At 69.3% G+C, this 57,363-nt stretch carries 53 protein-coding genes and 1 pseudogene (1 of these 54 only partly in view); 16 read left to right on the top strand and 38 right to left on the bottom strand.

What is annotated here, in order from left to right; genetic code table 11:
- Together A5681_RS25550 and A5681_RS25545 are read left to right on the top strand one after the other, a co-directional pair.
- Positions 1-388 carry the end of a serine hydrolase domain-containing protein gene (locus tag A5681_RS25550; protein WP_067282654.1) on the top strand. 818 nt of this gene lie to the left of the window's left edge, so the window shows 388 of its 1,206 coding nt (coding positions 819-1,206); the start codon falls outside the window, past its left edge; it ends in the stop codon at positions 386-388.
- A gap of 1 nt (position 389) precedes the next feature.
- The gene (locus tag A5681_RS25545; RefSeq protein ID WP_067282638.1) at positions 390-929 is read left to right on the top strand and encodes a GNAT family N-acetyltransferase; all 540 of its coding nucleotides are present in this window, start codon (positions 390-392) and stop codon (positions 927-929) included.
- Positions 930-1,015: 86 nt separating this feature from the next.
- Here A5681_RS25545 and A5681_RS25540 read toward each other — a convergent pair whose 3' ends face one another.
- The 7 genes from A5681_RS25540 to A5681_RS25510 form a co-directional block, all read right to left on the bottom strand.
- On the bottom strand, positions 1,016-3,700 hold the full coding sequence (locus A5681_RS25540; protein WP_067282634.1) for a fumarate reductase/succinate dehydrogenase flavoprotein subunit: 2,685 nt from the start codon (positions 3,698-3,700) through the stop codon (positions 1,016-1,018).
- Positions 3,697-4,449, bottom strand: a complete 753-nt coding sequence (locus A5681_RS25535) for an ABC transporter ATP-binding protein (protein WP_067282630.1) — start codon at positions 4,447-4,449, stop codon at positions 3,697-3,699. The genes A5681_RS25540 and A5681_RS25535 overlap by 4 nt, the downstream gene beginning before the upstream one ends.
- Positions 4,446-5,303: an ABC transporter permease gene (locus tag A5681_RS25530; protein WP_067282626.1), complete on the bottom strand. Its 858-nt coding sequence runs from the start codon at positions 5,301-5,303 to the stop codon at positions 4,446-4,448. Before A5681_RS25530 ends, A5681_RS25535 begins: the two co-directional genes overlap by 4 nt.
- The gene (locus A5681_RS25525; RefSeq protein WP_067282622.1) at positions 5,300-6,688 is read right to left on the bottom strand and encodes an ABC transporter substrate-binding protein; all 1,389 of its coding nucleotides are present in this window, start codon (positions 6,686-6,688) and stop codon (positions 5,300-5,302) included. The genes A5681_RS25530 and A5681_RS25525 overlap by 4 nt, the downstream gene beginning before the upstream one ends.
- A 15-nt stretch (positions 6,689-6,703) precedes the next feature.
- Positions 6,704-6,934 carry a 4Fe-4S dicluster domain-containing protein gene (locus tag A5681_RS25520; RefSeq protein ID WP_067282619.1) on the bottom strand — a complete coding sequence of 77 codons (231 nt, stop codon included), beginning with the start codon at positions 6,932-6,934 and terminating at the stop codon, positions 6,704-6,706.
- Positions 6,931-7,665: a GntR family transcriptional regulator gene (locus A5681_RS25515; protein ID WP_067282575.1), complete on the bottom strand. Its 735-nt coding sequence runs from the start codon at positions 7,663-7,665 to the stop codon at positions 6,931-6,933. The genes A5681_RS25520 and A5681_RS25515 overlap by 4 nt, the downstream gene beginning before the upstream one ends.
- Before the next feature lie 123 nt (positions 7,666-7,788).
- Positions 7,789-9,045 carry an MFS transporter gene (locus A5681_RS25510; protein ID WP_082968544.1) on the bottom strand — a complete coding sequence of 419 codons (1,257 nt, stop codon included), beginning with the start codon at positions 9,043-9,045 and terminating at the stop codon, positions 7,789-7,791.
- A gap of 296 nt (positions 9,046-9,341) precedes the next feature.
- Here A5681_RS25510 and A5681_RS25505 point away from each other — a divergent pair, with 296 nt between their 5' ends.
- Positions 9,342-10,118 carry a hypothetical protein gene (locus tag A5681_RS25505; RefSeq protein ID WP_067282571.1) on the top strand — a complete coding sequence of 259 codons (777 nt, stop codon included), beginning with the start codon at positions 9,342-9,344 and terminating at the stop codon, positions 10,116-10,118.
- A 4-nt stretch (positions 10,119-10,122) separates the two neighbouring features.
- Entirely contained in the window at positions 10,123-10,791 is a 669-nt protein-coding gene (locus tag A5681_RS25500; protein WP_067282569.1) for a response regulator transcription factor, read from the top strand.
- Here A5681_RS25500 and A5681_RS25495 read toward each other — a convergent pair.
- The 7 genes from A5681_RS25495 to A5681_RS25465 all read right to left on the bottom strand — a co-directional run bounded on the left by A5681_RS25495 (position 10,773) and on the right by A5681_RS25465 (position 18,399).
- The gene (locus A5681_RS25495; RefSeq protein ID WP_082968543.1) at positions 10,773-12,152 is read right to left on the bottom strand and encodes a sensor histidine kinase; all 1,380 of its coding nucleotides are present in this window, start codon (positions 12,150-12,152) and stop codon (positions 10,773-10,775) included. The genes A5681_RS25500 and A5681_RS25495 overlap by 19 nt on opposite strands.
- Positions 12,153-12,503: 351 nt before the next feature.
- Positions 12,504-15,344, bottom strand: coding sequence for an aminotransferase class I/II-fold pyridoxal phosphate-dependent enzyme (locus tag A5681_RS25490; RefSeq protein WP_067282562.1), 2,841 nt, complete (start codon positions 15,342-15,344; stop codon positions 12,504-12,506).
- A 67-nt stretch (positions 15,345-15,411) separates the two neighbouring features.
- Positions 15,412-15,816 (bottom strand): antitermination protein NusB, encoded by a 405-nt coding sequence (locus tag A5681_RS25485; protein WP_067282559.1) that lies wholly within the window; start codon positions 15,814-15,816, stop codon positions 15,412-15,414.
- Complete coding sequence (gene nusB / locus A5681_RS25480; protein WP_067282555.1) at positions 15,813-16,310, bottom strand: transcription antitermination factor NusB; 498 nt, start codon at positions 16,308-16,310, stop codon at positions 15,813-15,815. Before nusB ends, A5681_RS25485 begins: the two co-directional genes overlap by 4 nt.
- Positions 16,307-16,870: an elongation factor P gene (efp, locus tag A5681_RS25475; protein WP_067282552.1), complete on the bottom strand. Its 564-nt coding sequence runs from the start codon at positions 16,868-16,870 to the stop codon at positions 16,307-16,309. The genes nusB and efp overlap by 4 nt, the downstream gene beginning before the upstream one ends.
- A gap of 138 nt (positions 16,871-17,008) precedes the next feature.
- A complete protein-coding gene (locus A5681_RS25470; RefSeq protein ID WP_067282549.1) occupies positions 17,009-17,230 on the bottom strand; it encodes a hypothetical protein in 222 nt (73 codons plus the stop codon).
- 50 nt (positions 17,231-17,280) lie between these two features.
- Complete coding sequence (locus A5681_RS25465) at positions 17,281-18,399, bottom strand: M24 family metallopeptidase (protein WP_067282546.1); 1,119 nt, start codon at positions 18,397-18,399, stop codon at positions 17,281-17,283.
- Positions 18,400-18,432: 33 nt separating this feature from the next.
- Between A5681_RS25465 and A5681_RS25460 the strand changes: the two genes are divergently transcribed.
- Complete coding sequence (locus tag A5681_RS25460; protein WP_082968541.1) at positions 18,433-19,116, top strand: B-4DMT family transporter; 684 nt, start codon at positions 18,433-18,435, stop codon at positions 19,114-19,116.
- Here the strand turns inward: A5681_RS25460 and aroQ are convergent.
- The 10 genes from aroQ to A5681_RS25410 all read right to left on the bottom strand — a co-directional run bounded on the left by aroQ (position 19,113) and on the right by A5681_RS25410 (position 28,609).
- Entirely contained in the window at positions 19,113-19,553 is a 441-nt protein-coding gene (aroQ, locus tag A5681_RS25455; protein ID WP_067282539.1) for a type II 3-dehydroquinate dehydratase, read from the bottom strand. The genes A5681_RS25460 and aroQ overlap by 4 nt on opposite strands.
- Entirely contained in the window at positions 19,550-20,641 is a 1,092-nt protein-coding gene (gene aroB, locus A5681_RS25450) for a 3-dehydroquinate synthase (protein ID WP_067282536.1), read from the bottom strand. Before aroB ends, aroQ begins: the two co-directional genes overlap by 4 nt.
- A complete protein-coding gene (locus A5681_RS25445) occupies positions 20,638-21,174 on the bottom strand; it encodes a shikimate kinase (RefSeq protein WP_067282533.1) in 537 nt (178 codons plus the stop codon). The genes aroB and A5681_RS25445 overlap by 4 nt, the downstream gene beginning before the upstream one ends.
- Positions 21,174-22,379 (bottom strand): chorismate synthase, encoded by a 1,206-nt coding sequence (gene aroC, locus A5681_RS25440; protein WP_067282528.1) that lies wholly within the window; start codon positions 22,377-22,379, stop codon positions 21,174-21,176. Before aroC ends, A5681_RS25445 begins: the two co-directional genes overlap by 1 nt.
- A gap of 55 nt (positions 22,380-22,434) precedes the next feature.
- Complete coding sequence (locus A5681_RS25435; protein WP_067282525.1) at positions 22,435-22,869, bottom strand: prepilin peptidase; 435 nt, start codon at positions 22,867-22,869, stop codon at positions 22,435-22,437.
- A gap of 11 nt (positions 22,870-22,880) precedes the next feature.
- Positions 22,881-23,702 carry a shikimate dehydrogenase gene (locus A5681_RS25430; RefSeq protein WP_419866356.1) on the bottom strand — a complete coding sequence of 274 codons (822 nt, stop codon included), beginning with the start codon at positions 23,700-23,702 and terminating at the stop codon, positions 22,881-22,883.
- The gene (locus A5681_RS25425; protein ID WP_067282519.1) at positions 23,689-24,930 is read right to left on the bottom strand and encodes an endolytic transglycosylase MltG; all 1,242 of its coding nucleotides are present in this window, start codon (positions 24,928-24,930) and stop codon (positions 23,689-23,691) included. Before A5681_RS25425 ends, A5681_RS25430 begins: the two co-directional genes overlap by 14 nt.
- The gene (gene ruvX, locus A5681_RS25420; RefSeq protein WP_067282516.1) at positions 24,923-25,432 is read right to left on the bottom strand and encodes a Holliday junction resolvase RuvX; all 510 of its coding nucleotides are present in this window, start codon (positions 25,430-25,432) and stop codon (positions 24,923-24,925) included. The genes A5681_RS25425 and ruvX overlap by 8 nt, the downstream gene beginning before the upstream one ends.
- Positions 25,433-28,138, bottom strand: a complete 2,706-nt coding sequence (gene alaS / locus A5681_RS25415) for an alanine--tRNA ligase (protein WP_067282514.1) — start codon at positions 28,136-28,138, stop codon at positions 25,433-25,435.
- A gap of 81 nt (positions 28,139-28,219) precedes the next feature.
- Positions 28,220-28,609 carry a secondary thiamine-phosphate synthase enzyme YjbQ gene (locus A5681_RS25410; protein ID WP_197498726.1) on the bottom strand — a complete coding sequence of 130 codons (390 nt, stop codon included), beginning with the start codon at positions 28,607-28,609 and terminating at the stop codon, positions 28,220-28,222.
- A gap of 171 nt (positions 28,610-28,780) precedes the next feature.
- On the opposite strand from A5681_RS25410, the gene A5681_RS25405 reads away from it, so the two are divergent.
- Entirely contained in the window at positions 28,781-29,404 is a 624-nt protein-coding gene (locus A5681_RS25405) for a hypothetical protein (RefSeq protein ID WP_067282510.1), read from the top strand.
- A gap of 42 nt (positions 29,405-29,446) precedes the next feature.
- Here A5681_RS25405 and A5681_RS25400 read toward each other — a convergent pair whose 3' ends face one another.
- Positions 29,447-29,782, bottom strand: a complete 336-nt coding sequence (locus A5681_RS25400) for a hypothetical protein (RefSeq protein ID WP_067282507.1) — start codon at positions 29,780-29,782, stop codon at positions 29,447-29,449.
- A complete protein-coding gene (locus A5681_RS25395) occupies positions 29,779-31,131 on the bottom strand; it encodes a replication-associated recombination protein A (RefSeq protein WP_067282504.1) in 1,353 nt (450 codons plus the stop codon). Before A5681_RS25395 ends, A5681_RS25400 begins: the two co-directional genes overlap by 4 nt.
- A gap of 91 nt (positions 31,132-31,222) precedes the next feature.
- Here A5681_RS25395 and A5681_RS25390 point away from each other — a divergent pair, with 91 nt between their 5' ends.
- The 3 genes from A5681_RS25390 (at position 31,223) to A5681_RS25380 (ending at position 38,330) form a co-directional block, all read left to right on the top strand.
- Complete coding sequence (locus A5681_RS25390) at positions 31,223-32,239, top strand: hypothetical protein (RefSeq protein ID WP_067282501.1); 1,017 nt, start codon at positions 31,223-31,225, stop codon at positions 32,237-32,239.
- Positions 32,240-32,328: 89 nt separating this feature from the next.
- Entirely contained in the window at positions 32,329-35,649 is a 3,321-nt protein-coding gene (locus A5681_RS25385) for a DUF2126 domain-containing protein (RefSeq protein ID WP_067282499.1), read from the top strand.
- 14 nt (positions 35,650-35,663) lie between these two features.
- Entirely contained in the window at positions 35,664-38,330 is a 2,667-nt protein-coding gene (locus tag A5681_RS25380) for a circularly permuted type 2 ATP-grasp protein (protein ID WP_156738162.1), read from the top strand.
- A 230-nt stretch (positions 38,331-38,560) separates the two neighbouring features.
- Here the strand turns inward: A5681_RS25380 and A5681_RS25375 are convergent, their stop codons facing one another.
- Together A5681_RS25375 and A5681_RS25370 are read right to left on the bottom strand one after the other, a co-directional pair.
- A complete protein-coding gene (locus A5681_RS25375; protein ID WP_067282494.1) occupies positions 38,561-39,235 on the bottom strand; it encodes a TetR/AcrR family transcriptional regulator in 675 nt (224 codons plus the stop codon).
- On the bottom strand, positions 39,232-40,143 hold the full coding sequence (locus tag A5681_RS25370; RefSeq protein WP_067282491.1) for a fumarylacetoacetate hydrolase family protein: 912 nt from the start codon (positions 40,141-40,143) through the stop codon (positions 39,232-39,234). Before A5681_RS25370 ends, A5681_RS25375 begins: the two co-directional genes overlap by 4 nt.
- Positions 40,144-40,368: 225 nt before the next feature.
- Here A5681_RS25370 and A5681_RS25365 point away from each other — a divergent pair, with 225 nt between their 5' ends.
- Positions 40,369-41,730, top strand: coding sequence for an alpha/beta hydrolase family protein (locus A5681_RS25365; RefSeq protein ID WP_067282489.1), 1,362 nt, complete (start codon positions 40,369-40,371; stop codon positions 41,728-41,730).
- 120 nt (positions 41,731-41,850) lie between these two features.
- On the opposite strand, the gene A5681_RS25360 is transcribed toward A5681_RS25365, so the two are convergent.
- The 4 genes from A5681_RS25360 to A5681_RS25345 all read right to left on the bottom strand — a co-directional run bounded on the left by A5681_RS25360 (position 41,851) and on the right by A5681_RS25345 (position 45,969).
- Positions 41,851-43,212 carry an HNH endonuclease signature motif containing protein gene (locus A5681_RS25360; protein ID WP_067282487.1) on the bottom strand — a complete coding sequence of 454 codons (1,362 nt, stop codon included), beginning with the start codon at positions 43,210-43,212 and terminating at the stop codon, positions 41,851-41,853.
- Positions 43,213-43,296: 84 nt separating this feature from the next.
- Positions 43,297-43,965, bottom strand: a complete 669-nt coding sequence (locus A5681_RS25355; RefSeq protein ID WP_231996415.1) for a DUF6629 family protein — start codon at positions 43,963-43,965, stop codon at positions 43,297-43,299.
- A gap of 14 nt (positions 43,966-43,979) precedes the next feature.
- Entirely contained in the window at positions 43,980-45,035 is a 1,056-nt protein-coding gene (locus A5681_RS25350; protein ID WP_067282701.1) for a zinc-binding metallopeptidase family protein, read from the bottom strand.
- Positions 45,028-45,969, bottom strand: a complete 942-nt coding sequence (locus A5681_RS25345) for a transglutaminase family protein (RefSeq protein WP_231996414.1) — start codon at positions 45,967-45,969, stop codon at positions 45,028-45,030. The genes A5681_RS25350 and A5681_RS25345 overlap by 8 nt, the downstream gene beginning before the upstream one ends.
- 91 nt (positions 45,970-46,060) lie before the next feature.
- Here A5681_RS25345 and A5681_RS25340 point away from each other — a divergent pair, with 91 nt between their 5' ends.
- A complete protein-coding gene (locus A5681_RS25340; RefSeq protein WP_067282482.1) occupies positions 46,061-46,450 on the top strand; it encodes an MmcQ/YjbR family DNA-binding protein in 390 nt (129 codons plus the stop codon).
- A 6-nt stretch (positions 46,451-46,456) separates the two neighbouring features.
- Here the strand turns inward: A5681_RS25340 and A5681_RS25335 are convergent, their stop codons facing one another.
- Genes A5681_RS25335 through aspS form a run of 3 tightly spaced genes read right to left on the bottom strand, consistent with a single transcriptional unit; the run spans position 46,457 to position 49,727 of the window.
- The gene (locus A5681_RS25335) at positions 46,457-47,512 is read right to left on the bottom strand and encodes an FUSC family protein (RefSeq protein ID WP_067282470.1); all 1,056 of its coding nucleotides are present in this window, start codon (positions 47,510-47,512) and stop codon (positions 46,457-46,459) included.
- 5 nt (positions 47,513-47,517) lie between these two features.
- Positions 47,518-47,949, bottom strand: coding sequence for a nitroreductase family deazaflavin-dependent oxidoreductase (locus A5681_RS25330; protein ID WP_067282467.1), 432 nt, complete (start codon positions 47,947-47,949; stop codon positions 47,518-47,520).
- Complete coding sequence (gene aspS, locus A5681_RS25325) at positions 47,946-49,727, bottom strand: aspartate--tRNA ligase (RefSeq protein WP_156738159.1); 1,782 nt, start codon at positions 49,725-49,727, stop codon at positions 47,946-47,948. Before aspS ends, A5681_RS25330 begins: the two co-directional genes overlap by 4 nt.
- 56 nt (positions 49,728-49,783) lie before the next feature.
- Between aspS and A5681_RS25320 the strand changes: the two genes are divergently transcribed.
- The 4 genes from A5681_RS25320 to A5681_RS25305 all read left to right on the top strand — a co-directional run bounded on the left by A5681_RS25320 (position 49,784) and on the right by A5681_RS25305 (position 53,790).
- Complete coding sequence (locus A5681_RS25320) at positions 49,784-50,671, top strand: oxidoreductase (RefSeq protein ID WP_197498725.1); 888 nt, start codon at positions 49,784-49,786, stop codon at positions 50,669-50,671.
- Positions 50,672-50,680: 9 nt separating this feature from the next.
- Complete coding sequence (locus A5681_RS25315) at positions 50,681-51,184, top strand: SRPBCC family protein (protein ID WP_067282464.1); 504 nt, start codon at positions 50,681-50,683, stop codon at positions 51,182-51,184.
- 9 nt (positions 51,185-51,193) lie between these two features.
- On the top strand, positions 51,194-52,072 hold the full coding sequence (locus A5681_RS25310; protein WP_067282460.1) for a neutral zinc metallopeptidase: 879 nt from the start codon (positions 51,194-51,196) through the stop codon (positions 52,070-52,072).
- Positions 52,073-52,176: 104 nt separating this feature from the next.
- Positions 52,177-53,790: an MFS transporter gene (locus A5681_RS25305; protein ID WP_067282455.1), complete on the top strand. Its 1,614-nt coding sequence runs from the start codon at positions 52,177-52,179 to the stop codon at positions 53,788-53,790.
- Between the two features lie 14 nt (positions 53,791-53,804).
- On the opposite strand, the gene A5681_RS25300 is transcribed toward A5681_RS25305, so the two are convergent.
- Positions 53,805-54,248 carry a hypothetical protein gene (locus A5681_RS25300; protein WP_067282452.1) on the bottom strand — a complete coding sequence of 148 codons (444 nt, stop codon included), beginning with the start codon at positions 54,246-54,248 and terminating at the stop codon, positions 53,805-53,807.
- Between the two features lie 150 nt (positions 54,249-54,398).
- Here A5681_RS25300 and A5681_RS25295 point away from each other — a divergent pair, with 150 nt between their 5' ends.
- Positions 54,399-55,997, top strand: coding sequence for a purple acid phosphatase family protein (locus tag A5681_RS25295; protein WP_067282450.1), 1,599 nt, complete (start codon positions 54,399-54,401; stop codon positions 55,995-55,997).
- 1 nt (position 55,998) lies between these two features.
- Here A5681_RS25295 and A5681_RS25290 read toward each other — a convergent pair whose 3' ends face one another.
- Both A5681_RS25290 and A5681_RS27930 read right to left on the bottom strand, forming a co-directional pair.
- Positions 55,999-57,030 (bottom strand): Rv2578c family radical SAM protein, encoded by a 1,032-nt coding sequence (locus A5681_RS25290; protein ID WP_067282448.1) that lies wholly within the window; start codon positions 57,028-57,030, stop codon positions 55,999-56,001.
- Positions 57,031-57,144: 114 nt separating this feature from the next.
- Positions 57,145-57,363: pseudogene (locus tag A5681_RS27930) on the bottom strand (hypothetical protein); the annotation flags it as partial.

The following is a 57,363-nucleotide window of genomic DNA, read 5'->3' as shown; positions in this document are numbered from 1 at the left end:
CGACGGGGTGCGGGTGCTCTCCCCCGCGTCGGCCCGGCTGATGCGGACCGACCGGCTCACCGACGAACAGAAGCGCCACGACTTCCTCGGGGCGCCGTATTGGGTCGGCCGCGGCTTCGGCCTGAACCTGTCGGTGGTGACCGACCCGGCCAAAAGCGCGCCGCTGCTCGGCCCGGGCGGGCTCGGGACGTTCAGCTGGCCGGGCGCCTACGGGACGTGGTGGCAGGCCGACCCGACCGCCGATCTGGTGCTGCTGTACCTGGTGCAGAACCTGCCCGACATGTCCGCGGACGTGGCAGCGGCGATCGCCGGCAACACGTCGCTGGCCAAATTGCAGTCGGCGCAACCGAAATTCGTCCGGCGGACCTATCAAGCGCTCGGCCTCTGACGTGGTCGATTATCCGCCCGACCGCATCACCGGACCACGGCTCGTGCTGCGCCGGCCGGTGCTCGACGACGCCGGCGCGCTGTTCCAGCGGGTCGCCCGCGACCCCGAGGTCACCAGGTACCTGATGTGGGCGCCGCACCCCGACGTGGCCGCGACCCGGCGGGTGATCACCGAAAAGCTCAACGCCACCCCCGACGAGCGGACGTGGGCGATCGAATTGCGGCACAGCGGTGAGGTGGTCGGGCTGACCAGCTGCCGGCGCCCGGTGCCGCACTCGGTCGAGATCGGGTACTGCCTGGGCCGCCGGTGGTGGGGCAAGGGCCTGATGGGCGAGGTCCTCAACATGCTGTTGACCGCGCTCGACAGCGACCGCGCGGTGTACCGGGTGTGGGCCACGTGCAACGTCGACAACGAGCGCTCGGCCCGGCTGCTGGAGCGCGCCGGGTTCGTGTTGGAGGGGCGACTGGCCCGCCACGCCGTCTACCCCAACCTGGGGCTCGAACCGCAGGACAGTCTGCTCTACGCGAGGATCTTGCGGTGATCGAGTGTGCGGCCAGGGCGGGCGCCGGCGGCGTGTCGCCGCCCTGAGCGCACACCGAAAGCCGTCAGCACACACCCGACCGCGGGCTACCCGGTATCCAGCGCGCGGCGCGCATAGGCCCGCACGTCGGCGTCGCCGTCCTTGAGCGCGATGCTCAGCGCGTCCCGCGCGGCCGGTTCACCGGCCCAGCGGGTCAGGCTCAGCACGGCCGCCTTGCGCACGTCGAGGTGCGCGTCAGCGAGCGCCTCGGCAAGCGCCGGCACCGCGGCGTCGGCCGGCGCGCCCGCCAGCGCGCGGGCCGCGCCCTCCCGCACCTGCCACGCCGGCGCCCGCAGCGCGGCTTTCACCGCAGCGAGATCCGCTGGGCGGCAACCCAACTCGCCCAGTGCGGCCAGCGCGGCCGCGCGCACCAGCGGGTCCGGGTCGGCGATCAGCGCGCCGACCGCCTCGCCGCCGCCGCGCAGCGTGGCCAGGCCGGCCGCCGCGGCGATCCGGACCTCGCGGCTCTCGTCGCCGGTGGCGGTGACCACCCCGGCCACGTCGTCGACCGACACCAGTGCCCGCACCGCCTCGATGCGCACCCGGTGGTCGGAGTCGAACAGCGCGCGGCGGTAGTCCTCGGGGTCGCCGACCCGGCGCGCGGCCAGCACGTAGAGCGCGGCTGCCCGCACCGCCACGTCGCCGGAGCCCAGGCGCGGCTGCACGTCGGCGGGCTCGGGTAACACCTCGACCAGCTCGCGGATCCCCTCGGCGCCGGTGCGCCGCACGGCGGCGTCGGCGTCGTCCAGCGCGGCCAGCAAGGCGGGCGCGTACCCGTCGGGAATGTGTTCGGTGAGCGTGGCCACCGCCGTGCGGCGCACGCCGGGGTCCGGGTCCGTCAGGTACGGCCGCAGCGCGGCGATCGTCGGCTCCTCGAGGGCCAGGACCTCGGCGATCTTCGGCGATGGCGGCTCGAATGACGTTGCGGGCGCCGCGATTCGGGACCGCGTGGCGGCCGGGGCCTGGCCGCCGACCAGCGGCGGTTGCTCCACCTCCTGCACGGTCTGGTCCGCGGGCGGCAGGCCGTCCAGTTCCGGCACCGGCACGAAGTACGGGGCGACCGGCCGCTTCAGGAACACCATCCGGCCGTCGGCGCCCTTGCGCAGGTTGAGGTGATAGCCCCACTCGCTGTCATCGCGGCCGGGCAGGTCGGAGCGGTCGTGGTAGAGGCCCCAGCGCGATTCGGTTCGGGTGAGCGACGATCGGGCGGCCATCTCGGCGCAGTCCCGGATGAACGACACCTCGACGGCGCGCATCAGCTCGTGCGGGTTGCGCGCACCCATCTCGGCGATCTCGGCCCGCATGCGATCGAAGGTGCGCACGGCGATGGACAGCTTGGCCGCCGTCTTGGGCGGCGCCACGTAGTCGTTGACGAATCGGCGCAGCTTGTATTCGACCTGCGGCTGGGGTGGGCCGTCGGGATGCCGCAGCGGCCGGTAGATCAGGTCGTGCGCCTCGAGCAGCTGGTCGCCCGGAAGCTCTTGCGGTGCAGCCACTTCCGCGCACCCCAAGGCCGCGTCGGTGCCGGCGAGGTCGCCGAAGACGAACGCCCCGATCATGTAGTTGTGCGGGACGCAGGCCAGGTCGCCGGCGGCGTACAGCCCGGGCACGGTGGTGCGTGCGTGTTCGTCGACCCAGACCCCGGAGGCCGAATGCCCGCTGCACAGACCGATTTCGGAGATGTGCATCTCGATGTCGTGGGTGCGGTAGTCGTGGCCGCGGTTGGCGTGGAAGGTGCCCCGCGTCGGCCGCTCGGTGGTGTGCAGGATGCTCTCCAGCGCGGTCAGCGTCTCGTCGGGCAGGTGGGAGACCTTGAGGTAGATGGGCCCGCGGGCGGAGTCGATCTCGCTCTTCACCTCGGACATCATCTGACCCGACCAGTAGTCGGAGTCCACGAACCGCTCACCGTGGGCGTTGACCTGGTAGCCGCCGAACGGGTTGGCCACGTACGCGCAAGCCGGCCCGTTGTAGTCCTTGATCAACGGATTGACCTGGAAACACTCGATTCCCGACAGCTCCGCGCCCGCGTGGAAGGCCATCGCGTACCCGTCGCCGGCGTTCGTCGGGTTCTCGTAGGTGCCGTACAGGTAGCCCGACGCGGGCAGCCCCAGCCGGCCGCAGGCGCCGGTGGCCAGGATCACCGCCTTCGCCCCGATCGCGACGAATTCGCCGGTACGGGTGTGCAAGGCGGCCGCGCCGACCGCCCGGCCATCCTGCACGAGAACCCGCACCGGCATCAGCCGGTTCTCGATGCGGATCTTCTCGCGCATCGACCGTTGCCGCAGCACCCGGTACAGCGCCTTCTTGACGTCCTTGCCTTCCGGCATGGGCAGCACGTAGGAGCCCGAGCGGTGCACCCGGCGCACCGCGTACTCCCCGTGTTCGTCCTTCTCGAACTTCACCCCGTAGCGTTCCAGCCGCTGCACCATCGCGAACCCGCGGCTGGCCGTCTGATAAATGGTGCGCTGGTTGACGATTCCGTCGTTGGCGCGGGTGATCTCGGCGACGTAGTCCTCGGGTTCGGCCTTGCCCGGGATGACGGCGTTGTTCACGCCGTCCATGCCCATGGCCAGCGCGCCGGAGTGCCGCACGTGCGCCTTCTCCAACAGCAGCACCTGCGCGCCGTGCTCGGCGGCCGACAGCGCGGCCATCGTGCCGGCGGTGCCGCCGCCGATCACCAGCACGTCGCAGTCGAGGCGGAGGGGGGCCGCTGGATCCGGAATCTCCATCATGCCGCCACCAAATTGCCCAGGGCGGCAATGATTTCCGCGCGCAACCCGTCCCTGGGTAGCTCGCTGCGCGGATCGGGCACGTCGATCGAGGCGCGGAGCGGCTCGCCGGCGCGGCCGAGGACGACGATCCGGTCGCCCAGCGCGAGCGCCTCGTCGACATCGTGGGTGACGAAGACGATCGTCGTGGGATGGGTGCGCCAGGTGTCGATCAACAGCCGCTGCATGGCGGCCCGGGTTTGGGTGTCCAGCGCGCCGAACGGCTCATCCATCATCACCGCGCGGGGCGCCCCGGCCAGGCCTCGGGCCAGCTGCACCCGTTGCCGCATCCCGCCGGAGAGGCTCTTGGGCAGGAAGTGGCCGAAACCGGCGAGCCCGAGCTCGTCGATCCAGCGTTCGGCCTGCGCACGCCGGGTGGCGCGGGGCTCGCCGCGCAGCCGCAGCGCCAGCTCGATGTTGGACCGCACGGTCCGCCACGGCAGCAGCGCGTTGTCCTGGAACACCATGCCCCGGTCACCCGAGGTGGTGGTGACCTCGGCGCCGTCGGCCAGCACCCGGCCCTCGTCGGGCCGCAGCAGCCCCGCCAGGGCGCGCAGCAGCGTCGACTTGCCGCACCCCGACGGCCCGGTCAGCACCAGGATCTCCCCCGGGCGCACCGTCAGGCTCAGGCCGTCGATCACCGGAGTTCCGGTGTAGGACAACCGAACCGACTCGAGCTCGAGGCTGGTTCCGATTTGTGTCGCAGTGGTCATCGCAATCCTTCCTGTGCGCGCGGCAACCAGCGAGTCACCCGCCGGCCGACGACTTCCACGGCCGCCGACGTGGCGAACCCGAGGACGCCGATCGTGATGATGCCGACGAATACCTGCGGGTAGGCCAGCACCGTGTAGTCCTGCCAGGTGCGGTAGCCGACGCCGAGACGGCCCGAGATCATCTCGGCGGAGATGACGCAGATCCAGGCCACGCCCATGCCGACCGACAGCCCGCCGAACACGCCCGGCAGGATGCCGGGCAGCACCACTTGGGTCAGCACCTCCCACCGCCCGCCGCCCAGCGTGCGCACCGAGTCCTCCCACAGGGTCGGCAGCGCCCGCACGGCGTGCCGGGTGCTGACCATGATCGGGAAGTAGGCGGCGAGGAAGGTGATGAACACGATGCCCGCCTCGTCGGTGGGGAACAGCAGGATCGCCACCGGCACGATCGCGATCGCGGGAATGGGCCGGGCCAATTCGGCCAGCGGACCGAACAGGTCGGCGAACAGCCGCGAGCGGCCCAGCAGCACACCGGTCGCCACGCCGATCACGGCGGCCAGGCCGAAGCCGGTGAGGATGCGAATCAACGACTGCGCCAGGTCAAGCCAGTACTCGTAGGAGCCGAGCCGCCGCTGCAGCGCATGCACGATCTGCGTGACGGTGGGCAGCGTGTCGAACCGCAGCAGCAGCCGCACCTTGCCGGCGGTGAGCAACTGCCACAGTCCGATTGCGGCCGCCACCGACGCGAGCCGCAACAGCCGCGACCCCCACCGGGAGCTCAATCGCCGCGGCTGCGCGAGCGCGGGCGCCGCGATCACGCCGGGGGCCTGGTCGGCCACTGCTTCGACGGTCATACCGAACCTCCCAGTGCCTGCTGGTAATTCATCACGACGTCACCCGGGTGGGCGGCCAGATACCGGCGCGCCCCGGCCTGCGTGCCGAACGGCAAATAGTTCTGGCCGTCTTTCACCCAGACCGCCTTGTCGGCGAACCACCGGGTGCCGAGCTCGGCGTCGGGAACGTAGGCCGCGCGGACCTTTGCGCCGCGGGCGGTGGCGTCGGCGACCGCCCGCAACAAGCCGGTGGGGGTGGCGACGGTCTGCGTCGTGTCGGCCCCGTCCAGCCACAGTTCGCTGGCCGACGCCGGGTCACCGGCGAGCAGCGACGGGTTGGTGGCGCGCGCCCGCGCGGCCGCGTAGTCCAGCCCGCGGGCGGCGAACACCGCGCGCAGCGGATCGTCCACGGCGAACTTCCCGACGTCGAGGTCGGCGAAGTCACCGATCGACTTCAGGTACGGCACATCGCTTTTCAGCGCGTCGATAAGCGACGGCTTGAGCGTGGTGTCGAATGACGTGCCGCCGGGGCCGTTGTAGAGATACACCACCTCTTGCGGCAGACCGCTGGCCTGGGCGACGATGCGCGCCGCCTCCAGCGGCTTGTCGTTGAGGAAGTCGGTGGCATCCAGTTGCGCCTGCAGGAACGCCGCCAGCACCTCCGGGTGCGCCGACGCGTACGAGCGCCGCACCACCACGCCGTGCAACGTGGGCAGATTCAGCTCGGCCCCGTCGTAGAGCAGCTTGGCCTTGCCCTGGTACACCAGCAGGCCAGGCCACGCGACGAACTGCGAAAGCCCGTTCACCTGGCCCGATTCCAGCGCGGAGGCGCCGACCTGGGGCTGCTGGTTGAGCACCTCGACGCCGGTGATGCCCGCCCTACCCAGCGCCCGGACCAACGTGCCGTGGCCCGCAGAGCCCACGCTGGCCGACACCTTGGCGCCGGTCAGGTCGGCGAGCGTGGTCGCCGATGAATCCGGCGCCACCACAACCATGTTCAGCGCGCCCTTGGGGTTATAGCCGGTAATCGACACCATCTCGGTGCGGGCAAGCGGGTTGCCCTGGGTCTTGGACCCGTTGATCAGCATCGGGTAATCGCCCATCGAGCCGATGTCGATCTTTTCGGCAAGCATCTGGGCGGTGATCGGGGCGCCGGTGTCATAATCCTGCCAGCGCACCGCGTACCTGGTGCCGGTGCGGGTGGTGATGTCGGCGAGCCGGCGTTCGAGATACCCCTGCGCGCGCAGCAGCGTGCCGGCGGTCACGGTGTTGATGGTCTTGGACTGGTATCCCACCACGACGTTGACCACGCCGGACGATTGCGAAAACGATTCCAGCGAGCACCCGGTGGCGAACACGGCGACCGTGACCGCCACCGAAAGCAGCTGGCGGGCCTGCTTTTTCATGATGACTTCGGGGTTTCAGCGGAGGAGATAGGGCATGTTGACCGTGACGGCGCCGGTCGGACAGCGCGCCGCGCAGGGGCCGCAGTACCAGCATTCGTCGACGTGCATGTACGCCTTGCCGGTGTCGGGGTTGATGGCCAGCGCGTCGAGCGGACAGACCTCGACGCACAGGGTGCAGCCATCGATGCACAACGACTCGTCGATCGTCACCGGCACATCGGCCCGGGTGTTGTTGACCAGCGTCATGTATCGCTCCTTATCAGGCTGCCGCGCATGGTGATTCGATCGCCACGCATCCGGATGTACTCCAAGTCAACGGGTGTGCCGTCGGCAAGACTGGTCAGCCGCTCCAGCATGAGCAGCGCCGAGCCGTCGGGCACCTGCAGGGTGGCCGCCGAATGCGCGTCGGCGGGGATGGCCTCCAGCGCGAGCGACGCCGAGCCCAGCCGCTGCCCGCTGACCTCTTCGATGAGCGCGAACACATCGTTGGTCTCCAGCGGATGGCGCAGCACCCGTTCCCCGATATCCGGGGCCAGGTAGGTCAGGTCGAGGCTGAGCGGCAGGTCGCCGAGGTAGCGCAGGCGCTCGATGAAGACGGCCCGTTCGCCGGGCGCCAGCCCCAATCCGCGGGCCACCGACGGAGGCGCGGTGACGGGCATCGCGGCGCGCACCTCGTTGCGCACCTCACCGAGGTGCTTGAACGTTTCCTTCAGTCCCAGCAAGGCGTCCAGCCCGTGGGAGTATTTGCGTTGTGCGACGTGCGTGCCGACCTTGGGCCCGCGGTCGATGAGCCCTTCGTGCTTCAGCACCGCCAGTGCCTCGCGAATCGTGTTGCGTGACACCAGGAATTCGGCCGCCAAGTCATGCTCGGCCGGCAATCCGTCGGGGTAGGCGTCGGCGTGGATCTGCTGGCGCAACACGTCGGCGACCCGGCGGGCGCGGTCGGCCCGGGGTCCGCTGCTGATCGGTTGCGCCACGCGGCCACGCTAACGCAGCTCACGGGCGCTTTTCGGGTGCGCGATAACCTGCCGCCGGGGCGCCTCGGCCCATTGCGCCGGGCCGGGTTCGGGGTCGACCAGCCGAAATCACGGCGCACAGCGCTATTGCGCCACCCCGGCGACGACGTCCTCTTTCCAATCCCGGTGAGCGGAACCGCCTCCGGAGTCGCGCACGACATGCCCGGTGGGCACCAGCGGCACGGCAGCCAACGGGAACATCGCACAAAGGGCCCAGGCCGCTGGGTATTCGGCGGCCATGATCAGCGCACCGAAGAGCGGGGGCCCGGCTGCGGCCATCAGCCGTTGGCTGGTGTTCTGCAGACCCAGCGCGCGCCCGCTCCAGAACGGCCCGGCGGATTCGGTGATGGCGGTCGCCTCGAGCCCATTGTCGAGCACCGCGATCACCGAAATCGCGACCATCAGCAACACGTCGTAACGCGAACCGGTGCCGTCGGTGAAGGCCAGTAGCAGCAGCGCGAGCGCGGCGGCGATGGCGATGGCGCGGACCGGCCGCATCCGGGAGCCCACGCGGTCCGACCAACGCCCGACCGCGATCCGGCCCGCAGCACCCAGCAGCTGGCAGACGGTGATCAGGGCCCCGGCGGCCCCGACCGACCAGCCGTGGTGGTGCATCAGCCACACCAGCATGAAGGTCACGGTCACCGTCTGCGGCATCATCAGCAGGGCGCTCACCGCGTGAATCCGCCACAGCAGGGACGACCGGCGATACGGGCTGGCGAGTTCCGCGTCGGTGGCCACCTTGCGCGACTTCCGCGGCGGATCGACGATCCCGAGCGCGCTCGCCACCGCCGCCAGAGTGCACATGAGCGCGAGGAACATCAGCCCGAACCGGGGACCGCGCTCGGCGAGCTCCGGCACGACCAGGGCGCCGACGGCGATGCCCAACGGTTGCGCCGTCTGGCGAATGCCCATCGCGAGTCCCCGCTGGTGCGAGGGGAACCATGCGGACACCAGCCGCCCGCCCGCGGTGTTGCAGCTGGCCGCGGCCATGCCACCGAGAAAGAGGAAGACGCCGATGGCCGCCATCGAATGGGCCGACGCCGCGGCGTAGGCCGCGGCCGCCGTGAGCGCCGAACCGGCCGTCAACACGGCTCGCTCACCCACGCGGTCGAGCACCCAGCCCCACAGGACCAGCGTCACCACCATGCCCCAACTCGGCATCGACGACACCAACCCGGCCTCGGTCAACGAAATGCCCCTGCGTGCCTGCAGCGACGGAATCAGGAACGCGACGCCACCGATGAAAAGGAACGAGGTCGCCGTCACCCACAACGAGACGATCATGACCGACCAGCGCGCGCCGGTGCCGAGCGAGTCGACGCCTGCCTCGGAAAGCATGCAACCCATGGTGACACGGGCGACTGGCGGCATAGCGCCCTCAGATGCCTCGGGCGCCGCGTAACTTATTGAACGCTATGGCGTTTCACACCCAGCACTCAGTGCCGACCGGCGATACCCCCCGCCGCTAGCTGCGATATCCGTTGTCCGCGAGCCACTTTTAGGCGGCGACGCCCTGACATCGCGGCCGGCGATTCATAGGGCCGGCACAGCAAGTTCTTATGCGCGAACTCAGCGTTTTCTCAGCGCGACTAGCCTAGAAAAGCATGAACCACGACACCGGAAGATGACTGTTGATGAGTGAGCATTCGCGGCAGGCGCTGACCAAGGTGCCGGCGGTCACCCTGGGTTTCTGGATCATCAAGATCTTGGCCACCACGCTGGGCGAAACCGGTGGTGACACCGTCACGATGACCTTGAACTGGGGCTATGCGGCGGGCGTCGCCCTTTTCGGTGTCGCGCTGGTGGTGCTCGTCGTCGCGCAGATCTTCGCTGAGCGCTTCCACGCGACCCTGTACTGGGCGACCATCGTGGCGTCGACAACGTTCGGCACCACCCTGGCGGACTTCGCCGACCGCTCGCTCGGCATCGGCTACACCGGCGGCTCGCTCCTGCTGCTGGCTTGTCTTTTGGCCACTCTCGCCCTGTGGCGTTACTCGCAGGGCACCGTATCGGTCACCACCGTGTCGACGCCGAAGGTCGAGGCCTTCTACTGGGCGACCATCACCTTCTCCCAGACGTTGGGCACCGCGCTCGGCGACTGGCTCGCCGACACTCGCGGGTTCGGTTACGAGCGCGGCGCGCTGGTGTTCGCGGCGGGGCTGGCCGTCGTGATCGCGCTCTACTACTGGACGGCCGTATCGCGCGTCGCGTTGTTCTGGGTCGCGTTCATTCTGACCCGGCCATTGGGCGCGACCGTCGGCGACTTCATCGACAAGCCGGTCGCCGACGGCGGGCTGGCTTTGAGCCGCCCGTTGGCGTCGGCAGTCATCGCCGTGATCATCGTGGCATTGCTTGTCGTCCTGCCGCAGCGCGCGGGCCGCCACCCCGGCGCGACGCACGAAGAAGCGTGATGCCATGAGAGTCCTTCTCGTCGAGGATGAAGCGCGTCTCTCGGCAACTCTGTCGAGGGGGCTCAAGGCGGAGGGCTTCGTCGTCGTCGCGGTCGGCACGGGCGTCGACGGCCTGCGCGAGGCCATCGACAGCAGCTTCGACGTGGTGATCCTGGACATCATGCTTCCCGGCCACAGCGGGTACGAGGTGCTGCGCCGGATGCGGTCGCAGAATGTGTGGACCCCCGTTCTCATGCTGACCGCCAAGGACGGCGAATACGACGAGACCGACTCTTTCGACCTCGGGGCCGACGACTACCTGACCAAGCCGTTTTCGTTCCGCGTTCTCGTGGCGCGGCTGCGGGCGTTGGTGCGTCGTGGCGCCCCGGCGCGCCCGGTGGCATTGACCGCGGGGTCGCTGGTGCTCGACCCCGCGCGCCACACCGTCCACCGCGATTCGACCCCGATCACGTTGACACCGCGCGAGTTTGGGCTACTCGAATATCTGCTCCGCAACAAGGACATGGTGGTGACCAAGCCCGACATCCTGCGCAACGTGTGGGACGCGAACTATTGCGGCCCCGACAATGTGGTCGAAGTTTACGTGGGCTACCTGCGTCGCAAGATCGACGGCCCCTTCGGCACTAACACCATCGAAACGATTCGGGGCGTCGGTTACCGGCTGCCGTGCTGAGGCTCGAACCCCGGCAGGGACACACTCATTCGCGTTCCGCCGCCGGGCCGGTCGCCGACGGTCACCGTGCCGCCGTGAGCGGCGACGACCTCGGCGACGATCGCGAGGCCGAGCCCGGCGCCCCCTCCGCTGCGGGCACGGTCCGAATCCAGCCGTACGAAGCGTTCGAACACCCGCGTCCGGTCGGCCGGCGGGATTCCTGGCCCGTCGTCGCTGACCGTCAGTGACGCCGTCCCGTCGCTGCTGGCGACCGCCAGTGTGACGCGCGAATCCGCGTGACGGACAGCATTTTCCAGCAGATTGCGAACCATGCGCGAGATAGCCATCGGATCCCCGGTGCAGCGCACCGGGCGGATGTCGGCGTCGATTTCGCAGCGCGCCTCCCGTCGCGCGCGGGCGGCTTCGACCTCGGCGATGTCATCAAGTGCCAGCTCTTCTTTGCGCCGCAGCGGCTTTCGCTCGTCGGCGCGGGCCAGCAACAACAGGTCTTCGATCAGGATGTGCATCCGTTGCGCCTCGGGAAGCAGGGTGTTGACCGCCAGCTCGGCATCCAGCAGTTCGGGGTGTGCCTCGGCCACCTCCAGTCCGGAGATGATGGTGGCCAGCGGGCTGCGCAGTTCATGCGACGCGTCGCCCACGAAGCGTTGTTGCGCACGATGGCCGGCTTCGATGCGGGACAGCATCTGATTCATGGTGACCGCCAGCGCCGCGATCTCGTCGCGGCTGTCGGGCACTGGCACTCGTTCGGCCAGATCCGATGCAGAGATTTCGGCCACCCGCGCCCGGATGGCGTCCACCGATCGCAGCGACCGGCGAACGAGCCAGAAGGTCGCTCCGGCCGCCACCGCGATGACGATGGGCGCACCACACGCCAGCAACAGCGCAACCGTCCGTGCGGTCGCTTCGACCGCCTGGCTTCCCCCTCCGACGAGCACGGTGTAGTCCCCGGCCGGGGTCGCGACCCGTTGACCACTGATCCGCATGTTGTCCCCGGCCACCGCGTCGTCGGATAAGGCGCGACGCAGATGGAAGTCGAAGGCGGTGACGGGCACCAGCGGCGTGCTGGGCGCCGAACGCGAGCGCTTCACCACCCTGCCGTCGGGACCGATCAACTGGACCGCGACCACCCGCTGATCAGTGCTGAACAAGGCGCCGTCCAGGCCGGCGGGTGGTTCGGATTCCAACTCCTTCGCCACGTCGCGAACTCTTTCGGCGGATGCGTAATCAACACCCGCCAACAGGGACCGATACAGAAAGCCGTCCAACCCTGCACCGGCAACAAGAAGCGCACCGATCACCACGACCGCCGACACCGCGGCCGAGCGGGCGGGAATCCCCCAGCCCGAGAGGCGAAGCTGCACACTGTCGATTCTGCAGGCCCGCGGACCGTCGGGAACACCGAGCTCAGAGCTCTTCTCAGCGGCTTCTCAGCGACCTTGTCCTAGGCTGGCGGCGCCATGTCCGGTAATGCGCGCCCCAGGCATCCTCAGAACCGCACCACCGCACTGGCCTGCGCCGCAATCGCTTTCGGCTCCGTCCTGGTGGCGGCGCCGCCGGCCGGCGCCGATCCAAACCCGTTCAACTCTCTCAGCTGCAACTGTCCGGAGACAGCCCCGCCCGGTAGCGCCGCTCGCAGCGACGAGATCGCGCGCGGGATCCGGCTGGGTGAGATGGGTTCGCCGGCGCAAAAGATGCCGGCGTCCCGTTAGGCCTTAGGCGTCTTCGCTCACGGCGGCACGGTCACCGTTGCGGGCCCCGTTCATGCCGGAGGCGTCCGACGGCAGCTCGAAGGAGGGGTAGGCGGTACCGACCGCGGCCAGCGCCGCGTTGCGCTGCGCCTCCATGCGCGCCAGCGCGGCCTCGGTGAACACCGACAGCCCGAGGTCGGGGTTGTACCCGTGGATCTCCTTCACGTCCAGCTGGGCCAGGAAGTAGATGATCTCCTTGGACACCACCTGCCCGGGCACCAGCACCGGGAACCCCGGCGGGTAGGGCACGACGAACGTGGTGGACACCAGCGTCTTGCCCTCGGCCAACCGTCGCCCCGCCATGCCGATGAGGACATGCTCGCGATCGGCCTCCTCGTAGCCGGCGTAGAAGGCGGACCGCATGTCGCCGAAGACGCACGCGTCGACGGGCCGGAAGGCGACGTCGAACTCGCTGAAATCGGGCAAGTGCGGCAGGTCCTGGGTGATCTCCTCGACGTGACGCGCTTGCAACGCCCGGTCCGCGACGCTGGCCGCGCTCTCCGCGCGGTCGAAATCGATTGCCACCCTGCGCAATACGTCCAGCAGGTAGTGCACGCTGGACCACGTCACCCCGATCGTGAAGATCAGCAGCACGCTGTTGATCGACGTCTTGTTGATCTGGATGCCGAATCGCTCCATCAGGATCTTCTCGCGGAAGTCATACCCGTTCATCCCGGTCTTGCCGACGAACAGCGTCACCCGCGTCGCGTCCAGCACGAACTGATCGGACCGCCACGCCTCGTTCCACTCCGCCAGCGCGCCCTGCCTGACCTCGCGGTACGAGCTCACCGACGACGCCCGGAATTCCTCGGGCACCAGGTCGGACTCGTCGAGGATGCGGAACCACTTGCTGATCAACCGGTCTCGGCGCACGCGGTGCCGGAAGACCAGCGCCATGTCGTAGGTCTGCCGGACCAGCTGGAAACCTTCGATGTCGACCTGCCGGCGCGCCAGGTCCAGGGACGCCAGCAGCTGCTGGTTCGGCGAGGTCGACGTGTGGGTCAGGAAGGCCTCACCGAAGGCATCCCGGTTCAGGGCGTTGAAATCCTGGTCGCGGACGTGGATCATCGACGCCTGCCGCAGCGCCGACAGCGACTTGTGCGTCGAGTGGGTCGCGTACACGCGCACCCGTGCCTTGGCGGGGTCGGGCAGCAGCGTGCGGTCGATCCACTCGGACCGGTCGACCCGTTCCATCTCCGCGGCCCAATTCCGGTATTCGGCGGCATATTCCGGGGAGGCCAGCATCTGCTCGAGCCGCTCGGCCGACACCATCGCGGTGCGCTGCCGGGCCCAGGGCACGGCGGTGGCGAACGCGTACCACGCCTCGTCCCACAGGAAGCAGATGTCCGGCTTGATCGCCAGCACCTCCTGCATGACCTGCAACGGGTTGTAGACCACCCCGTCGAAGGTGCAGTTGGTCAGCAGCAGCATGCGCACGCGGTGCAGCTGGCCGGCGGCCTCGAGGTCGAGCAGCGTCTGCTTGATCGTGCGCAGCGACACCGCCCCGTAGATGGCGAACTGCGGCAACGGGTACGCGTCCAGGTACAGCGGGTACGCGCCGGCCAGCACCAGCCCGTAGTGGTGCGACTTGTGGCAGTTGCGGTCGATCAGCACGATGTCGCCCGGCCGGGTCAGGGACTGCACGACGATCTTGTTGGCGGTCGACGTGCCGTTGGTGACGAAATACGTGTGGTTGGAATTCCACGTGTGCGCGGCCTTGTCCATCGCATTTTTGATGTTGCCGTGCGGGTCGAGCAACGAGTCGAGGCCGCCGGACGTGGTCGAGGTCTCGGCCATGAAGATGTTGCGGCCGTAGAACTCGCCCATGTCCTGCAATGACTTCGAGTTGAAGATGCTGGCGCCGCGCGCGACGGGCAGCGCGTGGAACTGCCCCACCGGCGCCGCCGCGTACGCGCGCAGCGCGTCGAAAAACGGTGTGGAGAAACGGTTCCGCAGCCCCGCGAGCACGGTGCTGTAGAGGTCGGTCACGTCGTTGAGCCGGTAGAAGGTCCGGTCGTAGACGTCGGGTTCGGTGTCATCGCCCGCGGCGATCGACTCGTCGGTGAGCAGGTACAGGTCGATGTGGGGCCGCAGCTCGCGGATCCATTCGCCGCACTCCACCCAGTCGTTGGCGCGGTCGGGGATGTCCACGTCCTCGTTGGCGCCCAACAGGGTGTTCATCAGCGGCAGCCGGTCTCTGGAGCGCAGCGGCAGGTCGTCGCGGATGATTGCGGCCTGGATCTCGCCGTTCAGGGCGACCGCGGTGATCGCGTCTTCGACGCTGGGCACCACCAGGATTTCGAACTGCACATCGTCGGACGGGTTGCGCAACGCCCGCAGGCATTCAGCCAGGCAGTCGGGGGCCGTCGCGGGCGCGTCGTCGGCGAGCAGCACGGTGTAGAACTGCTGTTGCTTGGCCTGCGCGACCAGCTCCTGGTCGGCCAGCGGCGCGGAGGTGTCGAAAAGCCCTGCGCGGTCGCCGTATTCGCTCAGCAGCCGCACCGCCATGGACACCTCCTCGGTAAGCCGCACCGTGGACAGGCTCTCCAGGTGCGCGCGGAAGGTCGCCAGGTTCGCCGCGCCGGGGTACAGCCAGTACCGCTCGTAGGCGGCGATGCGGTCCATCAACCGTTTCACCCGGGCCACGTCGTGCGTCTTGTCGTGCCCGGCCAAGTCGACCTCGGCGAGGTGGCGGCACGCGTCGTCGAGCAGGTTCCAGGTGTCGATGCGGGCGTAGGACGGGTTGGCCACCGCCGCGAGCGCGGAGACGCGGAGTCGTCGCGGCTGGGTGGTGTATCGAGTCATGTCTCACCTGTTCTTCTGAGCGACTTGTATTCTCACCCCGCCGCGCCGCCCACGTGATCGTTTCGCCTCAGGTCGATTCGGTGATCCCGTCGTCGCCGCCGTCGGCGTCCACGATGCGCCGGTTGGCGCGCGTGCCGTCCACCCAGCGCAGCACCGGAAGGTCCCAACGCCGGGCCGGCAGCTCGGTGACGTCGGACAGCGATCGCACCACGGCCTGCGTCAACCCCATGATCGCGGCCATCACCGGCAGCAGCGGCTGCAGCGGCTTGGCGGCGCTGCGAACCGTGCTGATGCGGCGGGCCACGATCAGCCGTTCGACGCAGTGGTAGAGCCACGCCCCCACCGCGAGCGCGTAGATCGCCAGGGCCGACGCGACGATCGTCCACCCGAAGGCGGCGCAGACGACGGCGCCCAACACCACGGTCGCGGCCAGCAAGCCCGCGATGACGGCGCGCAGCTCCAGCCGGCTCACCGCTGCGGTTCCTCGTTCTCCGGCGCGCCGGCCGCGCTGGATCGGACCGCCGCGGCGGCCGCCCGGATCTGCGGCGTCACCAGCATGACCTGGCCCAGCACCCCGTTGACGAAGGCCGGCGATTCGTCGGTGGACAGCTCCTTGGCCAGCTGCACGGCCTCGTCCACGGCGACCGGCTCCGGCACGTCGTCGGCGTAGAGCAGCTCCCACACCGCGACCCGCAGGATGGCGCGGTCCACTGCCGGCAGCCGGTCCAACGTCCAGCCCTGCAGGTGCGAGCTGATCAGGTCGTCGATGTGGGCGGCGTGCTCGCCGACGCCACGCGTCACCGCGACCGTGTAGGGCTGCAGCTGCGCCACGTCCGGGTCGGCTTCGGCCAGCGCCGTGCGCAGGTCGACGATCTCGGCCGGACCCAGCCCGCGGGCCTCGGCCTCGAACAGCAGGTCAACGGCGCGCTTGCGGGCCTGATGGCGTCCCCTGACGGGCCTGCTCACGCGTTGACGCGCCCCAAGTAGCTGCCGTCGCGCGTGTCCACCTTGAGCTTGTCGCCGGTGTTGATGAACAGCGGCACCTGGATCTCCGCCCCGGTCTCCACGGTGGCGGGCTTGGTGCCGGCGCTCGACCGGTCGCCCTGCAGGCCCGGCTCGGTGTGGGTGACCTCCATCTCGACGGCCACCGGCAGCTCGATATAGAGCGGCGCCCCGTTGTGGAACGCCACCTGCACCGGCAGGCCCTCGAGCAGGAACCGGGCCGCGTCGCCGACCAGCGACTCCGGCAGCGGGTGCTGCTCGTAGTCCTGGCTGTCCATGAACACGAAGTCCGAGCCGTCGCGGTACAGGTAGGTGGTGTCGCGCCGGTCGACCGTGGCCGTCTCCACCTTCACGCCGGCGTTGTACGTCTTGTCGACGACCTTGCCGGAAAGCACGTTCTTGAGCTTGGTGCGCACGAAGGCGGGACCCTTGCCGGGTTTGACGTGCTGGAATTCGACGATCTGCCAGAGCTGGCCATCGATCACCAGCACCAGTCCGTTCTTGAAGTCGGCGGTGCTTGCCACGGTTCGGTGTATCTCCTAGGGGATGGACAGTCGTTCGCCGACTGTCTGCAACTTGTCGTCAGTCTAGAGCGGGAGGCCGCCGGCGCCCGCGCCTCGGGTGGCCGATGACCGGCGGGAAGCCCGGCTTCCGCTCTCCCGTTACGGGCCGGCCTCGGCCGGCCCGGTGGGCGAAGGGGGCACCCGCTTGATCATTGTCAGGAAGGGAACGCTGAGCTTCCTGCCGCCGGAAAACGGCACCGGGACGGTGAAGTACACGATGTCGACCTCCAGCCGCAGCTCCCGCAGCGGCTGAGCGTTCAAGTCCCACCGAAAATCCCGCAGGCGCGCCAGGCCACGTTCGATTGGCTCCACCCCGTTCACGCCACCCGACTTTACCCCGGGGCCGTTGTCCGCCCCACGGCGCGCATGGCCTAGCCGAGGATCGCCAACTCCTTGGGGAACCTGGTCAGCAGCTCCGGCGCGCCCCCGCGGGCCGCCGCCGCCTCGTCGGGCACGACCAGGGTGTCCTCGATGCGCACGCCGCCGCGGCCCGGTAGGTAGACGCCGGGCTCGACAGTCACCACCGAGCCCGCCAGCAGGGTGCCGGTCGAGGTGGCGCCGATTCCCGGCGCCTCGTGGATCTGCAGCCCCACCCCGTGCCCCAGACCGTGGCCGAACTGCTCGCCGTAGCCCGCGTCGACGATCAGCTGGCGCGCCGCGCCGTCGACGTCGCGCAGGCTCGCGCCCGGCCGCAGCGCCTCGCGGCCGGCCCGCTGCGCGTCGGCGACCAGCTGGTAGATCTCCAGCTGCCAGTCGGCGGCCTTGCCGAGCACGAACGTGCGGGTCATGTCGGAGTGGTAGCCGGCCACCAACGCACCGAAGTCGATCTTGACGAAGTCGCCGCTGGCCAGCACCGCGTCGGTGGGCCGGTGATGCGGAATCGCCGAATTCGGCCCGGCGGCCACGATGGTCTCGAACGAGATCGCGTCGGCGCCGTGGTCGAGCATCAGCGCCTCGAGCTCCCGGCTCACCTCCCGCTCGGTTCGGCCCGGCCGCAGGCCGCCGCGCTCCACCAGATCGGCCAGGGCGGCGTCGGCCGCCTCGCAGGCCAACCGCAGCAGCGCCACCTCGCCGTCGTCCTTGATTTCCCGCAGCGCCTCGACGGTCCCGGCGGCGCGCATCAGTTCGGTGTCCGCCTTGCGCTCGCCGAGTTCGCCGGTCAGCGCGTCGAAGGCGTCGACGGTCACCACGTTGCTCTCGAAGCCCAGCTTCCCGACCCCGTCGTCGGAGGCGCGGCCGACCAGGTAGCGCCCGAGGGCGCGTTCGATGGCGATCTCGAGCCCCTGCGCCTGCTCGGCCGCCTGGGTGCGGTACCGGCCGTCGGTGGCCAGCACGGGGTCGCGATCGTCGGCGAACACCAGCAACGCGCCGTTCGACCCGGTGAAACCGGACAGGTAGCGCACGTTGTTCAGGTCGCTGACCAGCATCGCGTCCAGTCCGCTGGCACTGATTTGCGCTTTCAGGTTGTCCCGACGCTGAGAATGTGTCACGACCCTTGACGGTACTCGCTACGCTGATTGCCCATGAGGTCCTGGATGCTGCGCGGATTGGTATACGCCGCGGCGATGGTAGTCGTTCGCTTGTTGCAGGGCGCGTTGATCAACGCGTGGCAGACGCAGGCCGGGCTCTTCAGCGTGGTGCTGCTCCTGTTGTTCATCATCGGCGTAGCCGTGTGGGGGGTGCTCGACGGCCGGGCCGACGCGAAAGCCAACCCCGACCCGGACCGGCGGGGCGACCTGGCGATGACCTGGCTGCTGGCCGGCCTGGTGGCCGGCGTCTTGTCCGGTGCGGTCTCGTGGCTGATCGCGCTGGTGTACAACGGCCTCTACACCGGTGGGCTGATTAACGAGGTGACGACGTTCGCGGCGTTCACCGCCCTGTGCGTGTTCCTGCCCGGGATCATCGGCGTGACGATCGGCCGTTGGCGGGTGGACCGCAATCCCCCGCCCCGGCAGAAGGCAGCGGACGACGAGCGCGCCGACACCGACGTGTTCTCCGCGGTGCGCGGTGACGACGCGCCGACCGGTGAGATTCCCACCGCGGGAGCCCAGCACGAGGAGCGGACCGCTTCGGTCGCCACGGCCGAGCGTGACGCGCCGACGGAGACGATCCACACCGCGGCCGACCACGAGCCGAAGACCGAAGTGATCCGCACCGACGGCGGCGACGATGCCACGAAGCCGGGCGCGGAGCCCAAGAAGGACTAGCCCTTGGCGGCTTCCGCCAGGTAGCGCAGGGCGAGCAGGTAGCCCTGAATTCCCAACCCGACGATCACTCCCGTGGCCACGGGGCTCAGGTACGAGTGGCGCCGAAACTCCTCGCGCGCATGCACATTGGAGATGTGCACCTCGATCAGGGGCGCGCGCAACTCGGCGCACGCGTCGCGCAGCGCCACCGATGTGTGGGTGAGGCCGCCGGCGTTGAGGATCACCGGCTCGCCGGCGTCGGCGGCCGCATGGATCCAGTCCAGCAGCTGGCCTTCGCTATCACTCTGGCGCACAAGGGCTTTCAGGCCCAGGGCGGTGGCCTCCCGCTCGATGAGTGCGGCCAGTTCGTCGTGCGTGGTGTCCCCGTAGACCTCGGGCTCGCGGCGACCCAGCCGACCCAGGTTCGGGCCGTTGATGACGTTGACGGTGGTGGTCATCCGGCCCCTTCTTCTTCTGACAACCCCGCGTACGCCGCCGCCAGCAGCGACGGGTCGGGCCCGGCCAGCCGCCCCGGCTTGGCCAGCCCGTCGAGGACGACGAATCTGAGCACACCGGCACGCGACTTCTTGTCCTGGGCCATGTATTCCAGCAACTGCGGCAAGGCGTCGGCGTCGTAGCTGACCGGCAGCCCCAGCGCCGCCAGGACGGTGCGGTGGCGTTGCGCGGTCGCGTCGTCGAGCCGGCCCGCGAGGCGGGCCAGCTCCGCGGCGAAGACCAAGCCCACCGACACCGCGGCGCCGTGGCGCCACTCGTAGCGTTCCCGGCGCTCGATCGCATGCGCCAAGGTGTGGCCGTAGTTGAGGATTTCGCGCAGTTCCGACTCTTTCTCGTCGGCGGCGACCACCTTCGCCTTGACGGCGATCGAGCGCCGGACCAGTTCGGGGAGCACGTCGCCGGTGGGGTTCACGGCGGCTTGCGGGTCGGCTTCGATGAGGTCGAGGATCGCGGGGTCGGCGATGAAACCGGTCTTGACGACCTCGGCCATTCCGGCGACGAGTTCGTTGTGCGGCAACGTTTCCAGGGTTGCCAGGTCGACCAGCACCGCCAGCGGCTGATGAAACGCGCCCACCAGGTTCTTGCCCGCGTCGGTGTTGATGCCGGTCTTGCCGCCGACGGCTGCGTCGACCATGCCGAGCAGCGTGGTGGGAATGTGGACCACGTCGACTCCGCGCAGCCAGGTGGCGGCCGCGAACCCGGCGACGTCGGTGGCGGCGCCGCCGCCCAGGCTGACCACCGCGTCTTTGCGGTCAATGCCGATGCGGCCGAACACTTCCCAGAGGAATGCCACGACCGGCAGGTCCTTGCCGGCTTCGGCGTCCGGGATTTCGATGCGGTGCGCGTCAACGCCCTTGTCCGCCAAGCGGCTTCGGATCGCTTCGGCGGTGTGCGCCAGCACCGGTTGATGCACGACCGCCACCCGGTGCCGGTCGCAGAGCAGCTCGACCAGCTGGTCGCCCAGGTCGGTGCCGATGATCACAGGGTAGGGCGGGTCGACGGCCACCTCGACGGTGACCGGCGCGGTCATGTCGCGGCCTCCGCGTGAGCGTTCTCGGGGGTCTGCAGCCGAGACACGATGTAGCGCACCACCGCACCGGGATTGCGGCGATTGGTGTCGACGCGGATCGTCGACACGCGCCGGTAGAGCGGGACCCGCGAGGCCATCAGCGCGCGGAATTTCTCCGCGCGGTCGGGTCCGGCGAGCAGAGGGCGCACGGCGTTGCCGCCGGTGCGCCGCACGCCTTCGCTGGCGCTGATCTCCAGGTAGATGACCGTGTGGCCGGCGAGCGCCTCGCAGACCCCCGGGCTGGTCACCGCACCGCCGCCGAGCGACACGACGCCGTCGTGGTCGGCCAGCGCGGCACGCACCGCGTCCTCCTCGATACGGCGGAACTCCTGCTCGCCGTCGGTGGCGAAGATGTCGGCGATGCTGCGCCCGGTCCGCTGCTCGATCGCCGCGTCGGTGTCGAGGAACTCGACGCCGAGCGCCTTAGCCAGGCGGCGCCCGATGGTGGACTTGCCCGAGCCCGGCAGCCCGACGAGCACGGCCCTGGGCGCCATTACGCGGTCCCCCGGGCGGCCGGCGCTTCCCGGTCGGCGACCGCGCGCTGGTACGCCTCGATGTTGCGGCGGGTTTCGGTGAGCGAGTCGCCGCCGAACTTCTCCAGCGCGGCGCGGGCGAGCACCAACGCCACCATGGCTTCGACGACCACGCCGGCGGCGGGCACCGCGCACACGTCCGAGCGCTGGTGGATGGCGACGGCCTCGTCGCCGGTCGCCATGTCGACGGTGGCCAGCGCCCGCGGCACGGTGGAGATGGGCTTCATCGCGGCCCGCACCCGCAGCGGCTGGCCGTTGGTCATGCCGCCCTCCAGCCCGCCGGCGCGGTTCGTCGAGCGGACCACGCCGTCGGGCCCGGGGTACATCTCGTCGTGCGCGCGGCTGCCGCGGCGGCGCGCCGTTTCGAAGCCGTCGCCGATCTCCACGCCCTTGATGGCCTGGATGCCCATCACGGCGGCCGCGAGCTGGCTGTCCAGGCGGTTGTCGCCGCTGGTGAAGGAGCCGAGGCCCACCGGAAGGCCCAGCGCCACCACCTCGACCACGCCGCCGAGGGTGTCGCCGTCCTTCTTGGCCGCCTCGATCTCGGCGATCATCGCTTCCTCGGCGCCCTTGTCGAAGGCGCGCACGGGACTGTCGTCGATCGCGGGCAGGTCTTCCGGGCGCGGCGGGGGGCCGTCGTAGGGCGCCGACGGGCCGATCGCGATGACGTGGGAGAGCACGTCCACGCCGAGCGCCTGGCGCAGGAAGGACCGCGCGACCGTGCCCACCGCGACGCGGGCGGCGGTCTCCCGGGCGCTGGCCCGTTCCAGGACCGGGCGGGCGTCGTCGAAACCGTACTTGAGCATCCCGGCGTAGTCGGCGTGGCCGGGCCGCGGCCGGGTGAGCGGTTCGTTGCGCGCGATGTTGGCCAGCTCCGCGGGGTCGACCGGGTCGGCGGCCATCACGGTCTCCCACTTGGGCCACTCGGTGTTGCCGATCTCGATCGCGATGGGGCCACCCAGCGTGATGCCGTGGCGGACCCCGGACAGCACCGTCACCGCGTCGCGCTCGAACTTCATCCGCGCGCCGCGGCCGTAACCGAGCCGGCGGCGGGCCAATTGGTCGGCGATATCGGTGGAGGTGACCTCCACGCCGGCGACCATGCCTTCGAGCATGGCCACCAACGCACGGCCATGCGACTCTCCGGCGGTGATCCAACGCAACACCCGGACATTCTCCCATGTGCGCCCGGGCGGGCTTAAATCCGCAAGTGCCGGCCGTTCACCCGAGAACCAGGCCGATTGCGGCGGCGGTGGCAACGCACATCGACGGGCCGTGCGGCAGCGACCCGTCGCCCGCGCCGCCGAACAAGCGGCCCGCCAGCGCGCACGCCACGGTCAGCAGCGGCGCGGCTAGCGCGGAGAGGAACCACACCCCGGCGCCGAAGCAGCCGGCGAGCGCCCCGAGGCCGATCGCCAGTTTGACGTCGCCGGCGCCCATCCCGGCCGGGGCGAACGCGTGCACCAGCAGATAGATCGCGGTCAGCGCCGTCGCCCCGGCGAGCGCGGGCCAGCCGCGGCCGGCCAGCGTGGCCACCAGCAGGATCACCGCGGCCCCGGGCAGCGTCAGCGCGTTCGGCAGCCGGCGCCGGCGGACGTCGCAGCCGCTCAGCACGGCCAGCCAGACCAGCACCACGACCGCCGCCGTCATCCGCATGCGGCGCGACGTTAGCCCAGGGCGGCGGCCATGGCCTCCCGCGGCGCCGGCAGCCCTGTGAATAGCTCGACTTGGGTGAACGCCTGGTGCAGCAGCATCTGCACGCCACTGATCACGTGGCCGCCGGCGTCGGCCACCGCGGCCGCCAGCGGCGTGGGCCAGGGGTCGTAGACGGCGTCGAGCAGGACCGGGACGGCCGCGAGCGTGCCCGCGTAGCGCGCCGCGACGTCCGCAGGGATCGTGCTGACCAGCACCTCCGCGGCGGCCACGGCCGCGCGCAGGCCGGCGTCGTCGTCGATGTTGACGAACCACGTCGGGACCCCGACCCCGGTGCCCAGGTCCACCAGCCGGGCGGCCTTGTCGGGGTTGCGCGCGACCACGGTGATCGCGGTGACGCCCAGCTGGGCCAGCCCCAGGACGGCCGCCGGTGCGGTGCCGCCCGACCCGCACACCAGCGCCGGGCCGCCCGCTCCCCCGTGTGCCGCCAGCGCCCCCGCGACGCCGTCGATGTCGGTGTTGTCGGCCCGCCAGCCGGTCGGCGTGCGCACCAGAGTGTTGGCCGATCCCACCCGCTCGGCACGTTCGGTGCGCTCGTCGGCGAAGCGCAGCGCGGCGAACTTGCCCGGCATCGTCACCGACACCCCGACCCATTCGGGCCCGAACCCGCCGACGACGGCGGGCAGCAGCCCGGCGTCACATTCGATGCGGTCGTAGGTCCAGTCCGGCAGGCCCAGCGCCCGGTAGGCGGCCAGATGCAGCTGCGGTGACTTCGAGTGGGCGATCGGCTTGCCGAGCACCGCCGCTTTGCGGGGTCCGCCGTCAGCGCGCGCTATCGAGGACACCGTTGCGCTTAGCCAGCTCGATGTTGGCCAGATGCTGCTGATAATCCTTGGTGAACAGCGTCGTCCCCTGGGCGTCGATGGTGACGAAGTACAGCCAGTCGCCGGGCTCGGGATGCTCGGCGGCGCGCAGCGCGTCGACGCCGGGCGAACAGATCGCCGTCGCGGGCAGCCCCTGCGACACGTAGGTGTTCCAGGGCGTCTTCTGGGCCCGGTCGGCGTCGGTGGTGGCCACCTCCCTGCGGTCCAGCGGGTAGTTGACCGTCGAGTCGAATTCCAGGGTGTGGTGGGCGTGCAGGCGGTTGTAGATCACCTGTGCGACCTTGGCGAAGTCCTGCGACTTGGATTCCTGTTGCACCAGCGACGCCACCACCAGGATGTCGTACGGCGACAGGCCCATGGCCTGGGCGGTGTCCACCAACCCGGATTTCATGTACTCGACGGCCCCGGCGCTGATGAGGCTCGACAGGATGGTCTCGGCCGAGGCGGAGGGGTCGACGTTGAAGGTTCCCGGCGCGATCAGCCCCTCGATCCGGCGATGGTCCTTGCCGAGCTCGGTGAAGGGTTCGACGGCCCAGGGCGGCACCGCCAGCGCGGCGGGTGTGCTGTTGGTCGCCGCGGCCCGCAGTTCCTCCACCGCGATGCAGTGCTGGCTGCCGTCCAGGGTCACGCAGGTGGCCCGCGAGATCAGCGTCAGGATCCCGGGGGTCACAACGTTCGTCTTCATGTCGGTGGTGTCGTCGAGCTGACGGCCCTCCGGGATGACCAGCCGGCCAACCCGGCTGCTCGGGTCGGCCAGCCGCGTGACGGCGTCGGCCGCCGGGATCTCGGTGCGCATCCGGTAGAAGCCGGGCTGGATCGAGGAGATTTTGCTGTTGCCGTGCGCGGCGTTGACGAATGCCCGGACGGTCTTGACCACCTGCTCGTGCTGCAACGTCTCCCCGACCATGGTGGTCGAGTCGCCGTCCTTGATCTGAATCACGATGTCCTGCTTGCCGTTTCCGGCGTAGTCGTCGCCCGCCCCGAACACCGTGTGCCACAGCTTGGCCCCGACGAACACCCCGACCAGCACGACGACGGCGACGACCGCGAGCACGATCTTGCCGGCGAATCGCCGCCGGCGTCGCCCCCGCTCGGCGCGGTTCCGGGCGACGCGGCTGCCCTTCCGCGACGAACCGACCGCTTCGGGCTCGGCGCGTTGCCGCCGTGCGCTGTCAACCATCGGCGGGCTCCCCGGCCGTCAGGGTGGCGCGGCGCTGGTCCAGCCAGCTCTGCAGGATGGCCACCGCGGCGGCCTGGTCGATCACCGCCCGCTGTTCGCGGGCGCGGACGCCGGCCGCGCGCAGCGAGCGCTGCGCGCTGACGGTGGTCAGGCGCTCGTCGGCCAGCCGCACGGGCGTGGGGGCGATCCGCTGGGCCAGCGTGTCGGCGAGCTCCATCGCGTCGAGAGCCGACGGGCCGGTGCGGTCGGCCAGGGTGCGCGGCAATCCGACGACGACCTCGACGGCCCCGAGCTCGGCGGCCAGCTCAGCCAGCCGGCGCACGTGTTTGCCGGAACGGTCGCGGCGCACGGTTTCCACCGGGGTGGCCAGGATGCCGTCGGGGTCGCTGCACGCGACGCCGATGCGCACGCTGCCGACGTCGATGCCGAGCCGCCGCCCCCGCCCGGGATCCTGGTCAGGGTCGCCGGGCCGGTCGGGCACGCGATGCTGTGCTGGGCCCACTCAGCCGACCCGCGCTATCTCGGAGCGGACCGCCTCCAGCGCCGCGTCGATGCGGCTGGGGTCCTTTCCGGATCCCTGCGCCAGGTCCGGCTTGCCCCCGCCGCGGCCGTCGACGGTCGCGGCGAGCTGCTTGATCAGGTCGTTGGCGCGCAGCCCGAGGTCCTGGGCGGCCGGGTTGGCGGCGACCGCGTAGGGCACGCTGCCGCCCTCGCCCTCCGCGATCAGCGCCACCACGGCGGGGTCGCTGCCCAGCTTGCCGCGGATGTCGCCCACCAGGGAGCGCAGGTCGCCGGCCGTCATCCCCGCCGACATGCGTTGCGCCACCACACGGACGTTACCGATACGTTCCGCGCCGGCGGCGGCGTTGGTCGCGGCGGCGCGCGCACTCACCAGCCGGGCCCGTTCGAGTTCCTTCTCGGCGGCCTTGAGCCGCTCCACCAGGCTGGCCACCCGCGCGGGCACCTCGTCGGACGGCACCTTCAGCGACGAGGCCAGCCCCGCCATCAGCGCGCGCTCCTTGGCCAGGTGGCGGAACGAGTCCAGCCCGACGTACGCCTCCACCCGCCGCACGCCGGAGCCGACCGACGATTCGCCCAGGATCGTCACCGGCCCGATCTGGGCGGAGTTGTGCACGTGGGTGCCGCCGCAGAGCTCGAGGGAGAACGGCCCGCCGATCTCGACCACCCGCACCTCGTCGGGGTAGGCCTCGCCGAACATCGCCATGGCCCCCATCGCCTTGGCCTTCTCGAGTTGTTCGGTGAACGTGTGCACCTCGAAGTCGGCCTGGACCGCCTGATTGGTGACCTCTTCGACCTGGGTGCGCTGCTCGTCGGACAGCGGGCCCTGCCAGTTGAAGTCGAAACGCAGGTAGCCGGGGCGGTTCAGCGATCCCGCCTGAACGGCGTTGGGGCCCAGCACCTGTCGCAGGGCGGCGTGCACCATGTGGGTGCCCGAGTGACCCTGGGTGGCGCCCCGGCGCCATTCCGGGTCGACCGCGGCGACCACGGTGTCGCCCTCGACGAATTCCCCGGATTCGACGTTGACGCGGTGCACCCACAGGGTTTTCGCGATCTTCTGTACGTCGGTGACCGCCGCGCGGGCGCTCACGCCGGCGCCCGTCCCGCTGATGGTGCCCTCGTCGGCGATCTGGCCACCGGACTCGGCGTAGAGCGGGGTGCGGTCCAAGACGAGCTCGACTTGCTGCGCCCCGGCCCCTTCCGATTGCGAGCCGTGCGTGACGACCGGCACCCGCTTGCCGTCCACGAAGATGCCCAGAATCCTTGCTTCGGAAGACAATTCGTCGAACCCGGTGAATTCGGTGGGGCCGGCGTCGACCAGCTCGCGGTAGGCGCTCAGGTCGGCGTGGGCGTGCTTGCGGGCGGCGGCGTCCGCCTTGGCGCGGCGGCGCTGCTCGGCCATCAGTTCCCGGAAGCCGATCTCGTCGACCTGCAGGCCGGCCTCGGAGGCCATCTCCAGGGTCAGCTCGATCGGGAAGCCGTAGGTGTCGTGCAACGTGAAGGCGTCCGAGCCCGAGATCGCTTTGGCCCCCGCGGCTTTGGTGGTGCCGGCCACCTCGTCGAACAGCTTCGAGCCGGCGGCCAGCGTGCGGTTGAACGCGGTCTCTTCCGCGACGGCGATGCGCTTGATCCGGGAGAAGTCGGCGACCAGTTCGGGGTATGACGGCCCCATCGCGTCGCGCACGGTGGTCATCAACTCGCCGACGATGGGCCCGTCGATGTCGAGCAGCTTGGCCGACCGGATCACCCGGCGCAGCAGCCGGCGCAGCACGTAGCCGCGGCCGTCGTTGCCGGGCGTGACGCCGTCGCTGATCAGGATCGCGGCCGTGCGGCTGTGGTCGGCGATGACCCGGTAGCGCACATCGTCGTCGTGGTTGCCCACGTCATAACCGCGCGGCGCGCGGGCGGCGACGGCGTCGATGACCGGCCTCAGCAGGTCGGTCTCGTACACGTTGTGCACGCCCTGCAGGATGAACGCGACCCGCTCGACGCCCATGCCGGTGTCAATGTTCTTGCGCGGCAAGGGGCCGAGGATTTCGAAGTCGGTCTTACCGGTACCCTCGCCGCGTTCGTTCTGCATGAACACGAGGTTCCAGATCTCGATGTAGCGGTCTTCGTTGGCGACCGGTCCGCCACCGACGCCGAACTCTTCGCCGCGGTCGTAGTAGATCTCCGACGACGGGCCACACGGTCCGGGGATCCCCATGGACCAGTAGTTGTCTTCCATGCCGCGGCGCTGGATCCGCTCGGCCGGCAGCCCGGCGATCTCCTGCCACAGCTGCACGGCTTCGTCGTCATCGAAATAGACTGTCGTCCAGATTCTTTCGGGGTCCAGGCCGTAGCCGCCCTCGGACACCGCGTTGGTCAGCAGGGTCCAGGCCAGCTCGATCGCGCGGCGCTTGAAGTAGTCGCCGAACGAGAAGTTGCCGGCCATCTGGAAGAAGGTGTTGTGCCGGGTGGTGATGCCCACCTCGTCGATGTCGGGCGTGCGGATGCACTTTTGGATGCTGGTGGCCGTCGAGTACGGCGGCGTGCGCGCGCCCAGGAAGTACGGCACGAACTGGACCATGCCCGCGTTGACGAACAGCAGGTTGGGGTCGTCGAGGATCACCGATGCGCTCGGCACCTCGGTGTGGCCCGCCTTCACGAAATGATCAAGAAAACGCTTCCTGATCTCGTGTGTCTGCACTTCTGGTCCGCTTCTTCCTTTTGCTTTTTCGCGTGAACGTCTATTCCAGCGTATTCGCTGGAGTAGCTGGCTACCGGGCCGCTAACCCTCCAGAAAGCTCAGCCGCACCGAGCGTTGTGGGTTGTCCCGGTTCAAATCGACCAGCACGATGCTTTGCCAGGTGCCCAGCATCGGCTCGCCGCCGGAGACCGGCACGGTCACCGACGGCGCGACCAGCGCCGGCATCACGTGGTCCGCCCCATGGCCCGGCGAGCCGTGCGAGTGCCGATACCGGTCGTCGCGCGGCAGCAGCCGTTCCAGCGTGTCGAGCAGGTCGTCGTCGGAGCCGGCCCCGGTCTCGATGATGGCAACGCCGGCCGTCGCGTGCGGCACGAACACGTTGCACAGGCCGTCGCCCCTCGACCAGCAGAAGCCCCGCACCGCCTCGGTCAGATCGACGATGCGGCGCCGGGAAGTGTCCACGTCCAGCACGTCGGTATGCATCCCGACCAGCCTACGGCGCACATGTTGCGACCAGCCAATCGTTTGTGAGCGCGACCACATTTGGGCATTGCGGCGTGCAACGGGCAGGAGGAAGGTAACTGGTGGGGCCGGTGGCGCGCCCTGGCCCCTTCGATACAAGCCCCTACAGAGGAGGCGGCCGTGTACGCACGCTCTACCACCATCCAGGCGCAACCCTTAGCGGTCGACATCGGAATCGCGCACGTTCGCGATGTCGTCATGCCAGCCCTCACGGAAATCGACGGGTGTGTCGGGCTGTCGTTGTTGGTCGACCGGCAGTCCGGGACCTGCATCGCCACCAGCTCGTGGGACAGCATCGACGCGATGCGCGCCAGCGCCGAACGGGTCGCCCCGATTCGCGATCGGGCCGCGCTGATGTTCGACGGCAGCGCACGGGTCGAGGAATGGGACATCGCTTTGCTGCACCGCGACCATCCGTCCCGGCGGGGGGCCTGCGTGCGGGCCACCTGGCTCAAGGTGGTGCCGGACCAGCTCACCCGGTCCCTGGACTTCTACCGGTCCTCGGTGCTGCCCGAGTTGGAGGAGCTCGAGGGGTTCTGCAGCGCCAGCCTGTTGGTCGACCATCCGGCATGCCGGCGCGCGGTGTCGTGCTCGACGTTCGACTCGATGGAGGCGATGGCCCGCAACAGCGACCGGGCGAACGAGTTGCGCAGCAGGCGCGTCCGCGAGCTGGGCGCCGAGGTGATCGACGTGGCCGAATTCGAGTTGGCGATCGCCCAGCTGCGGGTGCCCGAGCTGGTCTAGCGCGGGGTTTTCGCCGAGCGTGCGGCCAGCACACTCGACCCGCTAGGGCAGCGCGTCGCCCGGGAATCCGCGGCAGGGGTGCACCTCGAAGCTGAACACGCCCGCGGCCACGCCCGGATCGTCGGCCATGATCGCCGCGGTGTCGTCGACCGAGGCCGCGAATACCGCGATGCCGCAGACCTCGGAGCCGTCGGTGACCGGCAACACGATCGGCATGACGCCGTCGTCGCGCAGGCCGAAGTTACGCCGCCCGTGCTCCCACACGGTGCCCGGTGTGGTCTCGTCGCCGAACCGCGGGCCCTGCTTGAGGATGACGACGCTGTAGGCCTGGGTGGTGGCCAGCAGCCGGCCCATCTCCTCGTCGGTGAAAGTCCTCATGATCGCCCCCGCTTCCCACGGATGATCGCCCGCAACCGCTCCAGCCGCCCCGCCATCTCCCGCTCGCCGCCGCGGCCGGCCGGCCGGTAGTAGTCCACGCCCACCAACTCGTCCGGCGGATATTGCTGGGCCAGGACACCGTCGGGATCGTTGTGCGAGTACTGGTAACCCTGCGCGTGTCCTAGCGCCGCCGCGCCGGAATAGTGCCCGTCGCGCAGGTGCGGCGGCACCAGGCCCGCCTTGCCCGCCTTGATGTCGTCCATCGCCGCGGCCAGCGCGGTGGTGACGGAATTCGACTTGGGCGCGGTGGCCAGGTGGATGGTGGCGTGCGCGAGCGTCAGCTGCGCCTCGGGCATGCCGATCAGCTGCACGGTCTGGGCGGCCGCCACCGCGATCTGCAGCGCGCTCGGATCGGCCATGCCGATGTCCTCGCTGGCCAGGATCATCAGCCGGCGCGCGAGGAACCGCGGGTCCTCGCCGGCGACGAGCATGCGGGCCAGGTAGTGCAGCGCCGCGTCGACGTCGGAGCCGCGCACCGACTTGATGAAGGCGCTGATGACGTCGTAGTGCTGGTCGCCGTCGCGGTCGTAGCGCACCGCGGCCTTGTCCAGCGACTGCTCGATGGTCTCGACGGTCACCGATTCGGTGGCTTCGGCGGCGACCTCCAGCGCGGTCAGCGCCCGCCGGGCGTCGCCGGCGGCCAGCCGCACCAGCAGGTCGACCGCGTCGGGCGTGACCGCGACGCGGCCGCCCAGCCCGCGGGGATCGTCGATCGCGCGCTGCACCACGGCGCGGATGCCCTCGGCGCTCAGCGGGCGCAGCTGCAGAATCAGCGAGCGGGACAGCAGCGGCGCCACCACCGAAAACGACGGGTTCTCGGTGGTCGCCGCGACCAGCAACACCACCCGGTTCTCCACGGCGGACAGCAGCGCGTCCTGCTGGGTCTTGGAGAAGCGGTGCACCTCGTCGATGAACAGCACCGTCTGCTCGCCGTGCAGGAGGGCGCGCCGCGCCTGGTCGATGACGGCGCGCACATCTTTGACCCCGGCCGACAGCGCCGACAGGGCCTCGAACCGGCGGCCGGTCGCCTGGGAGATCAGCGCGGCCAGCGTGGTCTTGCCGCTGCCGGGCGGCCCGTAGAGGATGGCCGACGCGACACCCGACCCCTCGACCAGGCGGCGCAGCGGCGACCCGGGCGCCAGCAGGTGCTCCTGGCCGACGACCTCGTCCAGCGAGGCCGGCCGCATGCGCACCGCCAGCGGCGCACCGGCCGACACGCCCAGGCCGTGATCGCTCGTCGGCGCCGCGCCGGGCAGGTCAAAAAGACCGTCGGACACGGCTTCAGGCATACCACGAAAACGAATCCGGGCGCCGCCTCGACATCTTTGCTAAGTTCCCGTGTGCGCGTGCCCACAGGTTGAGTCAACAGCTAGGACGGACATGAGCCAGCCTCCCGAGTATCCAGGCACCCCGGCCGACCCGCACGGCAGCGAGCACAACCCTCCGGGCTATCCGCCCCCACCCGGTTACGGCACGCCACCGCCGCCGTCCCCCGGTTACGGCGCACCTCCCCCGCAGCAGCCGGGCTACGGCCCACCCCCTGGCTACGGCGGCCCTGGTTACGGCGCACCGCCGAGTTATGGCGCTCCGCCCAGCTACGGCGCGCCGCCGCCCCCGCCCGGTTACGGCGGATACCCCCAGCCCGGCTACGGGGCGCCGGCCGCCCCCGGGTTCAGCGTCGGTGACGCCTTCAGCTGGGCGTGGAACACCTTCACCAAGAACGCGCTGGTGTTGATCGTCCCCGCGCTGGTGTACGGCCTGCTGTTCGGCGTGGCCACCGGGGTGAACATCGCGGGCCAGAACATGTCGCCCAACACGGCGAGCACCGACGACTACGGCTTCTACTTCACGACGAACCTCACCGGCGCCGGGTTGGTCCTCTTCATCGTCGGCACCCTGCTGACGTATCTGGTCACGGCGTTCGCCCAGGCCGGCTTCCTGTCGGGCTGCCTGGACATCGCCGACGGGCGCCCGGTGACCATTGGCTCGTTCTTTCGGCCACGCAACCTGGGGATGGCGTTCCTGGCCGCGCTGATCATCGGCGTCCTCACCTCGATCGGCTACTCCTTCTGCTTCGTCCCGGGCCTGGTGCTGAGCCTCTTCGTGCAGTTCACCATCCTGTTCGTCGTCGATCGCTCGGAGTCGGCCATCAAGGGCTTCACCTCCAGCTTCTCGCTGGTGGGGTCGAATTTCGCCAACGCGCTGCTGGTGTGGCTGGTGGTGATGGCCCTGATCTTCGCCGGGGCGCTGGCGTGTGGTGTCGGCCTGCTGGTGACGGCGCCGCTCGACGCGCTGATCCTGACCTACGCCTACCGCAAGCTGACCGGCGGCCAGGTCGTCCCCGCGCAGCAGGCGGGCTACCAAGGCGGCCCGCCGCCCGGGCCGCAGCAGGTCTGACCGCGAGCGAGCGCCCGAAGTTACGGCCCTGTTAGCCGCGGCTGCGGTGCGCTGCGCCCTTGTGGCGCTTGTGATGCAATCACCTTGTTATGAGCATCAAAGTCGCGCTGGAGCACCGCACCAGCTACACCTTTGACCGGTCGGTCCGGGTGTTTCCGCACGTCGTCCGGCTGCGCCCGGCGCCCCACTGCCGCACACCGCTCGAGGCCTACTCGTTACGCATCGAGCCGGAAGATCACTTCATCAACTGGCAGCAGGACGCGGTAGGCAATTTCCTTGCGCGCCTTGTCTTTCCGAATCCGATGCGCCGGCTGACCATCACGGTGGGGCTCATCGCCGACCTCAAGGTGATCAACCCGTTCGACTTCTTCATCGAGGACTGGGCCGAAACCTGGCCCGCCGAGGGGCTGACCTATCCCAAGGAGCTGGCCGACGACCTCGAGCCCTACCTGCGGCCCGTCGACGAAGAAGGCGAGGGGTCGGGACCGGGCGAGCTCACGCGGGCGTGGGTGCAGAACTTCTCGGTGGGCGAGGGCACGCGCACCATCGACCTGCTGGTCGCGCTCAACCGCGCGGTCAACGCCGACGTCGCGTACAGCCTGCGGATGGAACCCGGCGTCCAGACACCGGATTACACGCTGCGTACCGGTGTGGGCTCGTGCCGCGACTCCGCGTGGCTGCTGGTGTCGATCCTGCGTCAGCTCGGGCTGCCCGCCCGCTTCGTGTCGGGATACCTGGTGCAGCTCGCCTCCGATGTGGAGGCGCTCGACGGGCCGTCGGGCCCCGCCGCCGACTTCACCGACCTGCACGCCTGGACCGAGGTCTACATCCCGGGCGCGGGGTGGATAGGGCTGGACCCGACGTCGGGGCTGTTCGCCGGCGAGGGCCACATCCCGCTGGCCGCCACGCCGCATCCGGCGTCGGCGGCACCCATCAGCGGCGGCACCGAGCCCTGCGAATCGGTGTTGGAGTTCTCCAACACCGTCACCCGCATCCACGAGGACCCCCGCGTCACGCTCCCCTACACCGACGAGGCGTGGCAGACGATCTGCGAGGTCGGCCAGCGCGTGGACGAGAGGCTGGCCGCCGCCGACGTGCGGCTGACCATCGGCGGCGAGCCGACGTTCGTCTCGGTGGACAACCAGGTCGCCAAGGAATGGACCACCGCCGCCGACGGGCCGCACAAGCGGCAGCGCGCCTCCGATCTGGCCGCCCGGCTCAAGGAGGTGTGGGCGCCGAACGGGTTGATTCAGCGTGGGCAGGGCCGGTGGTATCCGGGCGAACCGTTGCCGCGCTGGCAGATTGCGCTGTATTGGCGCACCGACGGGCGACCGCTGTGGAACGACGGCGCGCTGCTGGCCGATCCGTGGGGAGACCGGCCGGACCCTGTCGATGGCGAGGCCGCTCACCAGGTGCTCGCCGGCCTGGCCGACGGCCTGGGTCTGCCCCTCTCGCAGGTGCGGCCCGCATACGAGGACCCGCTGCACCGGCTGGCGGCCAAGGTGCGGCAACCCGAGGGCGACCCGGTGGACCCGGCCGACGACCTCGACCAGGACACTCCCGCCGGTCGCGCGTCGCTGCTGGCCAAGCTCGACGAATCCGTCACGGCCCCAGCGGCTTTCGTGCTGCCGCTGCACCGCCGCGACGACGGCACGGGTTGGGCGAGCGCCGACTGGCGGCTGCGTCGCGGCCGAATTGTGTTGCTGCCCGGCGATTCACCTGCGGGTCTGCGGCTACCGCTGGATTCGATCAGCTGGCGGCCGCCGCGCGCGACCTTCGACGCCGACCCGCACGCCGCCGGCGACGCGCTGACGGCGGATTCGGACCAGGCGGTGGTGGACGACTCCGACACCGCGCCGCCAACCGCGATGGTCGCCGAGGTTCGCGACGGGATCCTCTACCTTTTCATGCCGCCCACCGAAGCACTGGAACACTTCGTGGACCTGATCGCCCGCGTCGAGGCCGCCGCGGCCAAGGCCGACTGCCCGGTCGTGATCGAGGGCTACGATCCCCCGCCGGACCCGCGGCTGAGGTCGACGACGATCACCCCCGACCCCGGCGTCATCGAGGTGAACGTCGCGCCGACCGCCAGCTTCGCCGAACAGTGCCAGCAGCTCGAAACCCTCTACGAGCAAGCGCGATTGGCCCGGCTGTCCACCGAGTCCTTCGACGTCGACGGCACCCACGGCGGCACCGGCGGCGGCAACCACATCACGCTCGGCGGCGTCACCCCCGCGGACTCGCCCCTGCTGCGGCGCCCGGACCTGTTGGTCTCGCTGCTGACGTACTGGCAGCGACACCCGTCGCTGTCGTATCTGTTCGCCGGCCGGTTCGTGGGCACGACCTCCCAGGCACCCCGCGTGGACGAGGGCCGCGCCGAGGCGCTCTACGAGCTCGAGATCGCGTTCGCCGAAATCGCCCGGCTCTCAGGTCCTTTCGGGGGCAACGCCCCCCGGCCCTGGGTGATCGACCGCGCGCTGCGCCATCTTCTCACCGACATCACCGGCAACACCCACCGCGCCGAGTTCTGCATCGACAAGCTCTACAGCCCCGACAGCCCCCGCGGCCGGCTCGGCCTACTCGAGTTGCGCGGGTTCGAGATGCCCCCGCATCTGCGCATGGCGATGGTGCAATCACTCTTGGTGCGTTCGCTGGTGGCGTGGTTCTGGGACGAGCCGCTGCGCGCCCCATTGATCCGGCACGGAGCCAACCTGCACGGGCGGTACCTGTTGCCGCACTTCCTGATTCACGACATCGCCGACGTCGCCGCGGACCTTCGCGCGCACGGCATCGCTTTCGAGACCAGCTGGCTGGACCCGTTCACCGAATTCCGCTTCCCCCGCATCGGCACGGCGGTGTTCGACGGAGTGGAGATCGAGTTGCGCGGGGCGATCGAACCGTGGAACACCCTCGGCGAGGAGTCCACCGCCACCGGCACCGCCCGCTACGTCGACTCGTCGGTCGAGCGCATCCAGATCCGGATCATCGGCGCCGACCGGCACCGCTACGTTGTGACGGTCAACGGGTATCCGGTCCCGCTGCTGGCCACCGACAACCCCGACATCCACGTGGGCGGGGTGCGGTTCAAGGCGTGGCAGCCGCCGAGCGCGCTGCACCCGACGATCAGCACCGACGTTCCGCTGCAGTTCGAGCTGATCGACCTGACGACGGGCACGTCGCGCGGCGGATGCACCTACCACGTCGCGCATCCCGGTGGGCGCGCCTACGACGAACCGCCCGTCAACGCCGTCGAGGCCGAGGCGCGCCGCGCCCGCCGCTTCGAGGCCACCGGCTTCACCCCCGGCAAGCTCGACTTGTCCGACATCCGGGAGAAGCAGGCACGCATCTTCACCGACATCGGCGCGCCGGGCATCCTCGACCTGCGCCGCGTGCGTACCGTTCAGCAGTAATGGCGTCTGCGGACATGACATTCGGGACCGGCGCTCCCCCGGCGGTCGCTGGCGGGCGCCACGAGGACCGCTACGACGCCGACCGCCTGCTGGCCGGGTATCGCGCCGCACGCGCCCAGGAAGCGCTCTTCGATCTGCGACACGGCCCCGCCGCCGGTTACGACGAATTCGTCGATCAGGACGGGAACGTCCGAGCGGCCTGGGCGGAGCTGGCCGACACGATCGCCGAGCGCGGCCGGGTTGGGCTCGACCGGCTGCGCTCGGTGGTGCGCAGCCTGATCGACAGCGACGGCATCACGTACACCGACGTCGAACCCGGCGGCCACGGCCTGGAGCCTCGACCGTGGATCCTCGACACGCTGCCGATCGTGCTGTCCGCCGCGGAATGGGAGCTGCTCGAGGCAGGGCTGGTGCAGCGGTCCCGGCTGCTCGACGCCGTGCTCGCCGACCTGTACGGGTCGCGCAGCCTGCTCACCGAGGGCGTGCTGCCGCCGGAACTGCTGTTCGCCCATCCCGGTTACGTGCGGGCCGCGAACGGCATCGAAATACCTGGGCATCACCAGCTTTTCCTGCACGGCTGTGACGTCAGCCGGCTACCGGACGGGGCCTTCCAGGTCAACGCCGACTGGACGCAGGCACCGTCGGGCGCCGGCTACGCGCTGGCCGACCGGCGCGTCGTCGCGCACTCGATTCCCGACCTCTACGAGCGGATCGCGCCGCGACCGACGACGCCGTTCGCCCAGGCCTTGCGACTGGCACTGATCGACGCCGCGCCGGACGTGGCGCAGGATCCCGTGGTGGTGGTGCTCAGCCCGGGTATCTTCTCCGAAACCGCCTTCGATCAGGCGTATCTGGCCACGCTGCTGGGTTTTCCGTTGGTGGAGAGCGCGGACTTGGTGGTGCGTGACGGCAAATTGTGGATGCGCTCGCTGGGCACCTTGAAGCGGGTGGACGTCGTGTTGCGCCGGGTCGACGCCGCCTACGCCGACCCGCTGGATCTGCGCGCCGACTCACGCCTCGGCGTGGCCGGTCTGGTCGAGGCGTGCCACCGCGGGACGGTGACCGTGGTCAACACGCTGGGCAGCGGCATCCTGGAAAACCCTGGGCTGCTGCGGTTTTTGCCTCAGCTGTCCGAGCACCTGCTGTCCGAGGCCCCGCTGCTGCACACCGCGCCGGTCTACTGGGGTGGCATCGCCGGGGAACGGTCACATCTGCTGGCAAACCTGTCGTCGCTCCTGGTGAAGTCCACGGTCGGTGGGAAAACCCTTGTCGGGCCCACGCTTTCCTCGTATCAGCTGACGCAATTGGCCGGCCGGATCGAGAAGATGCCGTGGCAGTGGATCGGCCAGGAACTGCCGCAGTTCTCGTCGGCGCCCACCGACCATGCCGGGGTGTTGTCGTCGGCCGGTGTCGGCATCCGGTTGTTCAACGTCGCCCAGCGCAGCGGGTACGCCCCCATGGTCGGCGGCGTGGGCTATGTGCTGGCGCCCGGGCCGGCCGCCTATACGCTGGAAACCGTTGCGGCGAAGGATGTTTGGGTACGCCCGACGGAACGCGCGCGAGCCGAGGCGGTGAGCCTGCCGTCGCCCGCGCCGCCGGCGAAGACCGCGGCGGGCACCTGGGGCGTCAGCTCCCCCCGCGTGCTGTCCGACCTGTTCTGGATCGGCCGTTACGGCGAACGCGCGGAGAACATGGCGCGGCTGCTGTTGGTCGCCCGCGACAGGTTCCACGTCTACCGCCATCAGCAGCACACCGAGGAGAGCGCGTGCGTACCGGCGCTGATGGCGGCGCTCGGCGGGATCACCGGAACCGACACGGGGGCCGACGATATGGCCGGCGAGAGTGCCGGAGACGCGGCCGAGATGATCGCCGTCGCGCCCTCGACGTTGTGGTCGTTGACCGTGGACCCCGATCGCCCCGGGTCGTTGGTGCAGTCGGTGGAGGGTTTGGCGCTGGCCGCCAGGGCGGTGCGCGACCAGATGTCCAACGACACCTGGATGGTGTTGGCCGGGGTGGAACGCGCGCTGGCGCAGCGGCGTGAGCCGCCGGATTCGCTCGCCGAGGCCGACGCGCTCCTCGCGTCGGCTCAGACGCAGACGCTGGCCGGGATGCTGACCCTGGCGGGTGTGGCCGGCGAGTCGATGGTGCGTGACGTGGGCTGGACGATGATGGACATCGGCAAGCGCATCGAACGCGGCCTGTGGCTGACCGCGCTGCTGCGGGCGACGCTGGTTGCGGTCCGCGGCACCATCGCCGAGCAGACGATCATCGAGGCGACGCTGGTGGCGTGCGAGTCCTCGGTGATCTACCGGCGCCGCACCGTGGGCAAGGTGAGCGTCGCCGCCGTGGCCGAGTTGATGCTGTTCGACGCGCAGAACCCGCGGTCGTTGCTGTATCAGGTCGAGCGGCTGCGGGCCAACCTCAAGGACCTGCCGGGGGCGTCGGGGTCGTCGCGCCCGGAGCGGTTGGTGGAAGAGATCGGCACCCTGCTGCGCCGCTCGCACCCCGCCGAGCTGGAAGAGGTCGGCGAGGACGGGCTGCGCACGGAGCTGGCAGAGCTGCTCGATTCGGTGCACACGCAGTTGCGCGAGCTGGCCGAGGTCATCACCACCACGCAGCTGGCGCTGCCGGCCGTGCAGCCGCTGTGGGGCCCCGACGTGCGCCGGGTGATGCCCGCCTAGCGGTGATCGCGAGCGCGGCAAAGCCGGGCGAAGCGGGTCGCCGCCATCATCGCTAGCGGTGATCGCGAGCGCGGCGAAGCCGGGCGAAGCGGGTCGCCGCCATTGAACGCAGCGGTGATCGCGAGCGCGGCGAAGCCGGGCGAACGCCATCGTTTCTACGGGATCGCGACGTAAGACTTTCAGGCCGGGACGGCCCGGGCTGACGACGCGGTGCAGCGAGGTCAGCCCATCTAGCTGGTGGCGAGGCTGGTGATGCCGCCGGCGACAAAGCGCAGCAGCGCGTGATGGCGCTCGTCGATGTCGTGGGCGTGCATGCGCCCATGGCTGAGACTGTCGAGGCGCAAGTTGTTGGAGTAGGTGTGCAGCGTGGCGGCGACCATATGCAGGTATGCGTCGTGGATGGCGGGGTCCCCGGCGGCTGGGAAGAGCTCGTGCAGTGCGTGGATGAAGTCAGCGGCGATTGCGTTGTATTCGTCGGCGATAAGCGTCCGGATGGGATGTCCCGAGTTCGCGAGTTGGGCAATGAGGCGAAAGTAGTTGTCCCAGCCGGGATCACCGGCCCGTTGGCGCATTGGTTCGCTGAAGGCTTCGATGAGAGCGTGCAGACGCCGGCGTCGGCTACCGCGAGCCGGCAGCGCTGCGAGGTGGTCTCGGCGCTCACGGTTAAGCGGCCGGATGCGGCGCAGCACGACGGCGCGGAATAGTCCTTCTTTGCCTCCGAACTGCTCACTCACCGCCGCCAGTCGGGTGCCGGCGTGGTCGGTGATCTCTCGGACGCTGACACCGAAATAGCCGCGGGCGGAGAAGAGTTCTTCGGCACTGTTGAGCAACCGGTGCTGAATGTCCGCGCGGGCGATTTCGCGCGTGGTGCCCGCGACGGGGCTGACCGGGGCGGCCTTGCTCACGGCTCGACGATCTCGTGATGGATGCCGCCGATGCCGTCAATGCGCAACTCGAGGTTGTCCCCAGGGTGTAGCCAGTGGCCGGTTTCCATGCCGCTGCCGCCAGGCAGGGTTCCCGTACCGAACAACTCCCCTGGCCGCAGCTGCTCGCTTTTCGACGCATGGGCCAAGACATCGCCCAGACTGTGCTGCATGCCGGCGCTGGACACCGTCGCCACCGTCGAACCATTGATCGAAACTGTTCCTCTCAGCGCATCGATCTTGGGCAGGATCTCATCGGCGGTGACCGCCACCTCTGACAGTGAGCTGGCGAAGTGCTTGGACTTCTGCGGTCCGAACCCGCTGCCCATCTCGGCGCGTTGCACATCGCGGGCGCTGAAGTCGTTGAGCACGACGAAAGCACCGATGGCGGCGAGGGCCTCGGTGGGCGTGGCATTGCACAACCCGCGGGCCAGAACAAAGCCGATCTCGAGTTCATAGTCGAGCGCTTTGGTGTAAGAGGGCGCGGCGATCGTCGTGCCGGACGGCACGAACGTCATCGCGTTGGACATGTAGTAGATGGGCTGTGCATAAAACAGGCTCCGTGGCTTCAGCAACGGAAACGTGCGCCGGGTGAGCGCTTCTGCGGCCTGGATGAACCGGTACTGACCGGGATGAAAGCGGCGCACCAGTCCTCTGCTGGCGTCGAGAACGTGGCGCTCGTAGAGCATGAAATCACGAAACGACACCGGCTGGAACGGCAGCAGCGCGGGGCTGCGGAGCAGGTGCTCGTCGGCGCGGGCGATCTGCCAGTCGTTGTCGAATACCCGCCCGCCCACCGCCGCCTCATCATCCGCGGCCTGCCAGGCTCCGTCGCTTCTCAGTGATTGCAGCTCTAATCCGACGGCGGTCCGAATTCTTCTCAATTTCATCCCAGGCGCTCCCTCGCTCTCATCACCGGAACGACTGTTCCGCCCCCCCTGCAGACGATGTTAGTCTCGGAACAGACGTTCCGGCCTGACGGGGCCGCCCGCAACAGGTCATCACGGCGCCAACTTCGACTCGGCCTAGCGCACGGACCTCCTCCGAGTCGAACTCATGCCGACCCGGCAAACCGCGCGCCAGCACCAACATTGAACGTTGAAAGGACCACGACCATGGCCGAAGTCAGTCTCGGACAGAAGATTTTCGTGACCGCTTGTGCGATCACCCACACCACCGATCTGGCCGCCCGCTGGTGCGGGGCAACACCCTTCCTGCCGAAGCTCTTCGTACTGCGCTACGCCAACATGGGCGGACTGGATCCGGTCGGCTTTGCCCAGCAGATCAACGCAGCGCGCTCATTTCACGACGACCGCTGGTGCGATCACTGGAATAGGATCGCCGATCAACACGCCCGACGGGCCACCTCGATGCTGCGAGAGCTGGCCGCCGCCAACCACTCGCCCGTCCCCGATCTATGCGAACCCGCGGCGATCACCGAGGAGCACGTCGCGGTGCTGAGCGAGTTGATTGCGCCCGGTGCGGTGCTGTTCGCCGACCACGGGCCACAGGCGGACGACAAGGCGATCACCGACCTAGTGAATACACACGCACCGAATGGTGACCGCCGGCATACAGCATTGGCTTTCGGGGCAATAGACGCATGGGTCAAGGCGATGACCTACTGTCAAGTCAGCGCATTTCCCGGCCACAGCACCCACCGCATGCAGGCCTACTGGCGCTCTCGGCAATTATTCGAAGCCCTGATCAGGGCGATCGCCCCAGCGATCGATATTCGTGTTGAGCACCTCGAAATTCCCGCGTCCGACAGCGACAAGGTAAGCGGGTGGCTGGTTCTACCGCCAGGGAACGATCCGCATCCGGCGGTATTGACCACCAACGGTTTAGAAGGAACCCTGCAGGAACTGGCGGTCGGGCTGCTGCGCTATCGCGGTGCCGGGTTGGCGACGTTCATGATGGAAATGCCCGGAAGCTATGCCTACACCGAGCCTATGGGGCCGCAGTCTGAGGCGATCTACCGCCGCGTCATTGACCACCTCGCCGCCGACACGCGCATCGACCCCGGCCGCATTGCGATGGTCGGAGTCAGCTTCGGAGGCTACTGGGCCGCACGCATGGCCGCCAATGACGCCCGACTGGCATGCGCAGTGGCTTGCGGCGCGCCCACCCACAACTCCTTTGACGGTGGCGCCTTGGGTATGCCCGAGATCATCATTGCCGCGCTATCAAAAACTCTTGGTGTAACCAACCCAATCAAACTCGTCCGCGCCCTCAAATCGCTCTCGATTCGTGATCGATTGTCGCACATCATGATTCCGCTGCTCGCCATCAATGGAGACCACGACACGCTCCTCAGCACCCAAGACACCATCGACCTCGCCAACGAAGCCCCCCACGCCACCTTGTTGCTCTACGCCGACGACGACCACTGCGCCATGCGCCACTACCGGCAGTGGCTCGACTGCTCGCAGGAATGGCTCAGGCGGCACCTCGTGGATGCCGTCAGCACCACTTAGGAGCCCGACCCCGACCTCGAATCGCGTCACACCAAGCTAATTTGCGAATCTCATCCGCGTTCGGCGATTCCGCGGAGTCGGCACGATACGGGCCGCCGCCATCGTTTCTAGCCCTTGACGTCAAACGGGTTCGTCGTCGTCGTTGCGGAGGAACCGTTCGGGGTGGTGGTAGGTGTTGGTGCGGGGTTGGCCGCGGTCGAGGTGTGGTGGCGGGATCCATTCGGTTTCGCCGCGGGCGTTGGTGCGGGTGGTCCAACCGGTTTCGGCCAGGCGGTTGTCGGGGCCGCAGGCCAAGGTGAGGTCGTCGATGTCGGTGCGGCGCGTGGTGGTCCAGCCGCGGACGTGGTGGACCTGGCTGTGATACGCCGGTGCGTCGCATCCCGGCCGGCTACAGCCCCGGTCTTTGGCGTACAACATGATGCGCTGCGCCGGCGATGCGATCCGTTTGGTGTGACACAGCGCCAGGGAGCGGCTCTTGTCGAAGATTGCCAGGTAGTGATGGGCGTGGCCGGCCCAGCGGATCACATCCGACATCGGCACCAACGTGCCGCCGGCGGTTAGGGCCTTACCGGCGGCGGCCTCCAGATCGGCCAGCGTGGTGCTCACCACGATCGACACCGGCAATCCGTTGTGCTGGCCCAGTTTTCCGGAGGCCAGCAGGGCGCGCAGCCCGGCCACAAAGGCGTCGTGGGTGCGCTGAGCGGTGCTGCGGGTGTCGCGGCGCACCGCGTCCTCATCGGGCGTCGCGTCGACCACCGGGATTTCGTCGTCGGGGTTGCACACCCCGGGCGCGGCCAGCTTGGCCAGCATGGCCTCGATGGCGGCCCGTAACTCCGGGGTGACCAGGCCGCTGATGCGCGACATGCCGTCGAATTCCTGGGCGCCCAGGGCGATCCCGCGCTTGCGGGCCCGCTCGGCATCGCTGAACTCCCCGTCGGGGTGCAGCCAATCCATCACCCTCCGGGCGTATCGGGCCAATTCGTCGGGCCGATACCCGGCGGCCTTAGCGGCCAGGTCGGCCTCGGCGGCCTGCCTGGTCAACGCGTCGATGGCATCCGGCAAGTGGGCAAGAAACCCGCGGATCACCGTGACGTGCCCGTCACCGATGAGCCCGTGGCGTTGGCCGGTCGCGGTCGCGCTCAACCGCGGCGCCAACCGCTCACCGGTCAACGCCCGCCGCTCGCCCAGGTCGGCGGCTTCCTCGATGCGCCGGGCGGCCTCGGCCTTGGTGATGCGCAACCGGTCGGCCAACCCCACCCGCAACGAGCCGCCCAACTCCTCGGGACTGGCCTGCGCGGACAGCTGATTGATCAAAGCGTGCTCTGGGGTGCGCAGCCGACGGTGCGCGCGTTCCAGGCGCTCCAGGGCGCGCAGACGCTCGGGCGTGGTGAGGGCGTCAAAGGACAACGCGCACAGGCGGTCCACGTCGTCATCGAGAGCGTCGATAACCTCGACGAGCTCCTCACGACTATTCGCTCCCATGCCCCAAACCATAGGGACACCCACCGACAAAAAAGCGCACCTTGTGACGGTTGAAGCTAAAGTGCCACAAGGGATTTAAGGGAATCACACGTTCGACGCCGCGGGGTCCACGTCGGCCCCGTGATAGCGGTGGGGATCGGGCAGCCGACGCCGCCGCCGCATATGCACCAGCGCCAGGACCGACAGCACGGCGGCGTAGATGCACCAGAGCGACGCGAAGGCCTCCAGGTAAAGCACCGCGACCAGGACCAGCCCCACCAGGTTCGCCACACCGAACACCACGATGGAGCGATATCCCGACATCAGGGCCGGCCCGATGACGGCGACGATGTAGAGCACCGCCCAGAAATAGCTGTCGCGCGAGCCGGTTTGGTATTCCAGCACGTGCGGGCACCTCGTCACCCCGACCGGCTTGGTGAGGACGACGACCGCGAGGTAGGCCGACACCACCGCACCGAGCACCGCGAAGGGCGCCACCCGCAGCCGAGCGCCGCGCGGTTCGAGCATCAGGATCGCCAACGGAACCAGTAAAGGCAGCACCGGCAGCGCGATGAACACATAGGCGTGCATCGCAAAGTTGGCCATGCCGGCGGAGACAAAGCGATTGGGCCACACCGCCGCCTCGAGGAACTGGTGCACCGAGAACACCGCGGGCAGCGAAGCGAAAGGCACCTCACGCCAGTGCTTCACCTCCCGCAGGGTCGCAACCGCGACCGGCAACAGGGCGGTACCCACCACCAGATCCGCCGTCATCGAAAAGCACATGGCTAACCCGCGATGGCGGCCGGTCCCCGCGACTCCGACGTCACCTCGTCGATCACGGTGTAGATGAACTTCATCTTCTCCAGCACCGCGACGGGGAGCACGAACGGGTACAGGTCGTCGTGGCCCATCGACCGGTTCACCATGTTCAGCGACCAGGACAGCGGCAGCCACATGTCGATGATCGTCTGAAAAGCGCTGGGGCCCAACGCCGGGCGGTCGAAGGTCGCCGATGCCGAGGCGAAGCCGCACCACGCCGAGGTGTCCAGGGTGTCACGGATGTGCAGGTAGTGGGCGAACGTTTCGGCCCAGTCCTCGGCGGGATGCATGGTGGCATACGACGAGACGAAGTCTTCCTGCCAGTCCTCGGGTGGCCCCTGGCTGTAGTGGCGGTCCAGCGCTTCCTGGTAATCGGCGTCGGGGTCGCCGAACAGCTCGTTGAATCGGGCCAGGTACTCACTCGACGGCGCGATCAGCCGGTAGAAGTAGTAGTGCCCGATCTCGTGCCGGAAGTGTCCCAACAGGGTGCGGTACGGCTCCTCCATCTCCACCCGGAGCTGCTCCCGGTGCACGTCGTCGCCCTCGGCCAGATCCAGCGTGATGACGCCGTTGTCGTGCCCGGTCATCACCTTTTCGTGCGCGCTGGACAACAGGTGGAAGGCCAAGCCGTGCTGGGGATCTTCGCCGCGCCCGATGATCGGCAGCTTGAGCTCGTGCAGCTCCGCGATGAGCCGCCGCTTGGCCGCCTCCGCCCGGGCGAACTCGGCCAGCCCGGCGGTGTCGGCGTCGTTGGGCCGCACGGTGGTCAGCGCGCAAGACGTGCACAGCAGCCGCGGATTGTTGACGGGAACCAGCCAATTGCACTCGGCCAGTTGAAGGTTGGCGCACAATTGATACTCGGCGGCGTCGACGAACCCGGCGTGCTCGCCGGCGTTCTCCTCGGCGATCACCATCAGGGCCATCTGCTCGAGCGAAAACCCCAGCGCGCTGCCGCAATTCAGGCAGGTGGAGTTCTCGAACGTCAGGCGTTGGCCGCAGTTGGGGCAATTGAAGTCACGCATGCAGCGCATCCCCCTCGAACGGCACCACGTCGACGGCGACATCGATCACGCTGTGTTCGGAATTGGTGTAGATGATGCCGCGCAGCGGTGGCACGTCCGCGTAGTCGCGGCCGCGTCCCACGATGATGTAGCGCTCGTCAACCAGCTGGTCGTTGGTGGGATCCAAGCCCAGCCATTCGAACTGGCCGGGCTCCTGGGGTGTCCACACCCCCGCCCAGGCGTGGGTGGCGTCTATCCCGATCATTCGATCCTTTCCCGGTGGCGGGTCGGTGGCCAGATACCCGGACACGTAACTGGCCGCAAGACCATTGGCGCGCAGGCAGGCGATCGCCAGCCTGGCAAAGTCTTGACATACCCCTTCCCGGGCCGCCAGAACCGCGTTGACACCAGTGGAAATCGTCGTCGACCCCGAGCGGTAGGTGAAGTCGGCGTAAATCCGCGACGCGAGGTCGCGCAGCACGTCGACCAGCGGGCGACCCGGGGCGAAACTGGGCGCCGCGTAGTCGCGAACTTCGTCCGTGATCTCGGGTGGATTCAGATCGAGCGTGAATTCGGCGGCGAGCGCCCCCCTGCCGCCCGCCGGGCGCGAGTCCTCCCACGGTCGCACCGCCGGCCCGCTGGTGTAGCGGCCCGGGGCCGGCGGATAGACGTCGACGATGGAGTCACTGGTGACCGTCAGGGCGTGGTGCGGCTCGGTGACGTGGAAGTAGGAGCTGATGTTGCCGTAGACGTCGACGCTGGTGGAGACGTCGGCGGGGGCCGGGTCGATGGTCAGCCGGTGCGCGACGCAACGCTGCCGCGCCGAATCGCGCGGGGTGAGGAAGCCGCGGCCGTAAGAGCTGGTCACGACGTCGGAGTACCGGTACTCGGTGCGATGGGTGACTCGGTGGCGGCGGGCGGTCCCGGCGTCAGCTTCAGACACAAGGCTGATCACATCACACGCCGGCCGGTTGCGCGCCGTCCGCGACGCGAAACCGTTTGCCAATCCGGCGGCACGCATGCCAAACCGGGAGCACAATCGAGATGTGGCCACGTGGTACGACGTCGCCCGCATCGTCCGTGAGCTGGCACTCACCTCGGAGCCGTCGCCGCATGATTGGCGGGTCGGCAAGAAGTTGCTGGCGTGGGAGCGGCCGTTGCGTCCCTCCGAGCGCGAGGCGCTGGCGGAGGGCGGCGCGGAACCGCCCGGCGGCGACATCCTCGGCGTGCGGGTGTCCGACGAGGGCGTCAAGTTCGGGTTGATCGCCGACGAGCCGGACGTCTATTTCACGACACCGCATTTCGACGGCTACCCGGCGGTGCTGGTCAAACTGGACGCGATCTCGGTCCGCGACCTCGAGGAGCTGATCACCGAGGCGTGGCTGACGCAGGCCCCGAGGAAGTTGGTCCAGGAGTTCCTGGCCGACTCCCGCTGAGCCTCCTCACACGTGCCGCAGGTCGATCACGCGCTGCAGGTCGTCGACGCAGGCGCTGACGACGTCGGCGAGGATCAGCTGCGTCTTCTCGCGGGCGATCGACTGCAATTCCGCAGCGTGATGACGCGCGGACGCGATGTACGCGCACGCGCCGGCCGGATCGGGGTCGGCGAGGGCGGTCGCGGCCGCGAGCACCACCAGGACGGTGGGCACGGCCTGCGGAAGCCCGTCGCGACTGCCGTCGGCCGTAGGGGCGACGGCGCGGGCCAGTTGAAGCACCGAACCGGCCAGCAACGCCACGTGCACGGCCTGGCGATCGGCGGCGTGGACCGTGTCGCGCATGCCCCAGCGGCGTGGCGCGACTCGCACCACCTGGCGGGCCGTGGTGCGCGCCTCGAGCAGTCCGCTGAGCTGTTCGTGCACTCGGTCGACCGCCGTCAATGGCCAGTCGGATGGCGGCACTTTGCGCCCGGCGGCGACGTCCGCCGCCCGCGACAAGACGTCGTGCAGCACGCCCAGCACGCCGACGCGTGCGTTGCGCAGCACCCTCAGCGGGTCGGCGGGAAACAGTAGGACGGCGAACACGATGGCGACCCCGCCGCCGATCAGCGCGTCGAAGATGCGCTCCCAGCCCAGGCCGCTGTGAAACAGCGCCAACACCAGGATCGCCGACACCACGGTCTGGTTGGCGAACATCATCCCGTGCCCGATGAAGCCGCCCCCGATGAACACCGCGGCGGCCAGCGCGACCAAGGCAGCGATCGCGATCGGGACCGCGCCGGGGCCGAGCAGGCCCTGCACCACCGAACCCAACCCGATGCCGAGAGTTACCCCGACCATCATCTGGATGGCGCGCTGCGCGCGCAGCACGTTGCTCGTCGACAACGACACCGCGGCCGCGATCGGCGCGAAGAACGGCTGCGGATGCTCGAGGACATCGTGCGCGAGATACCACGACAGCCCCGCGGCCACGGCGGTCTGAATCAGGTTGAACCACACCAGTCGCAGCCGTTTGATGCCCGCACGAGCGGCGAGAACAACCGACGGCCGCGAGGTGTTCACGACACCTAGGTGCGCCGCAACTCGAACAGCGGGATGACCCGGCTGGTCTTGGATTGGTACTCGGCGAAGCCGGGCGCGGCCGCGGTGACCTTGTCGAACAGCGCGTCGCGTTCGGCGCGCGGCAGCTCGTGGGCGGCCACGTCGAATTCCTCGGTGCCGACCTCGACATGGGCCGCGGGGTTGGCCCGGAGATTGTGCACCCACGCCGGGCTGACGGGCGCGCCGGCGAACGAGCCGATGATGATCAGCTTGCCGTCGATGTCGAAGTAGGCCAGCGGCGACACCCGCGGCTCACCCGACTTGGCGCCGGTTGTGTGCAGCAGGAGCAGGTTGGCGCCCTCGAATTGGCCGCCGACCTTGCCGCCGTTGGATCGGAACTCGTCGATGATGCTCTGGTTGAACGCGTTGATGGTCTGGGTGTCAGGCATTTCGGTCATGCCCGGTCAACCTTCTCCGGTTTGGCGTCTATTCCGGACTCCTTGCGCTGCTGCTCGGTGATCGGTGCCGGCGCATTGGTGAGCGGGTCGACGCCGCCGCCGGTCTTGGGGAACGCGATCACCTCGCGGATCGAGTCCACGCGGGACAGCAGCGCGTTGATCCGGTCCCAGCCGAAAGCGATCCCGCCGTGCGGCGGTGCGCCAAAGGTGAACGCCTCCAACAGGAATCCGAACTTCTCTTCGGCCTCGGCCTGGTCCAGGCCCATCACGGCGAACACGCGCTCCTGGATGTCGCGGCGGTGGATACGAATCGAGCCCCCACCGATCTCGTTGCCGTTGCAGACGATGTCGTAGGCGTCGGCCAGCACGGCGCCGGGATCGGTGTCGACCACGTCGGCGTACTCGGGCTTGGGCGAGGTGAACGCGTGGTGCACCGCCGTCCACGCGCCCGAGCCCACGGCCACGTCCCCGGCGGCGGTCGCCTCGTCGGCGGGCTCGAACAGCGGCGGGTCAACAACCCAGACGAACGCCCACGCATCGGGGTCGATCATGCCGAGGCGGCTGGCGATCTCCCCGCGAGCGGCGCCCAGCAGGGCGCGTGACGGCTTGGGCAGGCCGGCGGAGAAGAAGATGCAGTCCCCCGGCTTGGCACCGACGTGCGCGGCCAGGCCTTCGCGCTCGGCGTCGGTCAGGTTCTTGGCCACCGGGCCGCCCAGCGTGCCGTCATCCCCGACGAGCACGTAGGCCAGCCCGCGGTGGCCGCGCTGCTTGGCCCAGTCCTGCCAGCCATCCAGCGTCCGCCGCGGCTGCGACGCGCCGCCCGGCATCACCACCGCACCCACGTACGGGGCCTGGAAGACACGAAATGTGGTGTCTTTGAAGAACTCTGTGCACTCGACGAGCTCGAGCCCGAACCGCATGTCCGGCTTGTCGGAGCCGAACCGGCGCATCGCGTCGGCGTAGGTGATCCGCGGGATGGGCGTCGGCACCTGGTACCCGATCAATCCCCACAGCGCGGTCAGGATCTCCTCGGAGATCGCGATGATGTCCTCGGCGTCGACGAAGCTCAGCTCCATGTCGAGCTGGGTGAACTCGGGCTGACGGTCGGCGCGGAAATCCTCGTCCCGGTAGCAGCGCGCGATCTGGTAGTAGCGCTCCATTCCGGCCACCATCAGCAGCTGCTTGAACAGCTGCGGGCTCTGGGGCAGGGCGTAGAACGAACCCGGGTGCAGCCGGGCCGGCACCAGGAAGTCGCGCGCCCCTTCCGGCGTCGACCGGGTGATCGTCGGCGTCTCGATCTCGACAAAGCCGTGGTCCGCCAGCACCGCGCGCGCGGCGGCATTCACCTTGGAGCGCAGGCGAAGCGCGGCCGCCGGGCCGTCGCGGCGCAGGTCGAGGTAGCGGTACTTTAGCCGCAGCTCCTCCCCGGCGGGTTCGTCGAGCTGGAACGGCAGCGGCGCGCTCTCGCCGAGCACGGTCAGGGCGGCGACGTTGACCTCGATCTCGCCGGTGGCGATCTCGGGGTTGGCGTTGCCCTCCGGGCGGATCTCGACGACACCGGTGACCGCGACGCAGAATTCCGCGCGCAACCGGTGCGCCTGCGCCAGCACGTCGGCGTTGCGGAACACCACCTGTGCGACCCCCGAGGCGTCGCGCAGATCGATGAAGATGACGCCGCCGTGGTCGCGGCGGCGAGCCACCCAGCCCGCTAGCGTCACCTGCTGTCCGGCGTCGCTGCTTCTCAGCGACCCGGCGGCGTGGCTGCGCAGCACAAACACTCCCTTTCCCGCGGTTGGAACGAGTGCCCAGTCTAGAGGGAGGTAATTTCGGTCCTATCGTCACCAACATCGCACTCGTAGGTCCCGGCGCCGTCGGCACGACGATCGCCGCGCTGCTACACCGGGCCGGGCATCCGGTTCTGGTCTGCGGCCGCACCCCGCGCGAAAGCATCGAATTGCGGCCGGACGGCGCGGATCCGATCGTGGTCCCCGGCCCGGTGCGCACCGATCCGGGGGACGTCACGGGCCCGGTCGATGTCGTGCTGCTGGCGGTCAAGGCGACCCAGAACGACGCGGCGTCGGGCTGGCTGGCCCGGCTGTGCGAACCGCACACGATCGTCGTCGTGCTGCAGAACGGCGTGGAGCAGGTGCAGCAGGTACAGCCGCACTGCCCGTCGTCGCCCGTGGTGCCCGGTATCGTGTGGTATTCCGCGGAGACCCAGCCCGAAGGCTGGGTGCGGCTGCGCACCGAGCCGACGCTGGTGCTGCCCAGCGGGCCCGCGGCGCAGACGATCGCCGAGCTGCTGCGCGGGGCCGGGTGCCGGGTGGATTGCGACCCCGACTTCATCACCGCCGCCTGGCGCAAGCTGCTCACCAATGCGCTGGCCGGGTTCATGGCGCTGACCGGACGGCGATCCGGCATGTTCCGCCGCGACGACATCGCCGAACTGTCGCGGCGCTACGTCGCCGAATGCCTCGCGGTCGCGCGGGCCGAGGGCGCCAAGCTGCCCGACGCCATCGTCGACGAGCTGGCCGACATGTTCCGGCACGCGCCGGAGGACATGGGCACCTCGATCCTGGCCGACCGGGAGCATCACCGGCGGATGGAATGGGACATCCGCAACGGGGTGATGATCCGCAAGGGCCGCGAACATAACCTGGCGACGCCGATCAGCGACGTCGTTGTGCCGCTGCTGGCCGCGGCGAGCGACGGCCCCGGCTAGATTATTTCCATGTTCCCCTGCGACCGCGTCGACCTGAGCTTCATCGACAGCGCGCCGTTCGTGTACCGCAACAGCGTGGACCTCGCCATCACCCCCGAGCAACTCTTCGAGGTGCTCGCCGACGCGGAGTCGTGGCCGCGCTGGGCGAGCGTGATCACCAAGGTCACCTGGACCAGCCCCGAACCGCGCGGCGTGGGCACCACCCGCGTCGTCGAGATGCGCGGCGGCCTCGTCGGCAACGAAGAGTTTTTGGCGTGGGAGCCGTTCAGCCACATGGCTTTTCGGTTCAACGAATGCTCCACGCAAGCCGTCGCAGCGTTCGCCGAGGACTACCGGGTCGAGGCCGTTCCGGGTGGTTGCCGGCTGACGTGGACCATGGCGCAGAAGCCCGCGGGCCCGGCGCGGCTAGCGATGTACGTGGTGGGACCGCTGCTGAATCTGGGGCTCCGCCGATTCCTGCGCAACCTGCGCAATTACACCGATACGCGGTTCGCCGAAACCGGGCAACGTTAGGAGCGGGCGATGAGCTTCAACGAGGGCATGCAGATCGACACCAGCACCGCGTCGTCGTCGGGCGGCGGTGGCATGGGGATGGCCGTGGGGGGCGGCGGCGTCGGGCTGCTCATCCTGATCGGCGCGTTGCTGCTGGGTGTCGACCCGGGCCGCGTGCTGAACCAGCAGCAGTCGAACACGGGCGGCTACTCGGCGCCCGGTTTCGATCTGAGCCAGTGCAAGACCGGGGCCGACGCCAACAAATACGTGCAGTGCCGCGTGGTCGCCACAGGCAACTCCGTGGACGCGGTGTGGAAACAGCTGATGCAGGGCTACACGCGGCCGCACGTGCGGTTGTTCACGGGTTCGGTGGACACCGGCTGCGGGCCGGCCACCACCGCGGTGGGGCCGTTCTACTGCCCCGTCGACCAGACGGCGTACTTCGACACCGACTTCTTCCAGGAACTGGTCGACAAATTCGGTTCCAGCGGTGGGCCGTTCGCGCAGGAGTATGTGGTGGCCCACGAATACGGCCACCACGTCCAGCAATTGCAGGGCATCCTGGGCCGCTCGCAGCAGGGGGCGAAGGGCGCCGGCGGCAACGGCGTGCGCACGGAGTTGCAGGCGGACTGCTACGCCGGGATATGGGCGCACTACGCGTCGACGGTCAAGCAGGAGAGCACGGGCGTGCCCTACCTGCAGCCGTTGAGCGATCAGGACATCTCCGATGCCCTGTCGGCCGCGGCCTCGGTGGGTGACGACCGCATCCAGAAGGAATCGACCGGACGGGTCAACCCCGAGTCGTGGACGCACGGCTCGTCGGAGCAGCGGCAGCACTGGTTCACCGTGGGTTACCAGACCGGTGACCCGAAGAAGTGCGACACCTTCTCGGCCGCCAGTTTGGGCTAGCCACAGAGCCTTTCCGTCAGTTCGGCGCCCGGCGGCGCTCCGTCATGCGCGCGCGGGGTACCTGGCCTAGACTTCTACCCCGCCGCACGACGCGAAAGGCGTGTATGTCGGATCTGACGCAGGAGCGCACCGACACCGCGGACGTGTCGGTCTGGGCGCCGTTGCGCAACCCGGTCTTCCGGGCACTGTTCGTGGCGCAGTTCGTCTCCAACGTCGGCACCTGGATGCAAAGCGTGGCGGCGCAATGGGTCTTGGTCGAAGGCCACAGCAGCGCCACCGTCGTCGCGTTGGTCCAGACCGCGAGCCTGGGGCCGACGCTCGTGCTGGCGCTGTTCGCCGGCGCGCTCGCCGACGTGTTCGACCAGCGACGGTTGCTGATCGTCCTGCAGTCGTATGCGGTGCTGGTGGCGCTCGCGCTGGCCGGGCTGACCTACTTCGGGCGCCTCACCCCGACCGCACTGCTGTTGTTCACCCTGGCGATCGGCGTCGCCTCGGCCATCACGGCGCCGGCCTGGCAGGCGATCCAACCCGAGGTCGTCTCCCGCGAACAGATCACGTCCGCCGCGACGTTGGCCAGCGTCTCGGTCAACATCGCGCGGGTGGTCGGGCCCGCGATCGGCGGCATCGTCCTGGCCGTGGCGGGTCCGGCGGCGGTCTTCGCGATCAACGCGATCTCGTTCGTAGGCATCATCGTCGCCCTGGCGGGGTGGCGTCGACCCAAGCAGATCGCGCCCATCGAACGGGAACACCTCGGCCAGGCGATCCTGACCGGATTGGGTTACGTGGTCAACGGTCCGATCTTCCGCAGGATCCTGTTGCGCGCGGCGCTGTTCGTCTTCCCCGCGTCGGCCCTGCTGGCCCTGCTGCCCGTGACGGCCGCCGACACCTGGCACCTGGGGGCCGGCGGCTACGGGGTGGCGTTGGGCGCAATCGGCGTCGGCGCTGTCCTCGCCGTCGCGGTTCCGGCGCCGCTGCGCCAGAAGGTGCCGCCCAACACGCTGCTGGCCGGGTGCGCGGCCGTGTACGGCGCCGCCACGCTCTCCGTGGTTTTTCTGCCGTTCGCCGCGGCGGCGCCCTTCCTGGTGTTGTCGGGGATGACCTGGCTGATCACGTTGACGACGTTGAACGCCGCGGCGCAGCTGCATCTGCCGCGCTGGGTTCGCGCCCGCGGGTTGGCGATGTACCTGCTGGTCTTCACGGGATCACAGGCGGTCGGCTCGTATCTCTGGGGTGTGGTCGCCACCCGCGAAGGGCTCGGCGTGGCGTTGACCGTGGCGGCGGCGTTGCTGGGCGTCACCGCGCTGACCGTCCTCCCCCTCGGGCTACGGCCGGAGACCGGCAAGCTCAGCCGCGACATCTCGCGCGCATGGCCGATGCCCATGGTCGTGTTCGAGCCATGCCCCAACGACGGTCCGGTGCTGGTGACCGTGCGCTATCGCGTCGCGACGGACACGCTGCAGGACTTCGTCGAGGCGATGAGCGCGGTGCGGCGCTCGCGGCTGCGAACGGGAGGCCACAGTTGGGGGCTGTATCACAGCCTGGAACATCCCGACACGGTCCTCGAGCGGTTCACCGTGCCGTCGTGGACCGAATTCGAACGCCAGCACACCGAACGCTGGCTGGAGTCCGACCACGACGGGGTGACGAGGGCGGTCGGCTACACGCTCGACCACACCCGGCGGCACGAGTATTACCTCGCGCTGCGGGTGCACCGCTAAGCGGCTCTACCGGTTCACCAGGGTCGTGTCGAGCAGGTCACGCCGGTGGTGGCGCTCTGCGTCACCACGACCTGACCGTCGACGGCGATCTGGCACTGGATCTGCGGCGTGTTCGACGAATCGCAGTCCGGCCAGTGACAGCCGCCGCTCGCGTTCACGAACGCCCACTGATTCGGGTCGTTCAGCGTCGTGTTGTACACCAGCGGCTGCCCCGCGGTGAACGCCGTCTGCACGCTGTTGAGGAACTGCGACGAGTTCGCGTTGAAGGCGGCCTGGCTGGGCGGATCGGTGTTCATGTACCGGACGTTGCCGGTGAGGTTGCCGGTGGCGGTGATGGTGTAGGTCACCTGGTGGCCGGCCGGGTCCGCAGATGAGGTCGCGGGCGTGACGGCCACCGCTGCGGCGGCCGCAAACGTCGCCAGCGCGACCCCCGTGGTCACTATTCGCACGTTCGTCATATCGAAAACGCTACCCAATTCGTTACGGCGCTACGCCTACCCGAAGGTCCCTAGGACGCATTTGCGCCCGGGAGACGGGATTGCCCGAGCCGCGCAGCCACTAACGCGCCCGTTCCGCGGGCGTTCACCCCGCTCGGGTATGAAGCATTGGTGGCCGACGATCCTGCACCGCCCCACGGCAGTGCTCCCGTCCCCGGCATCAGCCGTCGCAGGTTGTTGACCACGGGCGCGGCCTCGGCCGCCCTCGGGGCGGGCGTCGGGGGCGGCGCCGCCCTGGTGTGGTCCCACCCCAGCGCGCCCGCCTTGTGGTCCCAACCGAGCCGCACCGGCGTGCCGCCGGTGACCGGGCTGCACCTGCAATTCGGCCGGCACGCCGGCTCCGAGGTGGTGGTGTCCTGGCACACCGTCGACGCGATCCGCAATCCCCGCGTCATGTACGGCACGCCGGCGTCGGGCCTGGGCCGCACCGTCGCGGCCGAAACCCGCACCTACCGCGACGCCAAGTCCAACACCGAGGTCCGCGTGTATCACGCCCGCCTGACCGACCTGGTCCCGGATACCGACTACGTGTACGCCGCCGTGCACGACGGCGCCGAACCGGAGATGGGTACCGTCCGGACCGCGCCGTCCGGCCGAAAGCCGTTCCGATTCACCAGTTTCGGAGATCAGTCCACGCCGACCCTGGTGAAGATGCCCGACGGCAGCTACGGCACGGACAACATCGGCTCGCCCGCATCCGCCGACACCACGCTGGCCGTCGAGCGGATGGCACCGCTGTTCAACCTGATCAACGGTGACCTGTGCTACGCCAACCTGGCGCAGGACCGCATCCGCACCTGGTCGGCGTGGTTCGAGAACAACAGCCGATCGGCGCGCTACCGGCCGTGGATGCCGGCGGCGGGCAACCACGAAAACGAATTGGGCAACGGCCCAATCGGTTACGGCGCCTACCAGGCGTACTTCGCGGTGCCCGACTCGGGCTCCAGCCCCGAGACGCGCGGGCTCTGGTATTCGTTCACCGCCGGCCCGGTGCGCGTGATCAGCCTCAACAACGACGACGTCGCGTTCCAGGACGGCGGCAATTTCTACGTGCACGGATACTCGGGCGGTGAACAAAAGCGTTGGCTGGCAACCGAACTCGCCGCCGCTCGGCGCGACCCCGACATCGACTGGATCGTCGTGTGCATGCACCAGACGGCGATCTCGAGCGCAGACAAGCCCGCCAACGGCGCCGACCTGGGGATCCGCGAGGAATGGCTCCCGTTGTTCGACGAGTACCAGGTCGACCTGGTGGTGTGCGGCCACGAACACCACTACGAGCGCTCGCACCCCTTGCGCGGAACGCTGCAAACCGACACGCGCACACCAATACCCGTCGACACCCGCGGCGACGTCATCGACGCCACCAAGGGAACCGTGCACCTCGTCATCGGCGGCGGCGGCACGTCCGCGCCCACCAACGCGTTCTTCTTCCCCGAGCCGCGCTGCCGCGTGCTGACCGGCGTCGGCGCATTCGATCCGGGGCTCGGGCGCAAGGCGCCGATCTACGTCGTGGAGGACGCGCCGTGGTCCGCCTTTCGCGATCGCGACAATCCCTACGGCTTCGCGGCGTTCGACGTGGACCCGGGCCAGCCGGGCGGCAACACCTCGATCAAGGCCACCCACTACGCGCTGAGCGGGCCATTCGGCGCGGTCACCGAGGTGGACCGGTTCACACTGACCAAGCCCCGCCGCGACAAGCCGGCCTAGCTCAAAACAGCGTCGCCTGAAGGGGTTCCGGGGCAGCCGGTTCTGCCGCGACGGGCTGCCGGAACGATCGCAACTCGCCGCCCAGCCGGTATTTCGCGATCAGCGGCGCGGCGCGGCCCCGCAGCATCTCGCGGTAAGCCGGGGGCAGGTACGCACCCCGCCGATACAGCTCACGGTAGCGGCCCACCAGGTCGGGATGCGAGCGCGCAAGCCAGGCCATGAACCACCCACGGGTCGAGCCGCGCAGGTGTAGGCCGAAGACCGTGACACCGGTGGCGCCGGCCGCCGCGATCTGGCCGAGCAGCCGATCGAGGTGCTCTGTCGAGTCGGTCAGGTGCGGCAGCACCGGCGCCACCATCACATGGCAATCCAGGCCGGCCTCGCGGATCGCGGCGATCAGGCCAAGGCGCGCCTGCGGAGTCGGCGTGCCCGGCTCGACGTCGCGATGCAGGTCCGGATCGCCGACCGCCAGCGACACCGCGACCGACAGCGGAACCTGTTGCGCCGCATCGGCGATCAACGGAAGATCGCGCCGCAGCAACGTGCCCTTCGTGAGGATCGACAGCGGTGTGCCGGATTCGGCGAGGGCACCGATGATGCCGGGCATCAGCGCGTAGCGCCCCTCGGCCCGCTGGTAGGGGTCGGTGTTGGTCCCGAGCGCGACGGTCTCGCGCCGCCACGACGGCCGGCGCAGCTCGCGGCGCAGCACCTCGACGACGTTGGTCTTGACGATGACCTGGCTGTCGAAGTCGTTGCCGCAATCGAAGTCCAGGTATTCGTGCGTGGGCCGCGCGAAGCAGTAACGGCACGCGTGCGAGCAGCCGCGGTAGCCGTTGACGGTGTACCGGAACGGCAAGGCGGAGGCGTCAGGCACCTTGTTGAGCGCGGACTTGCACAGCACCTCGTGAAAGGTGATGCCCTCGAACTGAGGAGCCCGCACGCTGCGGACGAGGCCGATCCGCTGCAAGCCCGGCAGGGCCCCGTCCTCGACGGGCGCCCCGTTGACGGCGACCGCCTGATCCGCCCAGCGCATGACCTCTATTCGAACATCAGTTCGACATCGAGTCAAGCGCATTGCCGTCGAGTCAGCTGCGACCGGGCATGCCGCACTCTGCAGACGTCGAGCGTGATCGACGAGTCCGGTGTTTCAGTGGCGGCGTCTGAATCGAATGCCGACGCGCGAGTGGTCGAGCGCGAGTGGCAGCGGTCGGTGTGGGTCCAGTCTGGCACCGGTCGCCGCCGGGTTGCGCTCGCCGAGTAGGGCCGTCAATACGACGACGCCGATTCGCAGCGCAAGGTCGGCGCCCGGGCACGCTTGCGGGCCGTGACTGAAGAAGTTGAATGACCACGACGTCTGGGCGGCCCC

The sequence above is a fragment of the Mycobacterium scrofulaceum genome, from assembly GCF_001667885.1.
GTDB lineage: Bacteria > Actinomycetota > Actinomycetes > Mycobacteriales > Mycobacteriaceae > Mycobacterium > Mycobacterium scrofulaceum_C.
The sequence above is the reverse complement of the archived record's forward strand: the minus strand, read 5'-3'. Positions and strand labels throughout refer to the sequence as shown.

Excerpts from the sequence above, each read along its gene's own strand:
- A5681_RS25310 (WP_067282460.1), top strand. The coding sequence starts at position 51,194 with ATGAGCTTCAACGAGGGCATGCAGATCGACACCAGCACCGCGTCGTCG.
- A5681_RS25380 (WP_156738162.1), top strand. The coding sequence starts at position 35,664 with ATGACATTCGGGACCGGCGCTCCCCCGGCGGTCGCTGGCGGGCGCCAC.
- A5681_RS25525 (WP_067282622.1), bottom strand. The coding sequence starts at position 6,688 with ATGAAAAAGCAGGCCCGCCAGCTGCTTTCGGTGGCGGTCACGGTCGCC.
- aroQ (WP_067282539.1), bottom strand. The coding sequence starts at position 19,553 with ATGACCACCACCGTCAACGTCATCAACGGCCCGAACCTGGGTCGGCTG.
- A5681_RS25330 (WP_067282467.1), bottom strand. The coding sequence starts at position 47,949 with ATGACCGAAATGCCTGACACCCAGACCATCAACGCGTTCAACCAGAGC.
- A5681_RS25355 (WP_231996415.1), bottom strand. The coding sequence starts at position 43,965 with ATGACGGCGGATCTGGTGGTGGGTACCGCCCTGTTGCCGGTCGCGGTT.
- A5681_RS25370 (WP_067282491.1), bottom strand. The coding sequence starts at position 40,143 with ATGAAATTGAGAAGAATTCGGACCGCCGTCGGATTAGAGCTGCAATCA.
- A5681_RS25500 (WP_067282569.1), top strand. The coding sequence starts at position 10,123 with ATGAGAGTCCTTCTCGTCGAGGATGAAGCGCGTCTCTCGGCAACTCTG.
- aroB (WP_067282536.1), bottom strand. The coding sequence starts at position 20,641 with ATGACCGCGCCGGTCACCGTCGAGGTGGCCGTCGACCCGCCCTACCCT.
- A5681_RS25535 (WP_067282630.1), bottom strand. The coding sequence starts at position 4,449 with ATGACCACTGCGACACAAATCGGAACCAGCCTCGAGCTCGAGTCGGTT.
- A5681_RS25315 (WP_067282464.1), top strand. The coding sequence starts at position 50,681 with ATGTTCCCCTGCGACCGCGTCGACCTGAGCTTCATCGACAGCGCGCCG.
- A5681_RS25445 (WP_067282533.1), bottom strand. The coding sequence starts at position 21,174 with ATGGCGCCCAGGGCCGTGCTCGTCGGGCTGCCGGGCTCGGGCAAGTCC.
- A5681_RS25300 (WP_067282452.1), bottom strand. The coding sequence starts at position 54,248 with ATGACGAACGTGCGAATAGTGACCACGGGGGTCGCGCTGGCGACGTTT.
- A5681_RS25305 (WP_067282455.1), top strand. The coding sequence starts at position 52,177 with ATGTCGGATCTGACGCAGGAGCGCACCGACACCGCGGACGTGTCGGTC.
- A5681_RS25290 (WP_067282448.1), bottom strand. The coding sequence starts at position 57,030 with ATGCGCTGGGCGGATCAGGCGGTCGCCGTCAACGGGGCGCCCGTCGAG.
- A5681_RS25490 (WP_067282562.1), bottom strand. The coding sequence starts at position 15,344 with ATGACTCGATACACCACCCAGCCGCGACGACTCCGCGTCTCCGCGCTC.
- A5681_RS25435 (WP_067282525.1), bottom strand. The coding sequence starts at position 22,869 with ATGCGGATGACGGCGGCGGTCGTGGTGCTGGTCTGGCTGGCCGTGCTG.
- A5681_RS25350 (WP_067282701.1), bottom strand. The coding sequence starts at position 45,035 with ATGCGTGACTTCAATTGCCCCAACTGCGGCCAACGCCTGACGTTCGAG.
- A5681_RS25390 (WP_067282501.1), top strand. The coding sequence starts at position 31,223 with ATGAGCCAGCCTCCCGAGTATCCAGGCACCCCGGCCGACCCGCACGGC.
- A5681_RS25360 (WP_067282487.1), bottom strand. The coding sequence starts at position 43,212 with ATGGGAGCGAATAGTCGTGAGGAGCTCGTCGAGGTTATCGACGCTCTC.
- A5681_RS25385 (WP_067282499.1), top strand. The coding sequence starts at position 32,329 with ATGAGCATCAAAGTCGCGCTGGAGCACCGCACCAGCTACACCTTTGAC.
- A5681_RS25395 (WP_067282504.1), bottom strand. The coding sequence starts at position 31,131 with ATGCCTGAAGCCGTGTCCGACGGTCTTTTTGACCTGCCCGGCGCGGCG.
- A5681_RS25365 (WP_067282489.1), top strand. The coding sequence starts at position 40,369 with ATGGCCGAAGTCAGTCTCGGACAGAAGATTTTCGTGACCGCTTGTGCG.
- A5681_RS25425 (WP_067282519.1), bottom strand. The coding sequence starts at position 24,930 with ATGGTTGACAGCGCACGGCGGCAACGCGCCGAGCCCGAAGCGGTCGGT.
- A5681_RS25400 (WP_067282507.1), bottom strand. The coding sequence starts at position 29,782 with ATGAGGACTTTCACCGACGAGGAGATGGGCCGGCTGCTGGCCACCACC.
- A5681_RS25520 (WP_067282619.1), bottom strand. The coding sequence starts at position 6,934 with ATGACGCTGGTCAACAACACCCGGGCCGATGTGCCGGTGACGATCGAC.
- A5681_RS25540 (WP_067282634.1), bottom strand. The coding sequence starts at position 3,700 with ATGATGGAGATTCCGGATCCAGCGGCCCCCCTCCGCCTCGACTGCGAC.
- A5681_RS25460 (WP_082968541.1), top strand. The coding sequence starts at position 18,433 with ATGAGGTCCTGGATGCTGCGCGGATTGGTATACGCCGCGGCGATGGTA.
- A5681_RS25505 (WP_067282571.1), top strand. The coding sequence starts at position 9,342 with ATGAGTGAGCATTCGCGGCAGGCGCTGACCAAGGTGCCGGCGGTCACC.
- A5681_RS25530 (WP_067282626.1), bottom strand. The coding sequence starts at position 5,303 with ATGACCGTCGAAGCAGTGGCCGACCAGGCCCCCGGCGTGATCGCGGCG.
- A5681_RS25510 (WP_082968544.1), bottom strand. The coding sequence starts at position 9,045 with ATGCTTTCCGAGGCAGGCGTCGACTCGCTCGGCACCGGCGCGCGCTGG.